The following is a 55185-nucleotide window of genomic DNA, read 5'->3' as shown; positions in this document are numbered from 1 at the left end:
TGCCGTTCCGCCCCCGGTTCGGGCCCAGTGGGGGGCCGGGTTGGTGTTGCCCGGGCGGTGCGGGTGGCGAGCCACTCGGCCGCCCATCCCGGGGCCGGGTCACCCTCCGGGACCCCGTCGCCCGCCCACAGCAGCAACAGCCCGAGCGCGTGCTTGCAGGGGAACTTCCGGCTGGGGCAGGTGCAGCGGTAGGCGGGCTCGCTCAGGTCGACGCACGCCAGGTAGGGCTCGGCCCCGCTGCCGCGGCACGCGCCGTAGAGCAGCACGCCGGCCACGCCGCGCACCTGCCATTTCCCCGGCGACGCCACGCCCTGCGCGGCCTTCCCGGAGGCGGCGTCGGGGGCGAGGGCGAGCACCTGATCACGGCTCCACCGTTCGATCACCTGCCGCAGACTAGCCACTCCGACCGACATTTCGCGGCCCCCTAGACTCGGCCGGGTGGAGCTCAAGACCTACCCCGACGGGCCGTCCGTCCGCGTCGCCGACGAGGCCGCCGCCCTGGCCGCCGGCCTGCCCGGACAGCTCGTCCTCGACGGCACCCGCTTCCTGCGCAGGGACGTCACCGGCGCCCCGGTCGCGTTCGTGGAGCGCCCGCCCGTGGCCGCCGCCCTGGACCTTCTCCCCCACCCGGAGGGCGGGTGGTTCCGGGAGACCTGGCGTACGGAGGTGACGTTCGAGCCGCCCGGCTACGCCGGTCCCCGCGCCACCGCGACCGGCATCTACTTCCTCCTCGACCCGGGCGAGGAGTCCGTGCCCCACGTGGTGAAGTCGGACGAGGTCTGGTTGTGGCACCGCGGCGGTCCGCTGGAGCTGACGATCGGCGAGCGCACGATCGTCCTGGGGCCGCGGGTCGAGGACGGCGAGGTCCCGCAGGCCGTCGTCCCCGGCGGCGTCGTGCAGTCGGCCCGTCCCGCGGCCGGCGAGCCGGTGCTGGTGAGCTGTGTCGTCTCCCCGGGCTTCGACTTCGCCGACTTCACGGCCTGACGCCGAGGCCCGGACGCGCCGATTCAGCCGATCCAGGCCGTCAGGCCCGCCCTCGTGCCGCGCCGGCACAGGCGGGCCAGCGACTCGCGTTCGAGCTGGCGCACCCAGTGCGGGGTCACGCCCATCCGGTCGGCGATCTGGCGGGGGGTGTGCTCGTCCTGGCCGTCCAGGCCGAAGCGCATCCGTACGATCATCGCCTGGCGCGGCGCCAGCCCGGCCACCAGCGCCGTCAGCGCGTCTTTCAGCGCCTCCCGCTCGGCGCTCTCCACGGGGGCCGGGCCGCCGGGGTCCTCGACGAGGTCGCCAGGCGCCAGGTCGAGGCTGACGTAGCCCTGGGAGATCCGCCGCAGCAGAACGAGCTTGGCGGCCTTCTCGCCTAGGTGGGCGGCCAGCTCGTCCTCGGTGGGGGTGCGGCCGAGGCGCTGCGCGACGGCGCTCTCGGCCCGCGCCAGTTTGCCGAGCTCGTCCTGGACGCCGATCGGCAGCCGCATGGTGTGCGCGTACTCCAGTCCTTGCTGGATGTACTTGCGGATCCACCAGGTGGCGCAGGTGGCGAAGCGGTGTCCGCGGGTGTGGTCGAAGCGTTCGACGGCCTCGATGAGGCCCAGGTTGCCGTCCTGGACGACGTCGGCCCAGGACATGCCGCGGTAGGCGTACCGCTTGGCGACGGAGACCACGAGGCGCAGGTTCGCCCGGATCAGATGCTCCCGTGCCGTTTGGCCGTCGGCGGCCAGCTCCTCCAGGCCGGGCCGCGCGTCGCCGGCGGCGAGCAGGCGGGCGGCGGATCTGCCGGCCGCGACGCGCCCGGCCAGCGCGACCTCCTCCTCGGCGGTCAGCAGCGGCGTGCCGCCGATGCGGGCCAGGTAGTCGCCGAGCTGGTCGGCCTGCGGCCCGGTGTCGTGTGCCGTACGGGAGCCGTCGGACCCCACGATGCTCATTTCAGCCTCCTGATCGCTCCGGCTCCCATGACATCGCCGGGGCGGGTGGCGGGCCCAGCGGCGAAAGTCCTTTTCGTGAGGGACCTCCGGGCACGTACGCGGCCGGGCCGTAGGCTGGCGGGCATGTCGCCGCTCGTGCTCTTCGACCTGGACCGGACCCTTCTCGACCTGAACACGGCGGTGGCCAGGTGGGCCGCCGAGCTGGCGGAGGAGCGGGGGCTCGGGCCGGAGGCGGCCGGGCTGATCACGGCGCTGGACGCCGAGGCGGGTGCGGACCGGGCGCGGTTCTTCGCGGGGGTGCGGCGGCGGTTCGGGCTGCCCGAGCCGGCGGCCGAGCTGTGGGAGGCGTTCCGGCGGCGGCTGCCGTACTTGGTGGACTGCTATCCGGGGGTCCGCGAGGCGCTGGCGGAGCTGCGCGCCGGCGGCTGGCGGGTGGGGATCGCCACGAACGGCTCGGGCGAGCGCCAGCTCGCCAAGATGCGGCGGACCGGGCTGGACACGGTGGTCGACGGTTACGCGATCTCCGGCGCGGAGGGCGTGCACAAGCCGGCGGCGGAGCTGTTCGCGATCGCGGCCCGGCGCTGCGGGGCGGACCTGGCGGCCGGCGGCTGGATGGTGGGCGACGACCCGGCCACGGACGTCGCGGGCGCGAGGGCGGCCGGCCTGCGCAGCGTGTGGATCGACCACGGCGTCCGGCCGGTGGACGCGAACGTGGCCGACCATGTGGTCGGCCACGTGCTGGCGGGCGTCTCGGTCCTGCGGGAAGCCGGCTCCGGGGCGGGCGGCCCGGCTACCTGAGCCACGCGTTCTCGCGGACGATCCGCAGGTTGCCGAGGCCGAGGGTGGCGCCGGCGTTGGCGAGGGCCAGGCCGATCAGGACGATCGCGTAGATGATGTGCTCGTCCATGAACGGGTTGGTGGTGAGGGGCAGCTCGGCGGCCCACATGAGCACCAGCATCACGGTCCCGGCGACGGCGGCGATCCGCGTGCCGACCCCGAGGACGAGCGCGGTGCCGACGCCGAGCAGGCCGAGCATGAACAGCCAGTCCACCCAGACCTGTCCGGCCAGCGCGGTGAAGAGGCCGCCGAGCGCGTTCTCGCCGGTGCCCTTGAGGAAGCCGGTGGTGGGGCTGCCGCCGTTGATCCAGGCCTTGGCCGCCGGGGTGGCGAAGCCCCAGCCGAAGGTCTTGTCCAGGAAGGCCCACAGGAAGACCCAGCCGATCGAGATCCGGGCGGCGGCCCAGACGTAGTCCACGGGGCGGCGTGCTCTTCCAGTGGCGACGTGGGCCCCGGTGGCGTGCTTGCTGACGGTGGCGGTCATGACGGCGTCCTTTCGTGGAGATCGCGTCGTGTTCCCGTACCTCAAGGACATCGCTTCACCCGGTTCTGGCGCAGAGCCGTACGACCCGCACGGCAGGGGCCTTTGGTCCTCACTCCGGGCGGGCCGCTACAGCAGGGGCGGCATGGCGACGAGGTCGTCCACGTCGCAGCGCACGTCCGCGACCACGTCGATGACGCCCTCGACGGCGCGCAGCCGTTCCACGAGCGCGATCACCTGCGAGCGCCGTTCGGCCACGCCCGCGACGCGCACCACGCCCCGGTCGATCTCGACCGTGTACGTCCCCCGCTCGGGCAGCACGGCCCGCACGTCGGCCGCCAGCTCATCCCCCGGCCGGGTGAAGACGCGCAGCACGTCCCGCTGGTGCAGGGTGCCGACGATCCTGCCGGTGTCCGGGTCGACGACGGGAAGCTGCTTGATGTGCCTGTCGTGCATCAGCCGGGCCGCCACCCGCACCGGGTCGCGGGGCGCGACGGTGATCGCCGGGGAGGTCATGAGGCGGGCGGCCGTGACCGCCGCCGCCTTCTCGTGCTCCGCCCGCTGCCGGCGCGACTCGTAGATCGAGATGCTGTGGCGCACCTGGTCGGTCTCCTTCATGAGGAGATCGTCCGCGGTGACCACGCCCACGGGACGCCGCTCGGCGTCGATGACGGTGACGGCGCCGACCGCGAACCGCCTCATGGCGGCCACGATGTCGGCGAACGACGCGTCCTGCCTGACGGCGATGGCCACCCGTCCCATGAGGTCCTTGACTTCGATGGTCATGGTCTTCCCACCTCGCTTTCCCCTCCTACGCTCCGCTACCCGTGGGCGTGCCCGTCACCGGCGAACGTCCCGTGCCGGTGGTGGCTTAGGTCCTCTGCGCGGGGACGTCCGCTCGCGGCGCGCGTACGACGGCGACCGTGCAGCGGGCGTGGTGCAGGACGCCCCGGCTGACCGAGCCGAGCACCGCCGCGCCGAACGGCCCGCGCCCGTGGGAGCCGACCACCACCAGGTCGGCCTCGGCGGAGGCCGCGGTGAGCGCGTCCACCGGGTGGGCGAACCTGACGATCTCCTCGACCTCCAGGTGCGGATAGCGGTCGCGGAAGGCCCGCAGCCGCTTCTGGACGACCCGGTGCCGGGCGGCGCACACCTCGTCGAGGTCGCGGGCGATCTCCGGCGCGAAGGCGTGCACCACCTGGAGGGCGCTGCCGCGCAGGTCCGCCTGCTGGAAGGCGTAGGCGAGCGCGGGCTCGGACGTGGGCGAGTCGTCCACGCCGGCCACGATCCTGCCCTGCCGGGGCCGCCGTTCGCCGCGTACGACGACGACGGGGCAGTGCGCCTGCCCGGCCACCTGCGCGCTGACGGAGCCGAGCAGGGTCCCGGCGAAGCCGCCGAGCCCGCGGCTGCCGAGCACGATCTCGTCGGCCCGTTCGGCCTGCTCGCGCAGCACGGCCACGGGCAAGCCCTCGATGTCCCGCGTCGTCACCTCGACCGAGGGCTGCCGCTCGCGCGCCAGGGCGACGGCCTCGCGCAGCACCCGCTGCCCCTCGCGGACCAGCGTGTCGCCGCCCCCGGATCCGCCCCCGGAACCGCCCCCGATGCCGCCCCCCGAGCCGCCTCCGGAGCCGCCGAACCTGTCCACCTGGTACGGCGAGCGGTCCACCGCGTGCACGATCCGCAGCGGCAGGTGCGCGCGGAAGGCGTCCGCGGCCGCCCAGTCCACCGCCGCCCGCGCGGTCATCGATCCGTCCACACCCACCACGATCATGATGGCCTCCTCTCCCTCCTTCCATCGCAGCGTGCGGGCGAGCGCCGGGCGCAGGGCCGGAGGTCCATCAGGCGAGGGCCGAAGGACCCTCCGCTCGCCCACCCGAACGTCCGCGCCGTCACCGCCCTTCGGCACTGGCCGCCGTCAAGGGGCAGAACGGACACTGAGGACATGAGAGGTTTCTCCAACGCCCGGCCGCTCTGGTGGGCGGCCGTGCCGGTCGCGTACCTGCTGCTCGTCCGTCCCTGGCTGCTGCGCTGGGGCGCGACCCGCGAGGAGGCCCGCGCGGCGCTGCCGGGCGACGAGCTGGTGCCGCACCCGCACGTCGTCGCGACCCGCGCCGTCACGATCGAGGCCCCGCCGGAGGCGGTGTGGCCGTGGCTGGCGCAGGTGAGCGGGCCGGACGAGCGCTTCGCGCCGGAGCCGGCGAAGTTCGGGGTCGGCGACCTGTTGCCGGCCGGCCGCGGCGACGTCGGTTACCGGGTCGCGCAGGCGGAGCCGGAGCGGCTGCTGGTGCTGTCGATCCGCGCCTTCCACGTCACGCTGGCCTGGACGATCGCGCTGCGCGACCTCGGCGAGGGGCGCACGCGGCTGGTGTCGCGGCAGCGGATCCGCTGCCGGCCGGGCGTGCCGGGCCTCATCTATCTGCTGCTGTCGCAGTCGGCCGACTTCCTCGCCGTACGCGGCCGGCTGGCCGCCGTGAAGGCGCTGGCCGAACGCGAGTTCCGGCGGAGTTTCCTCGAGCCGCAGGTGGGCAGCCGGGTGCCATGAGAGCAAAAGAATGGAACGTACGCCTGGAGCTGACCGAGGACGGCGACGACACCTCGGCGCGGGCGGAACTGGTGACCGACGACGGCGTCGAGGTGACGGGTCAGGGGCGGGCGCGACGCAACCCGTCGGACCCGTCGGTGCCGATGATCGGCGACGAGCTGGCGGCCTCGCGGGCCCTCGCCGACCTCGCGGAACAGCTGGCGCTGACCACGCGGCGGGACATCGCCAGCTCGGTCGAGACGTCCGCACCGAACCGTTCGTGGTGATTTTGTCATGAAATGATCCCGGTGACGTGCCCACACCTCGCGAAGGAGATCCACGTGGTGCGCAAAGCCGTGATCCCGGTGGCCGGTCTGGGCACGAGGCTGCTGCCTCTGACCAAGGCGCTGCCGAAGGAGATGCTGCCGATCGGCGACAAGCCCGTCATCGAGCACACCATCAGGGAGCTGGTGGAGTCGGGCATCGACGACATCACCATCGTCACCTCCTCACGCAAGGAGCTGGTCCAGCGGCACTTCGCGCCCGACGCCGACCTGGAGGCGCAACTGGCCGCGGCCGGCAAGGACGAGCTGGCGGCGGCGATGGCCGAGCTGTCCTCGCTGGCCCACATCACCTACCTGTACCAGAACGGCCCCTACGGCAACGGCACGCCGGTGCTCAACGCCGCCCGCGTCATCGGCGACGAGCCGTTCATGGTGCTGTGGGCCGACGACGTGTTCGTGGCCGAGGTGCCGCGCGCCCGGCAGCTCAAGTCCGCCTACGAGGCGGCGGGGGCCCCGGTGCTGGCCCTGATGCCGATGGCGGTCGAGGACGCCTCCCGCTACGGCGTCCCCGTGGTCGAGGAGGATCTCGGCGGCGGCCGGCTGCGCATCTCGGGGCTGGTGGAGAAGCCGCGCCCGGAGGAGGCCCCGTCCCGTTACGCCGCCATCGGCGGCTACGTCGTCACCCCCGGCGTGGTGGCGGAGCTGGAGGCCGCCACCCGCCGCTGGCACGAGCACCCCGAGGGCGAGATCTACCTCACCGACGCCCTGCACCGCCACGCCGCCGCCGGCAACCCGGTCTACGGGCAGGTCATCGACGGCACCTGGTGGGACACCGGTTCTCCGCTCAATTACCTGAAGGCGCAGTTCGCCGCCGCGCTCGCCGATCCCGCCTACGGGCCGGAGCTACGTAAATTGGCTCAGGAGGGCTAGCGTCTACCGCAACACTTACGGAGGAGGCCCGGTGAGCCGACAGATCATGTCCGTCGTGGGCGGCAAGGAGGCCGCGAGCACGGCCACGTACGACTCGACCAACCCCGCCCGGCCGGCCGAGGTCGTGGCGCGGGTCGGCCTGGCGGACGCGGCCACGTTCGCCGCCGCCTGCCGCACCGCGGCGGAGGCGCAGCGCGAGTGGGCGAAGGTGCCGGCGCCGGTGCGCGGCCGGGTGATCGCCTCGATCGGGCGGCTGGTGGAGGCCAACGCCGAGGCGCTGGCCCGGCTGGTGACCGAGGAGATCGGCAAGCCGTACGCGGAGGCGCTGGGCGAGGTCCGCGAGATCGTCGACACCTGTGACTTCTTCCTGGGCGAGGGCCGCCGGCTGTACGGCCAGACGGTGCCGTCGGAGATGCCGGACAAGAACCTGTTCACCTTCCGCAACCCGGTCGGCGTGGCGGCGGTCATCACGGCCGGCAACTTCCCGGTGGCCGTCCCCTCGTGGTACCTCGTCCCGGCCCTGCTGTGCGGCAACGCGGTGGTGTGGAAGCCCGCCGAGTACGCCGCCGCCTCCGCCCACGCCATGTTCCAGCTCTTCACCGCGGCCGGCCTGCCCGACGGCGTGCTCAACGTGCTCTTCGCCGACGGCGCGGAGACGTTCGCGGGCCTGGAGCGGGCGCTCGGGGAGGGCACCGTGCACAAGGTGGGCTTCACCGGCTCCAGCGAGGTCGGGCGGCGCGTCGGCGAGCTGACCGGCCGGCATCTGCAGTCGGCCTGCCTGGAGCTGGGCGGCAAGAACCCCATGGTGATCATGCCGGACGCCGACCTCGACCTCGCCGCCGAGGGCGCGCTGTTCTCCGGTTTCGGCACCGCGGGCCAGCGCTGCACCAGCCTCGGCACGGCGATCGTGCACGAGAGCGTCCACGACGCGTTCGTCGAGCGGCTGGTGCGGGCGCTGGCGGCCGCCACCGTCGGCGACCCCGCCGGTGACGTGCTGGCCGGGCCGCTGCTCGACCGCAAGTTCGCCGACCGCTACGAGGAATACCTCACCTGGATCCAGCCGCACCACACGGTGGTGTCGGGGCCGGTGGGGCGGATCACGAAGGACAACCCGCGCGGCGGCTTCGACGGCGGCGCGGGCCTCTACTACCACCCGGTGGTCGTGGACGGCGTACGCCCCGGCGACCGGCTGTTCATGGAGGAGACGTTCGGCCCGATCGTGGGCGTCACGACCTTCGGCACCCTGGACGAGGCCGTCGAGCTGGCCAACCTGCCCGGCTACGGCCTGTCCAGCTCGATCTACACGAGCGATGCGCGCAACGCCTTCCGCTTCCGCGAGGGCGTGTCGGCCGGCATGGTCAGCGTCAACAACTCCACCTCCGGGGCCGAGGCGCACCTGCCGTTCGGCGGCAACGGCAAGTCGGGCAACGGCAGCCGCCAGTCGGGCATGTGGGTGCTCGACCAGTTCACCCGCTGGCAGGCGATGAACTGGGACCACTCGGGCCGGCTGCAGAAGGCGCAGATGGACGTCGCGGAGATCGTTCCCGACCTGGACTTCCGGCTCGCCGAGACCCGCCTGCCCTGAGCGCGCGAAAGGGGGCTCCCGCCGGGCGGGAGCCCCCTTTTTCACGTCTGGCCTCGGATCAGACCTGGCCGGCCTTCTCCAGCGCCGCGCAGCAGGTGTTCACCAGCAGGCGGGTGACCACGTACGGGTCGACGTTGGCGTTGGGGCGGCGGTCCTCGATGTAGCCCTTCCTGTCCACCTCGACCTGCCACGGGATGCGCACCGAGGCGCCGCGGTCGGAGACGCCGTAGGTGTACTTGTTCCACGGGGCGGTCTCGTGGTGGCCGGTGAGGCGGAGCTCGATGTCGGCGCCGTACTGGCGCACGTGCTCCATCGGCTTGTCGCCCTCGCCGAGCGCCTCGCAGGCGGTGATGATGGCGTCGTAGCCCTCACGCATGGCCTTGGTGGAGAAGTTGGTGTGGGCGCCGGCGCCGTTCCAGTCGCCGCGGGCGGGCTTGGCGTCGAGGGTGGCCTCCACGCCGAACTCCTCGGCGGTCCGGTAGAGCAGGTAGCGGGCGACCCACAGGTGGTCGGCGACCTCGACCGGGCCCGCCGGGCCGACCTGGAACTCCCACTGGCCGGGCATGACCTCGGCGTTGATGCCGGAGATCTTCAGGCCGGCGGCCAGGCAGCGGTCGAGGTGGAGCTCGACGATCTCGCGGCCGAACACGGCCTCGGCGCCCACGCCGCAGTAGTAGTGGCCCTGCGGGGCGGGGAAGCCGCCCTCGGGGAAGCCGAGCGGGCGGCTGCCCTTGAAGAAGGTGTACTCCTGCTCGATGCCGAACCAGGACTCCTGGTCGGCGAACTGCTCGGCGATCGGGCGCAGCAGGGCGCGGGTGTTGCTGGCGTGCGGCTCGCCGTTGATCTCCTCGACCTCGCACAGCACGAGCTTGTGGTCGCCGCCGCGGATCGGGTCGGGACAGGTGAAGACCGGGCGGAGCACGCGGTCGGACGCGTGGCCCTGGGCCTGGTTGGTGCTGGAGCCGTCGAAACCCCACACCGGCGGCTCGACCCCGTCAGCCACGATCTTGGTCTTCGAGCGCAGCAGGGCGGTCGGCTCGGTGCCGTCGATCCAGATGTACTCAGCCTTGTAGCTCACGGTGGTCCCTTTCACGTCTCTTCCAGCCACGCCGAGTCTTGCGGACGGCCGTTTCCCGCTTTTTGCCCGAATGTGAACGCCGTGTTAAGGCGCAGGCAGTCTGACCGGAACCGCGCGGGAGGCATAACCAGCGGAAGGTGGGACAGACGTTACCCATGAGCGTCTCGCCGCTGGTCTGGGGTCTCACGATCGCCGGGATCGTCGCGCTGCTGCTGTTCGACTTCTTCTTCCACGTGCGCAAGGCGCACATCCCCACGCTGCGCGAGGCGTCGCTCTGGTCGGCTCTGTACGTCGGCATCGCCCTCGTCTTCGGCGCCGGCGTGTGGATCTTCGGCGGCTCCGACCCCGGCGCCGAGTACTTCGCCGGCTACGTGACGGAGAAGGCTTTGTCGGTCGACAACCTCTTCGTCTTCCTCGTCATCATGTCGAGCTTCAAGGTGCCGCGCGCCGACCAGCAGAAGGCGCTGCTGTTCGGCATCGTGTTCTCGCTCGTCGCGCGATCGCTGTTCATCCTGCTGGGCGCGGCCCTGATCAACACCTTCGCCTGGGTGTTCTACGTGTTCGGCCTGATCCTGCTGCTCACCGCGGGCAACCTGCTGAAGCCCGAGAGCGAGGAGAGCCACTCCCCGGACAACCTCATGGTGCGCCTGGCCCGCCGGGTCTTCCCCGCGACGGACGTCTACGACGGCGACCGGCTGTTCACCGTCAAGGGCGGCCGGCGGGTCATGACACCGATGCTGCTGGTGATGATCGCCATCGGCGGCACCGACATCCTGTTCGCGCTCGACTCGATCCCCGCGATCTTCGGCCTCACCCAGAACGTCTACATCGTCTTCACCGCCACCGCGTTCTCGCTGCTGGGGCTGCGCCAGCTCTACTTCCTCATCGACGACCTGCTCGACCGGCTGATCTACCTGGCCTACGGCCTGGCCGTCATCCTGGGCTTCATCGGGGTCAAGCTGATCCTGCACGCGCTGCACGAGAACAACGTGCCGTTCATCAACGACGGCGAGCCCGTGCCGGTCGTCGAGATCAGCACCGGGCTCTCCCTGACGGTGATCATCGCCGTCCTGCTGATCACCGTGATCGCCTCGCTGGCCAGCGCGAAGGGCCGCGCGCAGAGCACCGTCTCGGCCGCGCGCCGCTACGCCCAGGAGTACCTGGAGGTCGAGCACGACCCGAAGCGGCGGGCGGAGCTGTTCGCGAAGGTGTGCGCCAAGGAGCGGGACCTGCGGGAGCTGCCGGAGAAGTACCGCAGGCGCATCCGCGAGGAGGACAAGCTGCTGGCGCTGCTGCGCCGGGTGCACGAGGAGCACGACCGGCACCAGGACCGCGAGGAACGCGAGGAGCACGGCCGGAGCCGCTGAAGGCTCCGGCCGCGCTCCTCGGGGCCTCGGTCAGGTGCGGCCCTCGCGCCCGTGGCCGTTCCCGTTGCCGTCGTAGCCGAGCAGCCGCAGCGCGGTGTCCGGGTCCATGGCGGCGGCGAGGAGCTGGGCCCGCGCGTGCGCCTCGTCGCGCTCGCGCTCGGCCTTCGCCTGGGCCGCGCGTACGCCCTTGACCGCGACCAGCGCGAGCCCGCCGCCCACGATGACCGCGACGATCACCACGAACAGCACCAGCAACAGCCCCGGCGAGGCGATCCCCTGGGCGCCCGCGGCGTTGAACAGGTTGCCGCCCGCGCCCGTCACCGCCAGCGCGGCGATGACGGACAGCACGACCAGGCCGAGCAGGCTGGCGATGACCAGCCACACCCTGCCCGCCGCCCGCCGTCCCCGCGAGGGCCCCGGCACGGTGGCCGCCGGCCCGACCACCACCTGCGCCGCCGGCGCGGGCGTCGCGGGCGTCGCCGGCCGCTGCTCGGCCGCCCACGGCACGAACTCCGGCCGCTCGGCCCCCTCCTGCCCGAACCCCTGCGCACCTGCTGAGGGCGGGAGGGTCAGTCCCGGGGACGGCCCGACGACCGCCGGCGCGCCGGAGGGCGGGGGCACGATCTGGACGGCTGTCGTGATCGTGCCCCCCGCGTGGACCGCCGCCGGGACGGCCTCGCGGGCCTGCCCCGGCAGCTCGCGCTCGACCCGGCTGTGCTCCCTGTGCGCCCGCGCCGCCTCCGCGTGGTACTCCTCCAGCTCCTCGTAGAGCGTGTCGGAGGCGTAGACGGTGCCGTCGATGAGCGGCCCGGGCTCGCGCCGGATGATCGCCACGACGTCGTCGCCGTTCAGCGTCTTGTGCGTCTCCAGCGCGTGCGCCACGCAGAGCACCTCCCTGCGGTGCTCGTGCAGCAGTCGCTCGGTCTGCTCCAGCAGCCGCACCAGGTTGAACTCGATCCGCTCCCCCAGCACGTCGGGGGTGAGGTCGGGCTCGCGCCTGGCCGGCTCCCTGTCGGTGATGCCGATGCCGCCGCCCCCGCCGGCCGGGCGCTTGCGCACGGCCTTGCCGCCCAGGATCTCCAGCTCCTGGAGGGCGGGCAGCGAGGTGACGCCCGACCCCATGCCCCAGTACGACTCCATCATGGCCGTCAGGTAGGTCGCCGAGAACAGGTCGCCGGAGACGCCGGAGGAGTTGTCCTCGCCGAAGAACATGCGCTCGCCGGCCAGCGACGCCAGCGACACCATGATGTCGGCCTCGTGCTCGGACTTCCACCGGGTGAACTGGTCCTCGGGCTTGATGGAGGCGACCATGCCGAGGTAGTCGGCGCCCTTCTCGATGGTGGCGATGTCGATCTCCAGGTGGAACCTGGTCGCGTACGCCACCACGGCGTGGCAGGCCTCGTGCACGGCGACGGCGTGCCGCTCGCGCTCGATGTACTCGACGTCCTCGGGCGGCCCGAGCTGCTTGAGCCGTTTGGCGCGCAGCACGTCGGACCAGGTGATGATCTCCCTGCCGTCGCGGATGGCGGTGATCAGGGACTCGTTGACCAGGTCCTTGATCGTGGCGCCCGTCGCGTACGGGGTGATGGTGGCGAGCTTGTCGATCTGCTCCGGGGTGAGCTCGTGCCAGACCTTGTCGAAGTAGCCCTGGTAGGTGCGCACCCGCCCGGCCTTGGACGGGTAGCCGACCTTGTAGATGCGGTCGATGCGGCCGGGCCGCAGCAGCGCCTCGTCGAGCGCGTCCGGCCGGTTGGTGGCCATCATGACGAGGATGCGGTATTTGGGCGGCGGCTTGGGCCGCATGCCGAGCAGCCGGCGGACGAACCGGTTGAAGAAGCCGCGCGGTTTCTTGAGCCCGGACAGCTCGGTGAGCAGCGCCTGGAGGGTGCCGGGGTCGCCGCCGCCGCCCATCATGCCGCCGCCCATCATGAAGCGCTCGCGCCCGCCGGGCTTGTCGCGGTCCTCGCGCCGGGAGCGGAAGGTGAGCATCTGCCGGGTCGGCTCCGACAGGTAGCCGAAGCCGTGGCAGCCGTGCGCGTCCGTCATCGCGGAGAAGCCGCCGCCGGGCACGTTGGGCCCCTGCTGGGCGAGCCGGCCGCGTTTGCCGAGCGAGTCGGCCTCGTCGAAGAAGACGATGACGCCGCCGTAGCGGAGCGCCAGCTTGCGCAGCTTCCTGAAGAGCGTCTTGACCTTGAGGATGCCGATGCCCATGAACATGTTCGTGAACGCGCCCGGGTCCACGAACACGTACGGCTTGCCGGTCTCGCCGGCCACGGCCTCGGCCATGAGGGTCTTGCCGGTGCCGGGCGGGCCCCACAGCAGCAGCCCGCTCGGGACGTACCCGCCGCGCCGCTCGATCTCGTCGGGCCGTTCCAGGAAGACGATGTTCTCGCGGACCCGCTCGACCACGTGGTCCTGCCCCCACACGTCGTTGAAGCGGGTCTTGATGTCGTCGGGGAAGTACGTCTCGACGCCGCCACGCGACAGGAACCAGAACAGGCCGACGAACTGGATGATGACGAAGAAGAACAGGAAGACGATCTGGAGGAAGAACGGCAGCGCCTGCCAGATCAGCGCGGGCGCCTGCATGAGCGCGGCGAACGGGCTGACGTCCAGCACCGCCCCCAGCACCAGGGCGACCAGCGCGACCAGGAAGATGATCTTGAGCGCGCGGGAGAGCCGGTAACGCGTCCAGTCGTCGAAACGCCGGTGCGTCCACCGCTCGAAGCCGCCGAAGACCTTCTGGCTCCAGAACCGGTGGTAGCCGGACCAGTGCTCGCTGACGAAGAAGTGCAGCTGACGCACGAGCTCGACGCCCAGCAGCCAGAAGATCCAGGGGTAGGCGTTCGCGATGGACTCGGCCGCCTCGGGGAAGGTGGTGACGCCCTCGTAGTCGGCCATCACCTTCCACGTCAGGACGAGATAGGCGAGCACCAGGGCGATGAGGAACTTGCTCCGGTCCCAGAACTGCATCTTCTTCCTGGTCACGGATTCGGGATCGGAGGGCCCGCTGCCGGGTGCGCGCAGCCCTTCATGGTGTTCGGTCGTGGTCAATGGTGCTCCCTCATCAGATACCTCCGAGGAGACCCCCGCCTTCAGGCGGGGAAGGAATCGGACTCCTGCGGAGCAGGGCAGGAGCAGGCGATACGCCGTCAGGCGGACCGCTGTCGTCTTTCGGAATCGGCCGGTGCGCGTGTGATCTCGCACCTAGGATCGAAAGGTGGCGCAGCTTGTGAAGCGGGCCTACAAGTACCGCTTCTATCCGACCCCCGAGCAGGCCGAGGAGCTTGTCCGGACGTTCGGTTGCGTGCGCCTGGTCTACAACAAGGCGTTGGAGGAGCGGACTCGCGCCTACAAGCTGGAAGGCCGGGGGGTTTCCTATGCGGAGTCGTCGGCCGCGCTGACCGCGTGGAAGAAGACACCCGAGCTGGCGTTCTTGTGCGAGGTGTCGTCGGTGCCGTTGCAGCAGGCGCTGCGGCATCTGCAGGCGGCGTTCGCGAACTTCTTCGCCCGCCGGGCCAAGTATCCGACGTTCAAGAGCAGGAAGAGGTCGCGGGCGTCGGCCGAGTACACCCGTTCGGCGTTCCGCTGGCGTGAGGGCCGGCTCACCTTGGCCAAGATGGGCGCGCCGCTGGACATCGTGTGGTCGCGTCCGCTGCCCGAGGGAGCCGAGCCGTCCACGGTCACCGTGTCCAGGGACGCGGCCGGGCGATGGTTCGTGTCTCTCCTGGTGGAGGAGAAGATCGCGCCTTTGCCGCCCGTCGAGCAGTCGACAGGCGTGGACGCGGGCCTCACCGCACTGCTCACGCTGTCGTGCGGCGAGCAGATCGCCAACCCGCGTCACGAGCGTCGTGAGCGGCGCAGGCTGGCCAAGGCGCAGCGCGCGCTGGCCCGCAAACAGAAGGGATCGAACAACCGGGCCAAGGCCCGGCTGAAGGTGGCACGGGTGCACGCCCGGATCGCCGACCGCAGGCGCGACTATCTGCACAAGGTCACCACACGGCTCGTTCGCGACAATCAAGTGATCGCCGTGGAGGACCTGGCCGTCCGCAACCTGCTCAAGAACCATGCCCTGGCCCGCGCCATCTCCGATGCCGGCTGGCGGGAGCTGCGGCGCATGCTGGAGTACAAGACGGACTGGTACGGCCGCACCCTGGTCGTGGCAGACCGCTGGTTCCCCTCCTCCAAGCTGTGCTCGGCCTGCGGGGCCCTGCAAGAACAGCTGCCGTTGAACGTCCGTGAGTGGATCTGCGCCTGCGACGCGGTCCATGACCGGGACGTGAACGCGGCCCGGAACATGCTGCTCGCCGCCGGGCTGGCGGAGAGCTGAAACGCCTGTGGAGCTGGTGTAAGACCTCAACGGGAGACCTCCTCTCGGGCGGGCGACCGGCGGTGAAGCAGGAAGACCGACCGGCGACGGTCGGACTCCCCCTCGTTCACGAGGGGGAAGGATGTCAACCAGGCAGCCGGAGCAGCTTGAAGGAACTCGCGATCCTGTCGAAGTCGTCGGCGCGCCGCCGGTAGCAGGTCGTCTGGCAGGCGATGAGCATGACGGAGACCGTGTCGCCCTTCTCGCCGAGGATGGCGGTGTGGTCGAAGGTCTGGACGTCGCCGCCGATCTGGTAGTTGAACCGCACCCGTACGCCCTTGGCGCCGTCGTCGAGGCTCAGGACCTGGTCGTCGAGGAGCTCGAAGTTCCTGAAGACCGGCGGCTGCCCGGTGGCGGCGGCCTGCTGCGCGTAGAGCTCGCGCACCTGCTCGGTGACCGGCAGCACGAAGTCGCGCAGCCGGTTGAGCGAGATGCCGTCCCGCTGCTCCTCGGTGAGCTGGTGCACGGTGGCGTAGACGAAGGGCTCCTTGGAGCCCAGCAGATGGTCGACCGAGGGGTCGGCGGACTGGTCGAAGGCCGTCGACCAGACCCGCTGGGCCCGCAGCGCCGCCGCCGCCGAGCCCGGGTGGTCGCCCGACAGATACTGCTCGATGGGGTTGGCGTCGAGTTGCTTGAACGAGGACGGCACTTTGAAGTATGTCGTCCCGTCGCGGTCACGGACGTAGGTGAACTCCGGCTGCCCGCAGGCGGACAGCAAGGTCACCGTCACCATGAGCGCGATCAAAGCCCGTGTCTTGGTCACCAGGGCTTACCTCCGGTTTACGGACCGACGGAGTTGTTGTGCCCGCTTTTCCGAGGGAATGAGCCCGCGGTGGAATGAGAAATCTTGACCAAATCTTGCCCGGCCCTTGGCTCGATTTGTTACAGATCCGCCGGAGAGGCGGAGCCTCCGCTGGCGTCGGGGTCACTACAACGTTCATGCAACCCCCATTGGTTCAACTCAGGAAGTAGCGAAAGATATGAGGATCCCTATCGACCCGGAGCTCGTGATGACGGAACCCGCAATGCAGATCGTCGACTCCTTCGGCATGATGGCCGAGCGCCGGTTCGCCGACGTGTGGGCGAGGACCGTCCTCCCGGTCAGGGAGCGCCGGATGCTCCTCCTCGGCCTGCTCGTGGGCCAGGGTCTGGACGATCAGATGGAGATTCAGCTGGACGCCGCGCTCCGCACCGGCGAGCTCACCGAGACGGAGCTGCGCGAGGTGGTCGTGTTCCTGTCCCACTACGCCGGCTGGGCGCGCGGCGCGCGGCTCAACGACCAGGTGGAGAGCCTGATCGAGCGGGCCGGCCGGCCCCGCTCCGGTGCCGCGGAGTAGGCGTTAGGGTTGCGGGCATGCCCACCGCTTTGATCACCGGCGCCACCGCGGGCCTCGGCGCCGCCTTCGCCCGCCGCCTGGCCGCCGAGTCCTGCTCTCTCGTCCTGGTCGCGCGCGACGAGGCCCGCCTCGCCGAGATCGCCGGCCAGCTCAAGCTGAGGTACGGCGTGAGCGTCGAGGTGCTGCCCGCCGACCTGACGACGGAGGAGGGCCTGGCGGCGGTCGAGTCGCGCGTCCGCGAGGGCGTCGACGTGCTGGTCAACAACGCCGGTTTCGGCAACCGCGGCCACTTCCCCGAGGTGCCGGTGGCCGACGAGGTGCGCATGCTGCGGCTGCACTGCGAGGCGGTGCTGCGGCTCACCCTGGCCGCGCTGCCCGGCATGCGCGAGCGCGACAGGGGCGCGATCGTCAACGTCGCGTCGGTGGCGGCGTTCTTCACGCGGGGCACCTACAGCGCGTCCAAGGCGTGGGTGGTCAACTTCAGCGAGTCGGCCGCGAACGAGGTCGGCAACCCGCGCATCAAGATCATGGCGCTCTGCCCGGGGTTCGTGCGCACCGAGTTCCACGCGCGGGCCGGCATGGACACCTCGGGCATCCCGGGCTTCCTGTGGCTCAAGGCCGACGACGTGGTGCGCGAGGGGCTGCGCGACCTGGCGCTGGGCAAGCGGGTGTCCGTGCCCGACCCGCGCTACAAGGCGATCGTGGCGGTCGGCCGGCTGGTGCCGCGCGGCCTGCAGCGCTACGTCTCCTCCCGCATCGGCCGCTGACCGGTCCTTCCCCGGCATGAGAACGGGCCCCCGCCGCGGGAGGGGGTCGCGGTGGGGGCCCAACGGCCGTTAGCAGAGCTCACGGCCGGGATTCAGGAGACGGGAAACCCGCTCAGCGGTTGGCCTCGTGGCCGATGGACAGGCCGGAGGTCGTGTCGAAGAAGTGCAGGTTGTGCGTGTCGACGACCAGGTCGAGGCTCTGGCCGGAGCGCGCGTGGCTGCGGGCGTTGACACGGGCGGTCCACAGGGACTTGTCGCCCGCCAGCGGCAGCGTCGCCTCCTCGTCGTCACCGGTGTCGGCGGCGGCGACGGTGTCCTTGTGCTCGACCGGCGGGGCGTCGATGAGGAACAGCACGTTGATCTCGGAGCCCAGCTCCTCGGTGACCTCCACGCGGACCGGCAGGGTGGCCCAGCCGTTGGCGTGGTTGCCGGCGGAGTTCGCGTCTTCGAAGTCGGACGGGCGGATGCCGAGGATGATCTTCTTGCCGACGTACTGGTCGAGGCCCGGCTTGTCGGTGAAGGTGGAGTCGGGGATGGGCAGCTTGTAGCCGGCGAAGGCCACGGCGGCGCCGCCCTCGTCGCGGACCAGCTCGGCGGTGACGAAGTTCATCGCCGGGGAGCCCATGAAGCCCGCCACGAACAGGTTGACCGGCTTGTCGAACAGGTTCTGCGGGGTGTCGACCTGCTGCAGGATGCCGTCGCGCAGCACGCAGACGCGGTCGCCGAGGGTCATGGCCTCGACCTGGTCGTGGGTGACGTACACGGTGGTGACGCCGAGGCGCTCGTGCATCTGGTTGAGCGAGGCGCGCATCGAGACGCGCAGCTTGGCGTCGAGGTTGGACAGCGGCTCGTCCATGAGGAAGGCCTGCGGCTCACGCACGATCGCGCGGCCCATGGCGACACGCTGGCGCTGACCACCGGAGAGGGCGGCCGGCTTGCGCTTGAGGTACTGCTCCAGGCCGAGCATCTTGGCGGCCTCGTTGACGCGCTTCTGGATCTCCGGCTTCGGCATCTTGCGGAGCTTGAGGCCGAAGGCGAGGTTCTCCTCGACCGTCATGTGCGGGTAGAGCGCGTAGTTCTGGAAGACCATCGCGATGTCGCGGTCCTTGGGCGGCAGGTGGTTGACCACCTTCTCGCCGATGGAGATCTCGCCCCCGCTGATGTCCTCAAGGCCGGCGATCATCCGGAGCGCGGTCGACTTACCGCAACCGGACGGGCCGACCAGCACCATGAACTCGCCGTCCTTGATCTCAAGGTTGAGTCCGTTCACGGCCTTCACGCCACCGGCGTAGATCTTGTCGACGTTGCTCAGAACGATGGATGCCATGACAGTCCTTCGTGCTCCAGGGCGCGTTGAAGCCCGGATTGGTAGCGTGTCCCCACGTACGTGGATACGTTTTCAAACATCTCACCGGAAAGGGTGATCTGTGTCAAGGGTTCCTTTGTGACCAGGCGTTGTGGGCGCGCGGAGCTTCCCTCTGCGCGGAAACCATGATGGAATCGTTTCCATGGAGAAGCGGGCGACGATCAAGGATGTGGCCGAGGCGGCCGGCGTGGGCGTCGCGACCGTCTCCAGGGTGCTGTCCGGCGGCTCGGCCAGCCCCCGCACCCGGGAGCGCGTGCTCGCCGTCGCCGCGCAGCTCGACTACCGGCCGAGCGCGCTCGGCCGCAACCTGCGCCAGCGCCGCACCGGCGGCATGGGCCTGCTCGTCCCCGACCTCACCGACACCTTCTACGGCCAGCTCGCCGAAGGCGTGCTCGCCTGCGCCCGCTCGACCGGCGAGCCGGTGGTGGTCGGCTCCACCGGCGACGACCCCGAGCAGGAGTCGGAGCTGATCGGGATGCTGCTGGAGCAGAGCGTCGACCGGCTGATCGCGGTCCCCACGGGCGACGCCGAGACCTGGGCACCGGCCGTACGGGCGGGGATGTCGGTGGTCTTCGCCGACCGCCTGCCCGCGCGGCCCGCCGAGGAGGAGCAGCAGGACGCCGTGGACGACCTCATGCGCCTCGACGGCCTGTCCCCCGCCGCGCGCACGCGCCCGCCGGAGGCGCCGTCGGTGCTGGCCGACGACCGCGCCGGCATCCGCACCGCCGTGCGCTACCTGCGCGGCCTCGGGCACCGGCGCATCGCCTTCCTCGGCGGCCCCGGGCACGACCGGCGGGTGGCGGCCTTCCGCGAGGCGGTGGGCGCGCCGGTGGACGAGGAGCTGGTGGTCTTCGCCACCGGCAGCCGCGACTCCGCCTACGCGGCGGCCTCCGGGCTGTTCCAGAGCCGTCCCGACCTGACGGCAGTGGTGGCCGGGGGCAACGTGCTCGGCGAGGCGGCGGTGCTGGCGGCCAGGGAGCTCGATCTGCGGGTGCCCCGGGACGTCTCGCTCGTCATGTACGACGACGTGCCGTGGGCCGAGCTCTGCTCCCCGCCGCTCACGGTGATCGCGCAGCCGGGGCGCGACATGGGCTACCGGGCCGCCGAGCTGGTGCTGCGGCCGGGCGGTCGCCGGCCGCGCACGGTGGTGCTGCCGACCGAGCTGATCATCCGGGGAAGCTGCGGCCCGCGCCGCTGACCGGCTCCGGCCCCGCGTCCGTCCCCGCTCCGGCTCCGGCTCCGGTGTAGCGGCGTGGCAGGATCATCGTCGGGTTGTCGTCCAGGATGACCTCCGGCGGCCCGAACCGCGCCGCCACCTCCCTGATCTCCGGATCGTCGAGCAGCAGCAGCCGTCCGCGCTCGATGAACAGCTCGCCGTCGACCACCATCGTCGGCCGGTCCACCTGGATGTCGCAGTGCGCGAAGCCGGGCCCGGTCGTGACCGGCACGCCCTCGGTCAGCCCGTCGAGGCCGCAGTAGAAGGCTCCTGCGTGCTTCTCCCGCTCGAACTGGGTGCCGCCCGCCACGCGTACCTTCGGGTTGAGCCCGAGGAGGCCGTGGCGCATGTAGAAGCCGCCGGGCGCGTAGCGGCGGAGCTGCTCGGCCGCCATGCCGCCCTCGATCTTGCGGACCAGGTTGCCCTCCAGCGTGACGCGCAGCGGCTCCTCGGGCACGCCGGTGACCGTGGAGTCCTCGATGACGATCACGCCCTCGGTGTCCGTGGGCCAGAAGTTGGCGCCGCCGTACGGGAAGGGCCGCCAGTCCCCCGGCCGCATCGCCCCCGGATCGGGGTCGAAGGTGAACCCCGAGTAGGTCACGTCGGAGCCCCGCTCGCTGGTCACCCGGATCGAGCTGGCCGGTGAGAGCCGCTCCAGCGTCCGCCGCAGCAGGGCGTAGAAGACCTCGGCGGGCAGCCGGCCGCCGGTGAGCAGCGCCCCGGCGGTGGCCGTCATGTGCAGCGACAGCCAGCGCGAGGGGCGGGCCTTGATCTGGTCGAAGAACAACGGGGCCGTGTGCACCTCGCCCCACCACGTCCCGGCGATGATGACGTCGGCTTCACGAAAGGCGGCGGTCTCGATGTCGAGCGGCGCCTCCCTGTCCCATCCGCCGGGGCTGAAAGGCGGCACCGACAGGATCCGCACGTCCGCGTCCCGGAACGCGGCCGCCGCCGCGAACGCCTGCACCACGACCGGGTCGACGGCGTGCTCCATCATGAGCAGCACCCGCTCCCCGGCCCGCAGCCGCAGGTAGTCCAGCGCGTTGCGGATGCCGGGCATCAGCTCGACGATGGAGTAGGGCGCGGCGGCGGGTTCGGCGGCGTAGCCGACGTGGGCTCCTGCGTACGGGTTGCTCGTCATGGATCACCGATACCCCGCAGTGGAAATCGCGTACCGTAACCGGACGATTGCCTTCAGTTCAGGAGCTTGTCGATGGCCGAGGTGACGGCCGGGTCCTCCGGGGTGGTGCGGGGGCGGAAGCGGGCGACCGGGGCGCCCTCGCCGTCGACCAGGAACTTCTCGAAGTTCCACTGCACGTCGCCGGCCTCGCCCTCGGCGTCGGCGAGCCGGGTGAGCTCCGCGTAGAGAGGGTGCCGGTCGGGGCCGTTGACCTCGGTCTTGGCGAGGAGCGGGAAGTCCACGCCGTACGTCGTGGCGCAGAAGGTCTGGATCTCCTCCGCCGACCCCGGCTCCTGCCCGGCGAACTGGTTGCACGGCACGCCGATGACGGTGAGGCCGCGCGGGCCGTACTGCTCCTGGAGCTTGACCAGGCCGCTGTACTGGGGCGTCAGGCCGCAGCGCGAGGCGACGTTGACGATGAGGGCGGGGCGGCCCGCCGTGAGCTCGCGGAGCGTGGTGGGGGCGTCGGCGAGGGTGCGGAGCGGGATGTCACTGAGGCTCATGATCCGACGATACAGAACCCCGCTCGGGGGTCGGTCCGCCCAAAATGTGACGCAGACCTCATTTAGCTGACAAAACCCCTGGACAGCAAGATACGACTCCCTTTACTAACGATCTACCTTTTCATGGTCAATTCGCAACGAAAGGTGCTTATCGGGCAGGGTGGCGCGGTCCATGTCACCTTCGAAAGGGAATCCATGCCCATGCTCCGCCGTACCGGCGTCCTCGTCCTGACCGCCACCCTGGTGGCGGCGGGCGGCGCCTCGGCCGCACAGGCGCAGAGCTCCCAGACGAGCAGCAGCAGGAACAAGTCGATCGCCAAGCCCATGGTGGCGGCGCGCGGCTGGAACAACGTCCAGTTCAGGTGCCTGGAGCGGCTCTGGGCCCGCGAGAGCGGCTGGAACCACCGTGCCGCGAACGGCTCCGGGGCCTACGGCATCCCGCAGGCGCTCCCCGGCGTCAAGATGTCCTCCTCGGGCCGCGACTGGCGCACGAACCCCCGGACCCAGATCAAATGGGGTCTCGGATATATCAAGCAGCGGTACGGCACACCGTGCGGCGCGTGGGGACACTTCCTGTCCCACAACTGGTACTGACCCAAACCCCAGGATTGTCCGCACTTTGCGGCAAGTCCTCGTCAGCACCGCGACCGGCCCGGCAATACCGGCCCAGCGAGGCCGCCTTTTATCCGCAACGATCACACAAAGGCCTGTCCTTCGCGTGTCCCGATGTATGACCCGTGGTGACACCGCGTAATAGGAATCGTGCTAAAGGACACGTCGCGGTGCCCTCCGGGCCGCCCAGCAGGATCGGGCGGAACCAGAATCCCGGAGAGCCGGCGGACCCCTTCGCGTGCGCGCCACGTACGCGAAGCGGCAGGGCGCCCCCTTCGGCGGGGCGCCCGTCCGCACGCGACCCGGAAGCAAGGATCGCTTTGGACAGCAAACGCGCGCGCGGCGGCACGCTCATCGGCCTGACCGCGTTCACCGCGCCGGTGATCGTGTTCAGCACGATCACCACACCCACGGCCTGGGCGGGGACGGCGGAGACGCCGTTCCCGATCAGAATCAGGACGTGGACGACATCAGCGCAACCTGAGATCCCGGCCGTCGTGCCGGCCAACAGAAACAAGCGGATAGCCCTCGGCCACGTCGTCCAGCGATCGTGGAACCTCAGGGAGTTCCGCTGCCTGGACCAGCTCTGGACCAGGGAGAGCAACTGGAACCATCACGCATACAACCGCTCGTCCGGCGCGTACGGCATCCCGCAGGCGCTGCCCGCGGGCAAGATGAGCGGCGCCGGCCGCGACTGGCGGTCCAACCCGGAGACACAGATCCGCTGGGGCCTCGCCTACATCAAGGGACGCTACGGCAGGCCGTGCGGCGCATGGGGACACTGGAGGTCGCACAACTGGTATTGACGACTGGATCGACGACGCCCGGGAGGGCGCCCGGTCAACGGGTGCCCTCCCGGCTCACCTGCTTGCCGGCCTGCCCGCCTGTCTGCCCGCCTGTCTGCCCGCCGCCCGGGGCCCTGGCCGTGGCCGCCTGGATGAGCATCTCCAGCCCGAACTCGAACTCCCCCTCGTGATCACACGTGCCGAGCAGCGACGCCATCGCTCCGACCTCGGGGAACAACGCGGGATCCACGCCCGCCGACGGGACCGCCGGGGCGCTCGCGGGCGCGAACGCCGGCGTCACCCCGACCTCGCGCAGCAGCGACCCCACGATGTAGGCGATGAACACCCGCAGCATGCTGACCGCCTCCGCGCCGTCGAACCCGGCGCTGCGCAGCGTGGCCAGCGCCCGTTCGACCGGCAGCAGCCCGGCGGCGGAGTGGAGCTGCCTGCTGACCACCAGCATCGTCGAGCGCGGGTAGTGGCCGGCGATCTGCCGGAAGGCCCGCGCCTGCACGCGCACCCGGTCGGCCCAGTGGGCGTCGGGGTCGTCGGTGAACTCGATCTCGCTCAGCACCGCCTCGGCCACGCCGCTCAGCAGGGCGTCCTTGCTGGGCACGTGGTTGTAGAGGGACATCACGCCGACGCCCAGCTCGGCGGCGATGCGGCGCATCGAGACCGCGTCGGCGCCCTCACGCTCGATGAGGTCGATGGCGGCCGCGACGATCCTGGCTCGGGAGAGCGGCTCCGTGGGCATGGCTCATTCTGTACCAGAAGGGCATGAGGAGGAGGACGTCACCCCGTTGGTCCCGCTGTGGAAGCGGCGGTGCAGCTCCCTGACCTGCTCGGCCAGTTCGGGCACCGGGCCCTCCACCGGCACGCCGGGCACGATCTCGGCGATCGGCAGCGTACGGACGGGCGGCGCGGGCACGCCCAGCTCGCCCAGCCAGGCGGCGAGCTGCGCCGACGAGGCGACGTACACGATGCGGCCGAGCCCCACCCAGCCGTGGGCGGCCGCGCACATCGGGCAGTGCTCCCCCGAGGTGTAGACGGTGGCCGCGGCCCGCGCGGCGGGCGTGAGGTGGGCGGCCGACCAGCGGGCCGCCGCGAACTCCGGATGCCGCGTGCGGTCGCCGGAAGCCACCCGGTTGTGGTCCTCGAACAGCACCTCGCCGTCGGCCGAGACGAGCACGGAGCCGAACGGCTCGTCGCCCGCCTCCAGGGCCGCGGCGGCCAGCTCCACGCAGCGGCGCAGATGACCGAGGTCGATTTCGGAGATCATCTGCTCAGTCTACGTCGCCCATTGTGCATGATCCTTCACGTTTTCCCACGTCACATACGTGATACGCACCTCCGGGTCACAAAAAACGGGTTGATCGCCGGTATTAGCCTTGAGGGGATGCCTCCCGATACTGACGTACCTCGCCGTCCCCTGCTCTCCTCACTCTCCTCCAACTCCCTGTGGCGGATGAAGTCCTACCTCCGCCCCTACGTCGTCAGACTGATCTTCATCTGGCTGTCGGCGATCATCGGCATAGGCGCGAGCATCGCCCTCCCCCTGATCAGCAAACAGGTCATCGACGGCCCCGTCTACCACAAGGACGCGGACGCGCTGCTCCCCCTCGGGCTGCTCGCGCTCGGCGTCGGCGTGGTCGAGGCGGGGCTGATCTGGCTGCGGCGGTGGGCCCAGGTGAAACCGGTGCTCGGCCTGGAGACCGCCATCCGCGACGACCTCTACGAGCACCTGCAGCGGCTGCCCATGCGCTTCCACGGCGACTGGCAGTCGGGCCAGCTCCTGTCGCGGGCGACCACGGACCTGTCGACCATCCGCCGTTTCCTCGGCTTCGGCCTGCTGTTCCTGGTCATGAACATCCTGCAGCTCATCACCGTCACCGTGCTGCTGCTCAACATGTACTGGCCGCTCGGGCTGCTGGTGCTCGCCTCGGCCGTGCCGATCGTGTGGACGTCGCTGCGCTTCGAGAAGCGCTACATCCGCATCTCCCGCCAGGTCCAGGACGAGCAGGGCGACCTCGCCACGCTCGTGGAGGAGTCCGCGCTCGGCATCCGCACCATCAAGGCGTTCGGCCGCCGCCACCACGTCTACGACCGCTTCGACGACGCGGCGCTCAAGGTGTACGACACCTCGCTCGCCAAGGTGCGCATGTCGGCCCGCTTCTTCTCCTTCCTGGAGGTGATCCCCAACGTCACGCTCGCCCTGGTGCTGCTGCTCGGCGCGCTCGCGGTCGGCGGAGGTGGGCTGACGCTGGGCGCGCTGGTCGCCTTCACCACGCTGATGCTGCAGCTCGTGTGGCCGATCGCGAGCCTCGGCTACATCCTGGCGATGGCCCAGGAGGCGATGACCTCGGCCGACCGCCTCATGGAGGTCATGGACACCGTCCCGTCCATCGAGAGCGGCACCGAGACCATCGAGCGGCCCCGCGGCCACCTGCGTTTCGAAGGCGTCGGGTTCAGCTTCCCCGGCGCCGAGCGGCCGGTGCTGCGCGACGTCCGACTGGAGGTGCGGCCCGGCGAGACCGTGGCGATCGTGGGCCCGACCGGCGCGGGCAAGACGACGCTGACGGCGCTGGTGCCCCGCCTGCTCGACCCGACCGAGGGCCGCGTCACCATCGACGGGCACGACGTGCGCGACCTGGAGCTCACCACTCTGCGCACGGTGGTGGCCACGGCGTTCGAGGAGCCGACGCTGTTCTCGATGAGCGTGCGCGAGAACCTCATGCTCGGCCGGCCCGACGCCACCGAGGAGGAGCTGGCCGAGGCCATCCGCACCGCGCAGGCCGGGTTCGTCCACGACCTGCCGTGGGGTCTCGACACCCGCATCGGCGAGCAGGGCCTGTCCCTGTCCGGCGGCCAGCGCCAGCGCCTGGCCCTGGCCCGCGCCGTGCTCAGCAGGCCGCGCATCCTGGTGCTCGACGACACCCTGTCCGCGCTCGACGTGGAGACCGAGGCCCTGGTGGAGGAGGCGCTGCGGCACGTGCTGCGCGACGCGACCGGCATCGTGGTCGCCCACCGCGCCTCCACCGTGCTGCTGGCCGACAAGGTGGCGCTGCTGCGCGACGGCACGATCACCCACGTCGGGCAGCACCACGAGCTGCTGGCCGAGGTGCCCGAATACCGCGAGCTGCTGGCCCAGGACGCCGACCTCGACGACGCCTCGGAAGGAGCGCTGCGATGAGCACCACCACGAGCACCACCACCGACTCCTCGCGGACGTCCTGGCGCGGGGTCGCCTCCGAGGACCAGGACGAGCTGCCGGAGAAGGTCTCCGTCCTGCTGCGCGACCGGTCGCGGCGGCTGCTCGGCGCGCTGCTGCGGCCCTACCGCAAGCAGATCGCGCTGCTCGTGGCCACCATCGTGCTCTCCAGCGCGGCCGGGCTGTCCATCCCGTTCCTGGTCTCGATCGGCATCGACGAGGGCATCCCGCCGCTCGCCCGCGGCGACGGCCCGGCGGTCCTGCTGACCGTGGTCGGGGTGATCCTGTTCTCCACCGTCGTGCAGGCGGTGACCAGGCAGACGTTTCTCAACATGTCCGGCCGGATCGGCCAGAACACCCTGCTGGAGCTGCGCCGCCGAGTCTTCGACCACTTCCAGCGCCTGTCGCTGAGCTTCCACGAGAAGTACACCTCGGGGCGGGTCATCTCGCGGCTCACCTCGGACATCGAGAGCATCGCCGAGCTGCTGCAGTCGGGCTTCGACGCACTCGTACGAGCCCTGCTGACCATGGTCGGCACCGCCGTGCTGCTGCTGGTGCTGGACGCGCACCTGGGCCTGATGGCGCTCGTCCCGCTGCCGTTGCTGCTGCTGTTCACCCGCTGGTTCCGCCGGCAGTCGGCCATCGTCTACCGGCGCACCCGTGAGACGGTCGCCCTGGTGATCGTTCACTTCGTGGAGTCGATGACCGGCATCCGCGCGGTGCAGGCCTTCCGCAGGGAGCCGCGCAACCAGGAGATCTTCGAGCAGCTCAACGACGACTACCGGGACGCCAACGCCGGCGGCATGAAGCTCGGCGCGACGTTCATGACCGGCATCAGGCTGGTCGGCAACCTCACGGTCGGCGGGGTGCTGCTCTACGGCGGCTACCTGGCGCTGCACGACGAGGTCAAGGTCGGCGTGCTCGCCGCGTTCCTGCTCTACCTGCGCCAGTTCTACGAGCCGATGCAGGAGGTCAGCCAGTTCTACAACACGCTGCAGTCGGCGAGCGCCGCCCTGGAGAAGCTGTCGGGTGTGCTGGAGGAGGAGCCGTCGGTGCCCGAGCCGCGCGATCCGCAGCCGCTGCCGCAGGGCCGGGCGCGCGGCCGGATCCGCTTCGAGCACGTCAGGTTCGCCTACGTGGAGGAGATGCCGATCCTGCCCGGCCTCGACCTGACGGTCCCTGCCGGGCAGACGGTGGCGCTGGTCGGCTCGACGGGCGCGGGCAAGACGACGCTCGCCAAGCTGATCTCGCGCTTCTACGACCCGACCGAGGGCCGGGTGCTGCTCGACGGCGTGGACCTGCGCACGCTGGACGAGCCGACGCTGCGCGGGGCCGTGGTCATGGTGACGCAGGAGAACTTCCTGTTCAGCGGCACGGTGGCGGACAACATCAGGTTCGGCCGGCCGGGGGCCTCCGACCGGGAGGTGCGCGAGGCCGCCAAGGCGATCGGCGCGCACGAGTTCGTCACGAGCCTGCCCGACGGCTACGACACCGAGGTCGGCAAGCGCGGCGGCCGGATGTCCGCGGGGCAGCGGCAGCTCGTCGCGTTCGCGCGGGCTTTCCTGGCCGACCCCGCGGTGCTCATCCTCGACGAGGCGACCTCCAGCCTCGACGTGCCCAGCGAGCGGCTGGTGCAGCGCGCGCTGCGGACCATCCTGGCCGACCGTACGGCGCTGATCATCGCGCACCGGCTGTCGACCGTCGAGATCGCCGACCGGGTGCTGGTCATGGACCGCGGCGAGATCGTCGAGGACGGGCCGCCCGACCGGCTCATCGCCTCCGCGGGCCGGTTCGCCGGCCTGCACCAGGCGTGGCTCGACAGTCTGAGCAGCTGACCCGTCAGTGGTGCACGGGCCGCACGATCGCGGCATACAGTTCGTAGCCGACGAACAACGCGATCGGCACCCCGAGCGCCACCAGCAGCCGGCCGGGCAGGGTGACCCGCTCCACGGCGGCCACCCGGTCCGGCGGCCTGATCCCCGGCACCCGTACGGGTGCGGGGTCCGGTTCCTGGGCCGCCACCAGCTCGGGGTGGCGGCTCAGGTAGCCGGCCGGGAACGACGTCACCCGATAGGCGCCGCAGCCGGGGCAGGACGGCCCCGACCAGGGCGGCTGCACCGCCACGCCGGAGCTCAGCCAGATCTGCGTCTCGTTGCCTCGCGTGTCGGTGACGGTGCGGAGCAGGTAGTCCTCCTCCCACACGTGCAGGCAGTGCAGGCATTCGAAAAGCCATGACACCCGGGTCTCGAACCCTTCGGGCACGAAGATCACCCCCGACCGCGGATCGCCGTTCGCCCTCAGTGTCCGCCTGGTCACATTGGACCGGCAAGGCGGTCTTGTGACACCTGACGTCAGGAAAAGCTCACCAACCGTCAGGTTTGCCCCTAATAGAGCGGCCGCGGAACGGGGCTCATCAACGGCGTCTCGTCGGGTGCCGCCGCGGTGTCCGGCGGGACCAGCTCAGGATGCCGTAGCAGATAGCCCTCGGGGAACGTGGTCGCGTGCTCGCAGCCGCACCTCGGGCACCTGGCCCCCGGGGAGGGCGGCGGGACCGCGATCCTGTTGCGCAGCCAGAGCGTCGCCTCGTTGCCGTGGTCGTCCTCGACGTGCCGGACGAGGTATTCCTCCTCCCACACGTGCCAGCAGCTGCGGCACTCGAAGGGCACGATTCTGCGTTCTTCCTCCAACGAAATCACCCCCTCATCTAGAGTCTCCGCCCTCGGCGCCGGATCACGCAAACCGGCCCTTCACGCAGGTCAGAGGGTGCGCGACCAGACGAAGACGACCGCCCCCAGGACCACGCAGAGCGTGCCGAGCCAGGCGACCAGCACGTCCGCGCCGTGGTCGAGTGGCCGGCCGCCGTGCAGCGCCGCCTGCACCCGGCGGTAGCGGGCGCGCGTCCTGATGAGCAGCACGCCGCCGCAGAACGAGGCCGTCGCGAACACCGCCACCGCGGCGACCGGCAGTCCGTTGCGCAGCGCGATCCCGGCCGCGCCGAGCCCGCCGGTGGCCAGCAGCACCGCCGTACGCACCCAGGCGAGCCGGGTCCGCTCACTCTGCAGGCCGCTGTCCCAGACCTCCTCCTCCGGCGCGCTCCCCATGGTCGCGTACCCCCCGTCAGGCCGCGAGGAGGACGAGGACGAGCGCGATGACCGCCACCAGCGCCACGCCGTAGCCGAACACGGCGGCGAGCGCGGGCGGCGGCAGCGGCGCCTGGGCGCGCAGGGCCCGCTGGATGTTGCGCCAGCGGGGATAGGCCAGGCCGGCGGCCAGCGCCGAGAGGGCGACGAGCACGACGGCCAGCGTGGTGCGGATCCACGGGACGAACACGTCGGCGGGCAACGCCGCCATCGCCACCCCGCCCGCGCTGAGCGCCAGCGCCGTGCTCAGCCAGGTGAGGAAGGTGCGTTCGTTGGCCAAGGTGAAACGCGGGTCGGGTTCCATGGGAAAAACGGTAATTCGTCCACTTTTCCCCTAGAGAAGGCGGGATTGCCCGCCCGCTCAGTTGGTGCAGGCCTGCCGGACCGTCTCCAGGTACGTGACCGTCTCCTTGCCCACCTGCTGGGCCGCGTCGACGGCGTCATTGACGTTCTGGACCGAGATGCCGCTCAGCTTGGCGGCCAGGTTGTCGGAGGCCTCCTTGAGCGTGGTGTTGGCGGCCTGGTCGGCCACGTCGCCGAGCTTGGCCGCGGCGTCGTCGAGCGCCTTGTCCATGGCCTGGGGATCGTCGGTGAGCTTGGTGATCTGCGCGCCCAGGTCGGTGACGATCTTGGGCGCCTCCAGGCACGCCTGGGCCTTGTCGATGGTCTGGTTGACCTCGCCGCATCCCGCGACGGCGAGGGCGACGGCGGAGAGGCCGGCGAGGGACAACAATCGGCTCTTGTGGAGTCGCATGCCCCGACCCTACCCAAGCACCCGCCGGCGCGCGGTTGCTGAAATCCGCGACAATCCCCACCAGCGATGATATCGGATTCAATATCAACTGATTGCCGATATCGCTATTAGACATCATGTGATCCGGTCTGGTGTGCTGCTGCCTTCTGACGGACGACAGTTAGGACAGGTCACATGCGACACGCCTCCGCCCGCCGCCTCGCCGCCGCTCTCGCGGCCACGCTCCTCACCGGGAGCGCTCTGGGGACGGCGACGGCCGCGACCGCGGACGCCGCCGTCGCGCCGCTGCGGGGCGGGCAGGCTCAGGTGACGAAGGAACTGCGGGCGCTGGAGAAGTCCTACAACGGACGGATCGGGGCGTACGCGATCGACACCGCCACCGGCCGGACGGTCGGCTACCGCTCGGGCGAGCGGTTCCCGCTGCTGTCCACGTTCAAGGCGCCCGTCTGCGCGGCGGCGCTGCACAAGGCCCGCACGTCCGAGCCCGGCCTGATGGACAAGGTCGTCAAGTGGACGAAGGCCGAGCTCAAGCCCAACTCGCCGACGACGGAGAAGCATGTCGCCGACGGCCTGACCGTCGCCCAGCTCTGCGAGGCGACCATCACCCTCAGCGACAACACCGCGGGCAACATGGTGCTCAAGCAGGTCGGCGGCCCGGCCGGGCTCACCCGCTACTTCCGGTCGCTGAAGGACCCGGTCTCGCGCCTCGACCGCTGGGAGACCGAGCTGAACGACTGGACCGCGAAGGACAAGCGGGACACCACCACGCCCGCCGCCATCTCCCGCGACCTGCGCCTGCTCACCTGGGGCGACGCGCTGAACGCCAAGGACCGGCAACGGCTCAACGGCTGGCTGCGGGCCAACCAGACCGGCGACGCGCGCATCCGCGCCGGCCTGCCCAAGAGCTGGACCATCGGCGACAAGACCGGCACGAACGCCGAGATCGGCGGCGCCAACGACATCGCCGTCATCTGGCCGGACAAGGCGGCCGCCCCGATCATCATGGCCGTCTACACCACCCGGTCGACGCCCGCGGTGGACGACAAGGTGCTGGCGAAGACCGCGACCGTGCTCGCCCGCGGGCTCGGCAGGCTCTGATGGCGGGCCGGGGGACGAAGATCGTACGCCTGGCCGCCGCGGGGGCCGCGGCGGGCGTGCTCCTGGCCGGGATCGCCGTCCCGGCCGTGGGCGGGGCCGGGTTCGGGCTGGTGGCGGCGGCCGACGAGGTGGACCTCAGGCCGGTCGACCTGGTCGAGCCGCCGCCCGCCGAGGTCACGATCGTGCGGGACGCGAAGGGCCGCGAGATCGCGCGTTTCTACGAGGAGTACCGCGAAGTGGTCGGCTTCGACGCCATCGCCGAGGTCATGAAGACGGCCATCGTGGCGATCGAGGACTACCGCTTCTACGAGCACGGCGCGATCGACGTGGAGGGCACGCTGCGCGCGCTCGCCACGAACCTGCGGGCGGGCAAGGTCGCGCAGGGCGGTTCGAGCATCACCCAGCAGTACGTCAAGCAGGTGCTGCTCAACTCCGCCGGCACCGACGCGGAGCGCGAGGCCGCCCTGGAGGCCAGCTACACGCGCAAGCTGAACGAGCTGCGTTACGCGATGGGCGTGGAGAAGAAATACACCAAGGACCAGATTCTTGAGAAATATCTGAACATCGCGTACTTCGGCGCCGGGGCGTACGGGGTCGAGGCGGCGGCCAGGCGCTTCTTCGGCGTCCACGCAGCCCGCCTGACCCTGCCGCAGGCCGCCACGCTGGCCGGCGCCGTGCAGGACCCGAACGCGACCGACCCCAATCTGGGCCGCGAGCAGCAGGCCCGCCTGCTGAAGCGGCGCAACGTGGTGCTCGACCGGATGGCGGAGCTGGGAAAGATCACCCAGGCGGCCGCCGACCGGGCGAAGCGCACCAAGCTCGGTTACAAGGGCACGAAGCTTCCCGGCGGCTGCGAAGCCAGCAAATATCCCTATTTTTGCCTGTACGTCCGCCAGGAGATCCTCAACAACCCCGACTTCGGCCGGACCGCCAAGGCCCGCCTCGCCACGCTCAACCGCGGCGGCCTCACCATCAGGACGACCCTCGACCCGGTCAAGCAGGCGGCCGCCGAACGGGCGATCCGCGCGTACGTCCACGCCTCCGACCATGCGGTCGCCGCCGAGGCCCTGGTCCGGCCGGGCACCGGCGCGATCGAGGCGATGGCGGCCAGCCGCACGTACGGCAACCGCGCGGCGCGCCACGAGATCTCGTACAACGTGGTCGCCGACGCGGCGCACGGCGGCGGGGCCGGGTTCCAGGCGGGCTCGACGTTCAAGACGTTCACCCTGATCAGCGCGCTGAAGCAGGGCATGAAGGTGGACGACGGGTTCACCGTGGGCGCGGGTTACCGCGCGCCCGCGTACGCGACGTTCAAGAACTGCGCGGGCGAGAACGTCGGCGACCCGTCCCACACGGTCACCAACGACGAGGGCTCCCCCGGCTGGAAGACCCTCAGGACGGGCACGTGGGGGTCGGTGAACACGTTCTTCATGGAGCTGGAGCGCCGGGCCGGCCTCTGCGAGACGGTGACCACGGCCAAGTCGCTCGGCATCCGCCGCGCGGACGGCCGCCCGCTCCAGGAGTACGAGACGTTCACGCTCGGCATCAACGAGATGGACCCGGTCACCGTGGCCACCGCGTACGCGGCGATCGCGGCCCGCGGCACGTACTGCGCGCCGATGGCCATCACCGCCATCACCGACCGGAACGGCAAGACCGCCCGTTACCGGCCGAAGTGCCGCCAGGCCCTCGAACCGGCCGTCGCGGACGCCACGGCGGACGTGCTGTCCGGCGTGTTCACCAAGGGCACGATGCGCGGCGTCGGCGGCATCGGCCGGGACGCGGCCGGCAAGACCGGCACCACCGACGACTACGCGACCGCCTGGTTCGCCGGTTTCACCCCCGATCTGGCGGCGGCGGTGAGCATCGGCGACCCGCGGGGCTCGCAGCGGCACAAGCTGCTAGGGGTGACGATCGGCGGCCGCTACTACGGGATCGTCGCCGGGGCGAGCCTTCCCGGGCCGATCTGGAAGGCGACGATGATCGCGGCGCTGAAGAACGTCCCTCCGGCGTCCTTCACCCCGATCGACCGGGACCGCTTCGAAGGCTGCGCCGCCCACTGCCGCCCGGCCGTGGACGCCGATCCCGAGCGGGAGAGCCAGGAGGAGACGCCTCCGGAGGATCGGCCGCAGGGGCGGTGAGCAGGAAGAACGCCCCTAAGATCGCCTTTGTCACCGCGTACTAGGATGATTGATATGGCTACTTGCGAGCATCTTTTCCAGGCCGACGACCCTGCGGCGCGCACTCCTGAAGGTTGCGAGGAGTGCCTGGCGACGGGCGGCCGGTGGGTCCATCTGCGGCGCTGCCTGGAGTGCGGCCACATCGGCTGTTGCGACTCCTCGCCGGGCAAGCACGCCACCGCCCACTTCCACGGCACCGCACATCCGGTGGTCCAGTCGTTCGAGCCTGGCGAGAACTGGCGCTGGTGCTTCGTGGACAAACTGCTGGCCTGAGGCCGGCCGGCCTCAGCGCTCCAGGATGGCCTCCTCGAAGTCGAGCTGGGCCATCACCTCACGCAGCACCTCGTCGTCGAGGCGCCGCTCGTCGCGCAGGCGTACGAACACCTGGCGTTCGGCCTGCAGCATGTCGCGGCGCAGCCGCCGGTAGAGCGTGCTCGGCGTCTCCGCGCCGCCCTGCCCGGTGCCGCCGCCGAGCCGCTCCCACGCGGTGAGCGAGCGCCGCCAGGACTTCTCCCTGAGCTGGTCGACGACCTGCTTCTGGATCTCGTCGGGCTCGTTCCCGAGCTCGGCCACCAGCCGGTCGAGCTCGGCGATGCCCGCCTCCAGCGCCGCCTGCTGGGCCGCCGCCTCGGACAGCCGGTCCTCGTAGCGCTCCTGGTCGCTGGACACGCCGAGCCGCTTGATCAGCGCCGGGAACGTGGTGCCCTGGATGAGCAGGGTGCCGATGACGGTGGTGAACGTCAGGAACAGCAGCATCGCCCGGTCGCGCGGCGGCACCTCGGGCGGGATGGCGAAGGCCGCCGCCAGCGACACCACGCCGCGCATGCCCGCCCAGCCCAGCAGGACGCGCTGCTGCCGGCCTGGCCCGGCCGGGCCGCCCCGCACCTTGATCAGGAACGAAGCGGCGAACACCCACACGAACCTGGTCAGGATGGTCGCGCCGAGCACCGCGGCGGCGTAGCCGGCCACCTCCCAGGCGCTGTAGCCGGAGATGCCGCGGATCACGGTGACGAGTTGCAGCCCGATCAGCGCGAACACGATCGTCTCAAGGAAGAAGGCGGTGACCTGCCACACCGCGTCGGACACCAGCCGCGTGCCGAACCCGCGCAGGTGCATGCGGGAGCCGAGGTAGAGGCCGACGATGACCACCGCGATCACGCCGGAGGCGTGCACCGACTCGGCCGCGAGGTAGGCGGCGAACGGGATGAGCAGCGTCAGCGTGTTCTCGACCAGCGAGTCGCGGGTCAGCGTGAACAGCCAGGCGAACACCAGGGCCAGCGCCAGCCCGATCGCCACGCCGCCGACCGCCGCCAGCAGGAACTCGCCGACGCTGTGCAGCAGATCGACCGTGCCGCCCACGAACGCGCCGATCGCCACCCGGTAGGCCGTCAGCGCGGTCGCGTCGTTGAACAGGCTCTCGCCGATGAGGACGGTCAGCGTGCGGCGCGGCAGCCCGAGCCGCCGCCCGACCGCCACGGCGGCGACCGCGTCGGGCGGCGCGATGATGGCGCCCAGCGCGAACGCCAGCGCCAGCGGCAGGTCCGGCAGCAGCAGGTGCACGACGAAGCCGACCACCGCGGCCGTGAACAGCACCAGCCCGATCGACAGCAGCCCCACGGCCCGCCTGGCGTCACGCAGGCGCAGGTAGGAGCTGTCGAGGGCGGCGGAGTAGAGCAGCGGGGGCAGGAAGACGTAGAGGACCAGCTCCGGGTCGAGCGGCACGGCGGGCACCAGCGGCGACACCAGCAGCCCGGCGGCCACCAGCAGCAGCGGCGCCGGCCAGCCCTTGCGCCTGGCGACCGCGGCGACGGCGATCGCGCCGCCCGCCACCAGCAGCAGTTGCAGGCCCATGATGGGACTCATCGGTGCGCCTCCCCCCGTCGGCTGATCGGACTCGCCGACGAGAGCGTACCTGGCCGCGCGGACCCGAAAGTCCGCTCACCAGTCCCTGCGGTCGCTCCGCTCGTGGTAGTCGGGCTGGTCGGGGCGCAGGCGCTCGCCCGTGGAGAACATGGGGTCCCCGACGTACGGGCGGGTCATGCCGGGGTCGGCCTGCTGCGGGTACTGCTCCTGGCGGCCGAGCGCGAGCAGCGGGTCCACCGGGTTGGGCTGCTGGTAGGAGCCGTAGTCGTCCCGGTAGTCGGCGCCGTAGCCGGAGGCGGCCTGCTGGGGGGCGGCCTGCTGGGGGGCGGTGCGGCGGCGGCCGGCGCCGGGGATGCCGTGCATGGGCGTGCCGAGCCCGGCCCCGCCGGAGCCGCCGCCCTGGCTCTGCTGCTGGGCCGGCGGCTGCTGCTGTTGCTGGGACGGCTGGGCGTAGGAGTCCCGGCGACCGTAGGAGTCGGACCCGTAGGAATCCGGCCCGTACGGGTCCGACTGGTAGGGCTGTGCCGGCTGCCCGCTCCCGGCGTACGTGCCGGCGGCCTGGGAGGGGAAGCCGAGGGGGTCGGTGCTGAGCGGCGCCGGACGGCGCTGGTCGGCGCCGGGCATCTGGTAGAGGGGCTCGTTCTCGGCGTACTGGGGCTCGGCGTACTGGGGCTCGGCGTACTGGGGGCCGGTGAAGCGGTCGGGCTGCTGCTGCGGCTGGTAGGGCGACCGGTCGGCGGTGTACTGCGGCCCGCTGAACGGGTCGCCGGTGTACTGGGGACCGCTGGCGGGGTCGCCGGTGTAGTGAGGGCCGCTGGCAGGGTCGCCGGAGTAGTGGGGACCGCTCGCCGGGTCGCCGGTGTACTGCGGGCCGCTGTAGGGGTCGCCGGTGTAGCGGGGCTGGGGGCCGGTGCTCTCGACGTACTGAGGGCCGGTGAAGGGCGTCCGCTCGCCGTAGGCGGGGGTCTGCTCCCTCGATCCGGTCGTCTCGCCGAACCCGGCCACGAGTTTGTCCTGGGGCGCCGGGCCCCGGGCCACGAGGACGTCGTTCGGGGACAGCGCGACCGGCCGTTCGTCGAGCGGCGACTGCGGCTGGTGGAGAGGCTGCGCCGGGCGTTGGTACTGGCCGGTGCCCGGCATGACCTCGGTGCCAGGGTCGTGCGCGGGCACGGCGGGCTGCTCGCCCGTGGCCTCGGCGAAGCCCTCGTCGAGGGTGTCGAGCAGCCGGCCGACGTCCTCCATCGGCATGCGGAAGCTCGCTGTGCACATCTCCCCACGCCACAGGCTGAGCACCAAGGTGCCCTCGTGCCACGTGACCCGGAGGCAGCGCTCCTGACCTCGTGCATCGAAGAAGACTTCGCCGAACGACGGCAACGGGACAACTTCCGACATGGCAGACATACTGTATTAACCAGCCTTTATGCGTCCACTCAACCCCGGAAAACCCTACTGAACCGGCTCTCCCATACACACTCCAGGCCCCCCTCGTCAACCACCATGAGCGCGTGTCCGACTTGTTGGGGTCCCGATCGCCCAGTGTGCCACGCCCGCCGCCGCACGCGTTCGGGAATGCCGGGATGCGTCTGGCCGATCACGCCGCGTTCGGCACGGCGACCCGGCAAATGCGGGTAGCGTTTACTGCCGTGCCGGACTCCCATCTCCCGTCAGTCGACGAACTGCTCAGCATCGCCGTCAACGCCGTCGGAGGGAGCGAGCGGCAGGGCCAGGTCACCATGGTCCGCGCCGTGCAGCAGGCCATCGACGCCGACGAGCATCTGGCCGTGCAGGCCGGCACGGGCACCGGCAAGTCGCTGGCCTACCTCGTCCCGTCGATCCGCCACGCCATGGACAGCGACAAGCCCGTGGTCGTCTCCACGGCCACGATCGCGCTGCAGCGCCAGCTCGTCGACCGCGACCTCCCCCGCCTGGCCGAGGCCCTGGGCAAGGAGCTGCCGCACGAGCCGACGTTCGCCATACTCAAGGGCCGGCGCAACTACCTGTGCCGCTACAAGGCGACCGCCGGCTGGCCCGAGGACGACGAGCAGGACCAGCTCTTCGACCCGCGCGAGGTGAGCGCCACCGGCCGCATGGTGCAGCGCATCCAGGAGTGGGCCGAGGAGACCGAGACCGGCGACCGCGACGAGCTGGTGCCGGGCGTGAGCGAGCAGGCCTGGCGGCAGTTCTCGGTCAGCGCGCAGGAGTGCCTGGGCGCCAACCGGTGCCCCAGCGGCGCCGAGTGCTTCGCCGAGCTGGCCCGGCAGCGGGCCGGCGAGGTCGACGTCGTGGTCACCAACCACGCGCTGCTCGCCATCGACGCCATGGGCGAGCTGCCGGTGCTGCCCGAGCACAAGGTCGTGGTCGTCGACGAGGCGCACGAGCTGGTCGACCGGGTCACGTCCGTCGTCACCGGCGAGCTGTCGGAGCTGACCGTGTCGCTGGCCGTACGGCGGGTCGGCCGGCTCATCGAGCAGTCGGTCGCCGACCAGCTCCAGGAGGCCGGCGAGGACCTCAAGGCGCTGCTCGCCGCCGCCCCGCCGGGGCGCGTCGACGAGCTGCCCCAGGTGCTGGGGCTGACCCTCCAGCTCATCCGCGACACCGCCTGGCGCTGCGTCACGGCCCTCGGGCCGCGCAACGCCGACAAGGACGACCCCGACAAGGCGGGCCAGCGCAAGGCCGCGTTCACCGCCCTCGACGAGGTGCACGACACGGCGGTGCGCATGCTGGACGCCTACGGGCACGCCTCCGAGGCCGACCGCGCCGAGGTCGTCTGGCTCGACGGTGGCACCGACCGCCGGCCGCCCGCGCTGCGCGTCGCGCCGCTGACCGTCAGCGGCATGCTGCGCGACAAGCTGTTCGGCGAGCGTACGGTGGTCCTCACCTCCGCCACGCTCGCGCTGGGCGGCACGTTCGACGCGCTGGCCGCGCAGTGGGGGCTCAGCGGGCCCGGCGAGTGGCAGGGCATCGACGTCGGCTCCCCCTTCGACCACCCCAGGTCCGGCATCCTCTACGTCGCCAAACACCTCCCCCAGCCCGGACGCGACGGCCTGCCGCAGCAATACCTCGACGAGATCGCCGAGCTGATCGAGGCGGCCGGAGGGCGCACGCTGGGGCTGTTCTCCTCGATGCGGGCGGCCAAGGCCGCCACCGAGGCGCTGCGCGACCGGCTCGACGTGCCACTGCTGTGCCAGGGCGACGACTCGACGATGCTGCTGGTCAAGCAGTTCGCCGAGGACGAGCCCACGTGCCTGTTCGGCACGCTCTCGCTGTGGCAGGGCGTCGACGTGCCGGGGCCGTCGCTGCGGCTGGTCATCATCGACCGGGTGCCGTTCCCGCGCCCCGACGATCCGCTGACCTCCGCCCGCCAGCGGCACGTGGCCGCGCGGGGCGGCAACGGCTTCATGGCGGTGGCCGCCAACCACGCCGCGCTGCTGCTGGCCCAGGGCGCGGGGCGGCTGCTGCGCTCGCAGCACGACAAGGGCGTCATCGCGGTCCTCGACCCGCGCCTGATGACGGCCCGCTACAGCGGCTTCCTGCTGAACTCGCTGCCCCCGTTCTGGCGCACCACCGACCCGGCGATCCCCCGCGCCGCACTGAAGCGCCTGGCCGCCGAGGCGGCCGAAACCGCCGACGCCTGAACACCAGGAAGGGCCGCCCGCCGGAGCCCGGCGGACGGCCCTCGAAGGCAGATGCTCAGCCCAGAGCTTGAGCCAAAGGCTCACGTCCTAGGGGGTTGGTGGCCCCCAGGAACGTGAGGCCGGATGCCGATGGCCGCCCAGGGCTTGAGAGGGTGTCTCCAATCCCCGACCCGTGATCGTCAAGGAAACTCGAAAGGCCGGCCGCTTTCTGCGCCTGACCTTGAAGATCGTGCTCCCCCGGCGGCCTGACCAACCTGTGGAGCCGGGCCCGCCGGGCAATGCGTGATCGCGGTCGAACCTGGTTCACGAACGCCCTTGCAAGCTTTCCAAAGCTGAGCCAGGGTCGTCGGCGTAGAAGCGGATCGTGGTGACGTGCTCGCGACGGCCGAGGGGCCTGGTGACGGCGATCGGCCCGGTCAGGTTGACAATCAGGTTGGTCTGCGCGTCCACTCCCAGTGTGAGGTGGCCGTCCGCCACTTCGATCACACCACGCGCGTTGTAGTTACGGCTTACCTTGACCGAGGCGATGAGCTCGCGCGGGACGCGCAGGTCGAAGTACGCGCCGTAGCGGATGCGCAACTCCTCCGCGGTCACGACATGCGGCCGGGTGGCGGACGCCGCCCCGAGGGCCAGCACGAACAAGAGTTGGTAGACATCGGCCACCATGACGACGGCGCGCAGGCCGGCCGCAGCGTTCGAGGCGGCCAGCATCCACTCAAGGGCGACGGCCTGCACGATCACGGCGAACAGCAGCATCAGCAACAGCGGCCGCTGATTCTTCGCATACGCCAGAGCGATACCACCCGGCGGCACCCCGTCCTGACGCCGCCTGACCCACAGAGCGAAGCTGGCCAGGTTCCTGTGTTCCGCTCTCATGAGCATGCGTACCTGCAGCGGCACCAGAGCATCGGCGACCGTCCTCAGCGCGTCCCAGGGCGCCGCACCGACCTCACGAGCGGCCCTGAACAGCCGGTACGCGTGCATGTATCCCATGGCGGACAGCGGCGCGACCACCGCCGCGGCCACCAGTCCCGCCGGCGTGGGCGTCAATCGTCCCGCAACCATCAATAAGGCGACGAGCAGGTCCAGGGCCGCCACTGCCAGCAGGCCGTTACGAGGGAGGCTGAGCCGCATTCTCATGTCCTTCCATCATCGGAGGAGGGCCATGAAGATCATTCCATATGGATCATCGCCCGCCATGCAGGGCATCCTCGGAGCTCCATCGACTCCACGGCCAGACGGATCGTGCACCATGCCCGATGCAAGCGAATCCACCGTTGTGAGTTCGACGCGTTGGTCGCCAAGCCGCTCAGAATCCTTCGAGTGCTCCTCCCAGGTCACTTCCAAAGGTTCGAAGACACCCTCTGAGCTTGATTCTTCATCCACCAGACCGTTGCGCTCGTCTGGACTCACGAACCGATTCAACCCCGGGTGGTCCGGTCGACGTGTAGTCGCCCGAAACAACACCCAAGCGGCCGGTACGATGCGAACACCGAACCGGGCAGCTGGCCGTACCAGCAGCACCAGCGGGCAGGACTTCTCCGTCAGAGGACGTGGCCGTACCGCGCCCACCAGCGGTTTCCACGTACCTCACGTTGATGGAGAACCCGTCACGACCTCTGCCGTCCCTCGCGCCTTCCACTGCGAGCACACCCGCGCCAAGAGCAGGGTGTACGCCCTCGTCGAGCGCTCCGGCCAGCCCGCGACCCTGCATGCCGTACTGACCTGCACCGATCCCGCCCCCGCTCAGCACGCCGCCTACCTTCTCTCCTCGGTGCTGGAGAACGGCCTGGGCCCCGCCGCCCGCGCTGAGTCGGAGCGGATCGCAGCGGCCCTGCCCGACGCGCCCGCCGCCTCCTTCCGCCGTACGCTGGCCGATGTCGTGAACGGGACCTGGGCCGACGCCCCCGAGTTGGCCGCCACGTGGGAGTCCCTGCGGCGGGGCCGCGGCGACTCGGCCGGCCTGCACGTCCACGACCCCGCTCGCCTTCTCGCGGCGGCCACCGCGACGGGCTGGAGGCCGTTCGACGCCGAGGACCTCGACGAGGACGACAGCCAGGACGTCGTCGGAGCCGTCATGCACTTCGTCAACGGCCCGGAGTTCCTGCCCGGCGCCGATCAGCTGATGGACGCTGTGCAGGCGCGGCTGCTGCGCATCGACAGGGGCGATGAGGTGAGTGACTGGAGCACCGCGCCCGTGACGGCGAGGTTCGACACGGGAACGAGGTCCGGCCCCGACGGCCGGGCCGACTAACTGCTACCTCACAGGCACGTCGGCGCGGCCGAGCACGAGATCGACTCGGCTGCGCCGGGATGTTCACACGCCTAACTTGTTCTTTATTGTCCGGATTGTTGTAGTGCTGCGAGGGTGCGGCCGCGTTTGACGGTCTTGCCGACGTCGTAGCGGGGCGCGAGCCGGCGGTTGGGGATGCCGGGAGGACCAGAGCCAGACTGGCGGAGCGTCACAGTTGCCGGGCAGGTGCTCGGCCTTCAGACCGATCCGGGTGCCCTCGATGAGCGGCAGCGCACCCTCGTGGTCGAGCCAGGCGGCGCGGTGGGTGAGCCGGGCGGATCCGGTCCCAGGCGCGGGTTTCGGCCTTGCCGTAGGGGGTGGTGTCGGTGAGCGTGCTCACCACGGGTTCGGGCCAGGTGGCCGGGTCGGCCAGGGCGAACTCGCCGCTGGGCTTGGGCGGGCGCCCACCGTAGGGGTGGGCTCGCAGGAACTCCTCGCGTGAGGGTGCCGGGCAGCGCATCACCCAATCGGAGCGGATGCGGCCCGGCAGTTCGACGGGCAGGTCGCGCAGGACGTTGGCCAGGCGTGTGATGTCGTAGCCGGCATCGGTCACGATCAGCACGTCCGGGTCCCCGGTGCGCCATTGACCGGCGGTGATCAGTCGCTCGATGACGCCGCGGAGCTGGTTGGCGGTGACGGCGGTGGCGTCGTCGGCCGGTCCCAGCCGCACCACGTCCAGCAGGGATGTCCACGAGTGCGGCCCACCTCCAGCGCCGCCACGAAGGAGTAGGGCCAGCCCGGGATGAACTGCGAGGCGCTCTTGGCCCGGCCGTACACGTGGCAGAACAGCCGCTCGGCCGAGCAAGGCGCGTCTGAGCGCAGCCACGGCGACACATCCACCGCCGGCGCGATCCACCCGTCCGGCCAGCACGGCAACGGCAGCCTGGCCAGCACCTCACGGAGCTGTGCCACGTCGATCCGGCCGTGGTTGAGCGCACATGATCACTCAAGGCCGTCTCACTGTCCGCGAAACGATCAAACCCTGCTCAGCACAACAATCCGGAGGATAAAGAACAAGCTGAGCCCGCAGGCCGACGGCCGCCCAGGACGCGAGCCGGACGCCGGCGGCCATTCAGGACGTGACCCGCAGGCCGGTGGCCGCCCAGGGCGTGAGGTGGAGCGCGGGGGTCAGCCCCAGGGGGTGAGTTCGGGGCGTTTGGGTGACAGGCCGTCGCCTGAGGAGACGCCCCGCAGCCGGCGGCCCATCCAGGGCACCAGGTGCTCGCGGATCCACTGCGCGTCCTCGCGCCGCCGCGCGCGCGGGTCGACGAATCGCTCCGGCCAGTCCTTGCGCCAGTCGTCGAACGGCACGCCCAGCACGTCCAGGACCCGGGCGGCCACCAGCCGGTGCCCGTCCTCGTTCATGTGCAGCCGGTCGGGGCTCCACGCCCGCCAGTCGCGCAGCCCCTGCATGGACCACTGGTCGACCAGCCGGCACCCGTAGAGGTCGGCGATCGAGCGCAGGTGCAGGTAGAAGATGGCGAAGCGGCCCCGCAGGCGGCGCATCAGCGGCGTGTCGCGCGGATCGACGCCGGTGAACAGCAGCACGTCGGCCCCGCCCGCCCGCAGCTCGCGCACCGCGCGGGCGAGTTTCTTCGCCATCACGTCGGGGTCGCTGCCCGGCCTGAGCAGGTCGTTGCCGCCGGCGCAGAAGCTGACCAGGTCGGGCGCCATCTCGACGGCCACGGGCACCTGCTCGGCGATGATCTGGTCGAGCAGCTTGCCGCGGACCGCGAGGTTGGCGTAGCGGAAGGAGGGGTCGTCGGCGGCCAGCCGCTCGGCGACCCGGTCGGCCCAGCCACGGTAGTGGCCGTGGGGGCCCGGGTCGTTCAGTCCTTCGGTGAAGCTGTCGCCGAGCGCGACGAAGGACTTGTAGTGCCTCATGAGGTGGTGTTCAACTCCGCGATAGCGTGCAGCGCAAGGACGTACGACTGTAGTCCGAAGCCGGCGATGGTGCCCGTCGCCACCCCGGCGACGACGGAGTTGTGCCGGAACTCTTCCCTGGCCGCGGGATTGGTGAGGTGGACCTCGACGAGCGGGGCCGTACGCTGGGCGATGGCGTCGCGCACCGCGTAGGAGTAGTGGGTGAACGCGGCCGGGTTGAGCACGACCGGGATGCGGCCGTCGGCGGCCTCGTGCAGCCAGCGGATCAGCTCGGCCTCGTCGTCGGTCTGGCGGACCTCGACGTCCTCGCCCAGCTTCTTGCCGGTGTCGCGGCAGAGCGCGGCGACGTCCTCGAAGGTGTCGGCGCCGTAGACGTCGGGCTCGCGGGTGCCGAGCCGGCCCAGGTTGGGCCCGTTGAGCACGAGGATCATGCCGAGATCTCCTTGTAGGCCGCTTCGAGCAGCTCTTCCGAGGGGCCTTCGAGCCGGCCGGGCTCGGCCAGGCCGTCGAGGACCACGAACCGCTGCTTGGCGCCGCGGTTCTTCTTGTCGAGCCGCATGTGGTCGCGCAGTCGCGGCCAGGCGTCGGCCCGGTAGGAGACGGGCAGCCCGACCGAGGTGAGGACGGCCCGTGTGCGCGCCACGAGGTCGGCCCGCCCGGCGAGCCTGGACAGCTCGGCGGCGTAGACCATGCCGATGGCGACGGCCTCGCCGTGGCGGATCCGGTAGTGCTCGTCGCGTTCGATGGCGTGGGCCAGCGTGTGGCCGTAGTTGAGGATCTCGCGCAGGCCCGCCTCGCGCAGGTCGGCGCCCACGACGTCGGCCTTGACCCGGATCTTGCGCTCGATGAGCTCGCGGGTGTGCGGGCCGCCGGGCCGGGTCGCGCCCTCGGGGTCGGCCTCGATCAGGCGCAGGATCTCGGGGTCGGCGATGAAGCCGCCCTTGATGACCTCGGCGAGGCCGGCGCGGTAGTCGTCGCGCGGCATGCCGTCGAGCGTCGACAGCTCGCACAGCACGCCCGCGGGCGGCAGGAACGTGCCGACGAGGTTCTTCCCCTCGGGCGTGTCGATGCCGTTCTTGCCGCCGACCGCGGCGTCGACCATGGCCAGCAGCGTCGTGGGCACGAGCACGACCTGCACGCCGCGCAGCCACGTGCCGGCCACGAACCCGGCGAGGTCGGTGGTGGCGCCGCCGCCCACGCCGACGACGGCGTCGGAACGGGTCACGCCGTGCCGGCCGAGCTCCGACCAGAGCCGGGCGGCCACCTCGACGGTCTTGGCCTGCTCGCCGTCGGGCACCGGCAGGGCGACGACCTCGTGCCCGGCCGCCGCGATCGCCTCGCACACCGGGCGGGAGATCTCCGGCAGGGTCTCCGGATGGATGACGGCGACGGTGCTGACGCCGGGCCTGAACAGGGTGGGCAGCTCGGCCAGCACGCCGGTGCCGACGACCACGTCGTAGGGGCTGTCGCCGCGTACGGTGATCCTGGTCGCGGCGCTCATGCCGGCAGCCCCTTCAGGATCTCATCGGCGAGCTCCGCCGGCTCGCGCTGGTCGGTCGTCACGGTCACCGCCGCGAGCCGCTCGTAGATCGGCCGCCGCTCCTCCATGAGCTTCTTGAGCTGGCTGCGCGGGCTGAGCACCAGCAGCGGCCGGGCCGAGGCGAGGCCGACCCGCTGGACCGCGTCGGCCAGCCCCACCTGGAGGTAGACCACGTGGTGGCCGGCGAGCAACGCCTGCGTCTCGGGATGCAGAACGGCGCCGCCGCCCAGGGACAGGACGCCGTCGTGCTCGGCCAGGGCCCGGCGTACGGCCTCGTGCTCCAGCTCGCGGAAGCGGGCCTCGCCGTCCTCGACGAAGATGTCGGAGACGGGCTTGCCCGCCACCGCCTCGACGTCGGTGTCGGTGTCGCGGAAGCCGACGCCGAGCCGGTCGGCGAGCAGGCGCCCGAGTGTGGTCTTGCCGGAGCCGGGAGGCCCGATCAGCACTGCCTTGGCCGTCATTTGATCACCATGGATGAGAGGTAGCCGGACAGGTTGCGCGCGACCTCCTCGACGGAGTCGCCGCCGAACTTCTCCAGGGCCGCGTCGGCCAGGACCAACGCGACCATGGCCTCGGCCACGACGCCGGCCGCCGGGACGGCGCAGACGTCGGAGCGCTCGTGGTGGGCCTTGGCCGCCTCGCCGGTCTTGACGTCGATGGTGGCGAGGGCCCGCGGTACCGTGGAGATCGGCTTCATGGCGGCGCTGACGCGCAGGATCTCGCCGTTGGTCATGCCGCCCTCGACGCCGCCCGCGCGGTTGGTGAGGCGGCGGACGCCGTCGTCGGTGGTGTAGGCGATCTCGTCGTGGGCGCGGGAGCCGGGCCGCCTGGCGGTCTCGAAGCCGTCGCCGACCGCCACGCCCTTGATCGCCTGGATGCCCATGAGCGCGCCGGCCAGCCGGGAGTCGAGCCTGCGGTCCCAGTGGGTGTAGCTGCCGAGGCCGGGCGGCAGGTTGTAGGCGAGGACCTCGACGACGCCGCCGAGCGTGTCGCCGTCCTTATGGGCTTTGTCGATGACCGCGACCATGGCGGCGCTGCCCTCGGGGTCGTGGCAGCGGACCGGGTCGGCGTCGATGCGGGCCAGGTCGCCGGGGCCGGGCAGGGTGTCCGACGGGCTCTCGGCGCCGCCGATCGAGGTCACGTGGCTGACGATGTCGACGCCGAGCGCCTGCTTGAGGAAGCGGCGGGCGACCTCGCCGAGCGCGACCCTGGCCGCCGTCTCGCGGGCGCTGGCGCGGTCGAGCACGGGACGGGCGTCGTCAAAGCCGTATTTCTGCATGCCGGACAGGTCGGCGTGGCCGGGGCGCGGGCGCGACCGGGGCGCGTTGCGCGCCAGGCCCTCCAGCTCGGCCGGGTCGACCGGGTCGGCCGCCATGACCTTCTCCCACTTGGGCCACTCGGTGTTGCCCACGCGGACGGCGACCGGGCTGCCCATCGTGCGGCCGTGGCGGACGCCGCCCACGATCGTGACCTTGTCCTCCTCGAACTTCATCCGCGCGCCGCGGCCGTAGCCGAGCCTGCGGCGGCGCAGCGCCTCGTCGATGGCGGCCGTGGTCACCTCGACCCCGGCCGGCAGGCCCTCCATGACGGCGACGAGTTCGGGCCCGTGGGACTCTCCGGCGGTCAACCAGCGCAACATGCGTACAAGTCTTCCACGTGCCGCCGAGTGGGCTGACCCACGTTCACCCGTCGAGACACAGCACGATGAACGCGCCCATCAGCATGAACGGGCCGAAAGGGAACTGCGTGTGCCGGGTGCCGCTCCGCGTGGCGAGCAGCGCGAGTGCGTAGAGCGCGCCGAGCGCCTGCCCGGCGAAGGCCGCGGCGACCCACGCGGGCCAGCCGGCCGCGGCGGCGTTGAGCCCGATGAGCCCGGCCAGTTTGACGTCGCCGAGCCCCATGGCCTCGGGGCGGGCGAACCAGAGCAGCCCGTAGAGCGCCGTCAGCGCCGCAGCTCCGGCCAGCGCCCGCGGCAGCTCCCCCGTGGGCCAGAGCGCCAGGGCGGTGATCGGGTACGCGGGGAGCGTGAGCGCGTCGGGCAGGATCGTGGTACGCCAGTCGATCACGGCCAGCGCGACCCCGATCACCGCGAACGGCACGTACGGCAGGCCCATGCGCCACGCGGTCAGCGCCGCGACGGCGGCGGTCACCAGCTCGACCCCCGCTCCCGGGGCGCCGGCCGGAGGGGCGTAGGTGTCGGCCAGCGCCCTGATGCGATGCCCGCAGACCAGGCCGGCCAGCGCCATGAGTGCGACCACGAGCCGACCCTAGTGCGCGACCCGCCACCCGGCGCCCCGTTCACCGACACCGGTCTCGCTGGGCAGATCAGCGGAGCGCGGGGGCGGGTCAGCGGCGGGAGAACCAGCGGCGTTTCGGGGTGGGCTCGACGCGGGCGACGGTGGCGCGGTCGAGCTGGGCGGCGGTGCCGGACTCGACGGCCGCCAGTGCCTCCAGCACCGCGCCCTCGATCACGAACGGCACCGGCCCCGCCACGTCGATCACGACCGCCGCCGCGCCCTCCTGGGCCGCGGCCCGGCACACCTGGAGTGTGGTGCTCTGGATCGGGCGGGCGTCCGGCCGCCACCTGGTCAGCGCGTCGGTGCCGGTGAAGGCGGGGACCGCGTGCCTGCCGTCCTGCCCGACGAGCTTGGGCAGGGCCATCTCGCTCTCCTTCTCCTGCCGCAGCCCGTGCTCGCCCACCTCGGACCGGGTCAGCAGCGCCACCACGGGCACCAGCAGCCGCGCCCCGGCGAGGGCGTTGAGCACGGCGGCGACGTCGCCCGTGCCGTCGCGGTGGGCGGCGAGGGCGGCGGCCACGGCGGGCGGGGCGCCGCCGTCGTCGGCGGGGTCGAGGGGTTGCGGGATGCTCGGCACAGCCCCCGAGACTACCTGCGCCTGCGCCCGGCCCCGATCCTGCCCCACAGCCCCCGCAGCGCCCCCAGCGCCCGCGACGCCCGCAGCCCCCGCAGCGCCCCCAGCGCCCGCGACGCCCGCGGCCCTCGCAGCGCTCCCAGCGCTCGTGCCCATCCGGCGGCGTCCCATCGGCCGAGGGCCGCGGCCAGGCTCGGCATGCCGAGCAGCAGCCCGGCGGCGAACCGCCTCCGCTCCCGCCGACTGGGAATGGCGTGCAGCTCGGCCAGCCACTCCTCCAGGTAGCGGGCTCGGGCGTGCGGCGGGAGCAGCACCGCGCCCGCCCTGACGAGCCGGTACGGCCCGTTCCCCGGCAGGTTGGCGGTGGCCAGCCGCCGCAGCTCCTCCCCCACCCGTTCCAGGCCCGCTCTTCCGGCGGCGGGCACGTACAGCTCCAGGGTCTCCCGCGCCTTGCGGGCCCGCTTGGCCTCGGGGAGGAAGCGGGCGGTGCGCAGGTTGTGCAGCCGGTCGGCGAGCTTGAGCGCCAGGACGCGCTCGTCGGTGAGGTCGCGCCGGTCCGGCGGCAGACCGCAGGGGTTGTCGAGCGCGGAGAAGCCGCGCAGCAGCGCCATGACGTCCTCGCCGAACTCGGCCAGCTCCGCCTCGGGGCACGCCGTGCCGTCGAGCACGTCGTGCAGCAGGGCCGCGCACAGGATCTCGTGGTCGCGTACGCCCTGCTCGGCGAGGATCACGGCGACGGCGAGCGGATGCGTGACGTAGGGGTCGCCGCTGTGGCGCCGCTGCCCGTCGTGCCGGCGGGCGGCCACCTCGTACGCGCGGCGCACCAGCCGCAGCCGCTCGCCGTCCAGCGACTCGCCGGCGGCTCGCAGCAGGGGCCTGAGCGGGTCGCCGCGGTTCATGAGGTGCCTCCCGGGTGGAGCAGCCAGGCCGGGACCGGCTGGCGGCGGGATCGGTAGGCACGGGCGACGGCGTCCCGGCCGCGTTCAGCCCCGTCGGGGGTGATGCGGTAGTAGCGGCGGCGGGGGCGGCCCGCCTCCTCGTGGGCGCTGGGCTCCTCCCAGCGGCTCTCCACCCAGCCGAGCCGCTCCAGCCTGGCCAGGATCGGGTAGACGGTGCCGCCGGGCAGCCCGGCGAGGTCGCAGAGCTCCAGCCCGTACCGCTCACGGGCGGGGTCGGCGAGCAGGGCGCGCAGGACGGCCTGGGTCGGCAGGGTCATCCGGGGTGCGTTGCTCTTCATAGCTCGTACTCTACATAGGTAGAAGAGCGTGGGGCAGAGCGGCGGAGCCACTCTGCCCTTCCCTATTCGCCCAGGTCGGCGATCGCGGCGACCGGGCCGCCGCCCGACGGGCCCTGGTGTACGGCCGCCACCGACACGAACACCGCGGGATCGCCGGTCACCGACGCCGCCACCCCGCCCACGGCCGCCTTGATCTGCCGGTGCCAGTGCACGTCGGAGTCGTCCAGCATGATGTTGCGCCGGCCGCGTACCCGCCCGGACGGGTCGGCCTCGCACTTCATGAAGACGTTGACCAGCCGCCCGCCGAGGTCCGACGGGTGCGGGCGCTCGGGCAGCGGCAGGCCGGAGTCGCGGATGGCGGCCCAGATGCCGTCGGCGTCGAGGGCGTCCTTCATGACGCTGTGGCCGATGCGGTAGCGCCCGCCGATGCCGCGTACGTTGCCGACCAGCACGATCTGCGCCCGGTCCAGCTCGACGCCGGACGAGCACGAGGCCACGGACGAGTAGAGCGACAGGTCCTTGTGGATCTGCTCGGCGCGCGGCATGTCGATCTCGCCGAGCGCCACCGCGATGCCGAGCGCCGTGGTCGAGTTGGACAGGTCCATGGAGGGGCCGGTCTCCTCGATGGCGGTGTCCTTGCCGCGGCTGCGCGCGTCGGTGATGGTGGCCAGGGTGAGCAGGGGCGTCTTGGTCTGTACGTAGTGGACGTCGCGCGGGTCGTCGATGCCGGCGATCTTCATGGCCTCGCGGACCCCGGCGGCGACCTTCTCCACCATGGCGGGGCGGCCGATGTCCTCGGGCAGGATGACCTCGCTCATCGCGACGCCGACCGACAGGCGCGGCTCGTCGGTGACGGGGGCGCGCTCGGCCGGGGTGGTGGCGAAGACGGTCGCGTGCGGGCTCAGGATGCCGTCGGTGCCGCCCGACCACACCAGGGGGACGTTCTCCGGCGCCGGATGCCCGTGCCTGGCCAGCACCTCGCGGAAGGCGCGGTCGGCCAGGATGCGGGTGTAGTCGTTGACGCCGCCGTTGCCCTCGGTCTTGCCGACGACGGCGAGCACCCGTTCGGCCTCGATCACGCCCTCGGCGATGAGACGTGACAGCCCTGAGGCGTCGGTCACGCTCTCGATCGGCACCTTGCGGACCTCGATCGGTTCCGGCATGCGACCACCCTTTCTCTGCACCCCTGGCGACGCTAGCCGAGCCCGCCACCGGCCTTCATGGGCAATGTCTGCCCATGAAGGCCGTCCGCCATGTCAAGGCGCGCCGTACGCTGATCCGCGTGATTCACGAAGCACTCGTCAACGGGATCAGGCTCGTTTACCGGGAGGAAGGGCACGCGGGCGCTCCGCCGCTGCTGCTGGTCCACGGCCGGACGGCCGACCACAACGACTGGAACGGCATCACCCAGCACTTCGCCGCCCGCTACCACGTGCTCGCGCCCGACCTGCGGGGTCACGGGAGGAGCGACCGGCCGGGCGACTACCCGCTGCCCGCCATGGCCGAGGACCTGGCCGGCCTGCTCGACCACGCGGGCGCGGCGCGGGCCACGGTGATCGGGCACTCGCTGGGGGGCATGGTGGCGCACCTGCTCGCCGCGAACCATCCCGAGCGGGTCGCCCGGCTCGTGCTGGAGGACGTCCCGCCGCCGCTGCCGCTCCAGGGCCGGTCGCCCCTCACGGAGGACGACTCCACCGACTCCACCGGCTTCGACTGGCGGATGATGCACGACACCGAACGGCAGATCCTCGACCCCGACCCGGCCTGGCTCGACGGGCTGGCCAGGATCACGGCGCCCACGCTGGTGCCGTCGGGCGGGGCGGCCAGCCCGTTCGACGCCGCGGGTCTCGCGGCGCGCATCCCGGGGGCCGAGCTGGTGACGATCGAGGCAGGACACCTCATCCACAACAGCGACCGGGCGGGGTTCCTGCGCGCCGTGGACGGCTTCCTGCCGGTGTGAGACGTGGCTGACTGGACGCGGGTCGCGCAAATCGGCTAGAACGGGCGAAAGTGATCCGAATGTCATAAAGATCCGCCAAGGTGAAAAGGTGCGTACGAGGCTCGGCGAGCATGTCAGGGAGCGGCTGGGCACGTTCGCCCTGGCGTGGCCGTCCATCGCGCAGTGCGCGGTCGGCGCGGCGCTGGCCTGGATCGTCGCCGTCCGGCTGCTCGGCCACCCGCGCCCCTTCTTCGCCCCGATCTCCGTGCTCATCTGCGTGGGCGTGGGCCTCGGGCAGCGGCTGCGCCGGGTGGCGGAGCTGATCGTCGGGGTCAGCCTCGGGGTCGGGGTGGGCGACCTGCTGATGGCCTGGATCGGCTCGGGGCCCTGGCAGATCGCGCTCGTGGTGGCCCTCGCCATGGCCATCGCGGTGCTGCTGGACGGCGGGGCGCTGTTCGTGGCGCAGGCCGGCTCGTCGGCGGTGCTGGTGGCCACGCTCGTCCCCGTCGAAGGGGCGGGCGGCCTGGACCGCATGGCCGACGCGCTGACCGGCGGCTTCATCGGCATCGCGGCGGTGGCGCTGATGCCCGCGAGCCCGTTCACCATCGCGGGCAAGCACCTGTCCGACGTGCTGGACGCGCTGTCCACCGCGCTGGAGCGGGCCGCCGAGGCCATCGAGAGGCGGGACGTGGACCTCGCGGCCGAGGCCCTGGAGGCGGCGCGCGACACCCAGGCACTGGTGGAGGAGCTGGAGAAGGCGCTGGAGACCAGCAAGGAGATCACCACGATCTCGCCGCTGCACTGGCACCGGCGCGCCCGCCTGGCCCGCTACGAGGCCGCCGTGCTCCCGGTGGACCTGGCGATGCGCAACGTCCGGGTGCTGTGCCGGCGCACGCTGGCCTCACTCGGCGAGGCGAGCCCGCCCCCGGCCGCGCTGGCCGAGGCCATGCGCGAGGTGTCGGAGGCGGCCCTGCTGCTCCAGCTCGAACTCGGCGCGGGCCGGGAGCCGACGCTGGCCAGGCAGGCGCTGCTCGCCGTGGCGGGCCGCGAGCGGCCGGAGCACCTGGGGTTCTCCGCGCACGTGATCATCGCGCAGCTCAGGTCCGTCGTGGTGGACCTGCTGGAGGCCACCGGCATGGACCACGAGGCGGCCAGCGCCACCCTGACGCCGCTCGACGGGAGCGCGGCCTGACGCAGCGGCCTGACCGCTCAGGCCGACAGGCGCTTGAGCCTCGCCGCCGCCTCGTCGATGACCTCGTCCTTCTTGCAGAAGGCGAAACGGACGTAGTGCCTGCCGCGCTCGGGGCGTTCGTAGAAGACCTGGGTCGGGATGGCGACCACCCCGGCCAGCTCCGGCAGCCGCCGCGTCAGCTCCAGGCCGTCGGTGAAGCCGAGCGGCCTGATGTCGGTCTGCACGAAGTAGGTGCCGGCCGGCCTCAGCACCTCGAACCCGGCCGCCGCCAGCCCCTCCATCAGCCGGTCGCGCTTGTCCTGGAGCCCGGAACGCAGCGCGGACACCCACTCCAGCTCGTGCCGCAGCCCGTAGGCCACCGCGAGCTGCCACGGCGCGCCCGCCGTGAACGTGAGGAACTGCTTGACCGTCTGCACCGCCGTGACCAGCGGCGCGGGCGCGCACACCCAGCCGGTCTTCCACCCGGTGACCGAGAACGTCTTGCCGGCGGAGGAGATCATCACCGTCCGCTCGCGCATGCCGGGCAGCGTGGCCATCGGGACGTGCGCGACGCCGTCGAAGGTCAGGTGCTCGTACACCTCGTCGGTGATCGCGATCAGGTCGCGCTCGCGGCAGAACTCGGCGACGACCTCCAGCTCCTCCCGCGTGAAGACGGTGCCGGTCGGGTTGTGCGGCGAGTTGACCAGGACGGCGCGGGTGCGCGGCGTGACGGCGGCGCGCAGCTCGTCGGGGTCGAAGGTGAAGCGGCCCTCGACCGGCCGCAGGGTGACGGGCACCAGGCGGGCCTGGGCGAGGGCGATGGAGGCGGCGTAGGAGTCGTAGTAGGGCTCGAAGGCGATCACCTCGTCGCCGGGCTCGCACAGCGCCAGCACGCTCGCCGCGATCGCCTCGGTGGCGCCCACCGTGACCAGGACCTCGCCGGACGGGTCGTAGTCGAGCCGGTAGTGGTCGGCCCGGTGCTCCGAGACGGCGCGGCGCAGCTCGGGCACGCCGGGGCCCGGAGGGTACTGGTTGGCGCCGGAGCCGATGGCCTGGACCGCCCGGTCGAGCATGGCGGCCGGTCCGTCGGTGTCGGGGAACCCCTGGCCGAGGTTGATCGAGCCGGTCTGTACGGCGAGCGCGCTCATCTCCGCGAAGATTGTCGTGCCAAAAGCACGCATCCTGGACACTAGTGGTTCCGTCACGGTCCCAGACTATTAGTCTCGTCGGGTGATCCTTCGGGTCGTGCTCGCTCTCGTCCTGTCCGCGCCGCCGGTCATGACCCCCTCAGCGCCGCCCGCGCGGCCCTGTCCGGTCGCCGTCCCCGCCGGCACCACGTGCGGGTTCCTGGTCGTCCCCGAGCGCAGGGACGCCCCAGACCGGACGATCCGGGTCGGTTACGCCGTCCGCCACTCGACCGCGCGCGAGCGCAGACCGGACCCCGTGGTCTACATGAGCGGCGGCCCCGGCTCGGCGTCGCTGCAGCTCACCGGCTTTCTCGCCCAGATGTTCCCCGACCGGGACGTGGTGGCGCTCGAGCAGCGCGGCGGCCGCTACTCCGAGCCGGAGCTGAGCTGCCCCGAGACCGCCGAGGCGCTGCTCGGGCAGCTCCGCCGCCCGCCCGCGGACCTGGCCGCCGCCGCCGTCACCTGCCGCGACCGGCTCCGCGAGCAGGGCGTGGACCTGCGCGGCTACACCACCAAGGAGATGGCGGCCGACGTCGTCGCGCTGCGCCGCGAGCTCGGCTACCCGAGCTGGAACCTGTTCGGCGTCAGCTACTCCACCCGCGTCATGGTGGAAGCCGCCGCGGCCGACCCCGAGGGCACCCGGTCGCTGGTGCTGGACTCGTTCCTGCCGGAGGGGGTCGACTGGTACGACGACGCCGAGCGCAACCTGGCCGACACGATGGCGAAGCTCGGCGTGCAGGACGCCTTCGAGTCCATGACCGCCAGGCTCAACGCCTCCCCCGCTCACGTGCCGGCCACCGACCCGCTGCTCGGCCAGGAGTTCACCGCGCGGCTGAGCGGCGACGACGTGGCCGCCGTGCTGTTCGAGGGACTTGCCGGGGCGGACGTCGCGGCGGTGGCCCCGGCGCTGCTGCCCGCGCTCGCCGCGGGCCACGACGAGCTGCTGCGGCCACTCGCCGACGCCGCCGGTGAGGGGCTGGTCTCGCACGAGTTCGGGCTCTACCACGCGGTGCAGTGCCAGGACGAGCTGCCGTTCAACGCCACCGCCGGCCGCTCCCGGCTGTTCACCCACAACGCCGACAAGGCGGTCTGCGACGCCTGGGCCCTGCCGCGCTCGCAGCCCGCCGCGGCGGCCCCGCGCGCCCCCGCGTTCGTGCTCGGCGGCCAGTACGACCCCACCACCCCCGTCAGGACCAGCAGACCGGCCGCCGAGGCGCTGCCGGACGCCCGCTTCGCCGAGATCCCGCGCGCCTCCCACGCCGTCTTCCTGTCCAGCGCGTGCGCCCGCCGCATGATCGCCGACTTCGTCGCCGACCCGGCGGCCCGGACCGCCGCCTCCTGCCAGGACGCGGGCGGCGGCCGGCAGGAGGACCTGCGGGTGACCGCGGCGCCGTACGCGATCGCGCGGGCGCCGTGGCTGGCCGCGCCGTTCGCGGTGTTCGCGCTGACGGCTCTCGCGCAGCTCGTGGCGGCCGCGCTGAAGGGCCGGGCGCTCGCGGCGTACGGCGGGCTGTGCGGGGTGGCCTTCGCCGGGCTGACCGCCCAGGCGGTGCACGGCCTCGCGGCGCGCAACGCGACGGCGCTGGCCGTCGGGCTGCCCGCCGACGTCGTGCCGTACACGTGGATCGCGGTGGCCTCGGTCGCGCTCACGGCGGCCGGGGCGCTGCTGCGGTGGCGCCGGTGGACCGGCTGGGCGGCGACCGCCGTGGGCGCCGGATTCCTCGTATGGTGGCTGCTCTGGGTGACATGACGCGCATCAGAGAGCTCGACGCGCTCCGCGGGTTCGCGGTGTGCGGCATCATGCTGGTCAACACCTGGCAGCACACGCGCGTCCCCAACGCGCCGTACACCTCTGTTGACCTCGTGGTGGAGCAGCTCTTCCAGAGCCGGTTCTACCCGATCTTCTCGACGCTGTTCGGCATCAGCTTCCTGCTGTTCCTGCGCGGCCACAGCAGGTGGGCGCTGCTCAGCCGGCTGTTCTGGCTCTACTGCATCGGGCTGGCGCAGGGACTGTTCTACGCGGGCGAGGTGCTGACCGACTACGC

The 55185-nt window shown here is 71.7% G+C and carries 56 protein-coding genes and 2 pseudogenes (2 of these 58 only partly in view); 24 read left to right on the top strand and 34 right to left on the bottom strand.

Translation table 11 applies throughout. The annotated features are described in order from the left end of the window. Window positions 1-383 carry the 5' end (the start) of an SWIM zinc finger family protein gene (locus SMD20_RS01885; protein WP_329574183.1) on the bottom strand. Its footprint begins 916 nt before the window's first position, so the window shows 383 of its 1299 coding nt (coding positions 1-383); its start codon is at window positions 381-383; its stop codon lies off the left edge, out of view. A 55-nt stretch (window positions 384-438) separates the two neighbouring features. Here SMD20_RS01885 and SMD20_RS01880 point away from each other — a divergent pair, with 55 nt between their 5' ends. Further along, the gene (locus SMD20_RS01880; RefSeq protein WP_329574181.1) at window positions 439-984 is read left to right on the top strand and encodes a cupin domain-containing protein; all 546 of its coding nucleotides are present in this window, start codon (window positions 439-441) and stop codon (window positions 982-984) included. Between the two features lie 23 nt (window positions 985-1007). On the opposite strand, the gene SMD20_RS01875 is transcribed toward SMD20_RS01880, so the two are convergent. Then, entirely contained in the window at window positions 1008-1922 is a 915-nt protein-coding gene (locus tag SMD20_RS01875; protein ID WP_329574179.1) for a sigma-70 family RNA polymerase sigma factor, read from the bottom strand. Between the two features lie 123 nt (window positions 1923-2045). Between SMD20_RS01875 and SMD20_RS01870 the strand changes: the two genes are divergently transcribed. Next, window positions 2046-2720 carry an HAD family hydrolase gene (locus SMD20_RS01870; protein ID WP_329574177.1) on the top strand — a complete coding sequence of 225 codons (675 nt, stop codon included), beginning with the start codon at window positions 2046-2048 and terminating at the stop codon, window positions 2718-2720. On the opposite strand, the gene SMD20_RS01865 is transcribed toward SMD20_RS01870, so the two are convergent. From SMD20_RS01865 to SMD20_RS01855, 3 genes are all read right to left on the bottom strand, one after another. Further along, window positions 2713-3243: a hypothetical protein gene (locus SMD20_RS01865; protein ID WP_329574175.1), complete on the bottom strand. Its 531-nt coding sequence runs from the start codon at window positions 3241-3243 to the stop codon at window positions 2713-2715. The genes SMD20_RS01870 and SMD20_RS01865 overlap by 8 nt on opposite strands. A 126-nt stretch (window positions 3244-3369) precedes the next feature. Then, entirely contained in the window at window positions 3370-4026 is a 657-nt protein-coding gene (locus SMD20_RS01860; protein ID WP_329574173.1) for a CBS domain-containing protein, read from the bottom strand. Window positions 4027-4111: 85 nt separating this feature from the next. Further along, entirely contained in the window at window positions 4112-5011 is a 900-nt protein-coding gene (locus SMD20_RS01855; protein WP_329574171.1) for a universal stress protein, read from the bottom strand. Between the two features lie 171 nt (window positions 5012-5182). On the opposite strand from SMD20_RS01855, the gene SMD20_RS01850 reads away from it, so the two are divergent. Genes SMD20_RS01850 through SMD20_RS01835 form a run of 4 tightly spaced genes read left to right on the top strand, consistent with a single transcriptional unit; the run spans window position 5183 to window position 8560 of the window. Beyond that, complete coding sequence (locus SMD20_RS01850) at window positions 5183-5782, top strand: hypothetical protein (RefSeq protein WP_329574169.1); 600 nt, start codon at window positions 5183-5185, stop codon at window positions 5780-5782. After that, a complete protein-coding gene (locus tag SMD20_RS01845) occupies window positions 5779-6048 on the top strand; it encodes a DUF1876 domain-containing protein (protein WP_329574167.1) in 270 nt (89 codons plus the stop codon). Before SMD20_RS01850 ends, SMD20_RS01845 begins: the two co-directional genes overlap by 4 nt. Before the next feature lie 54 nt (window positions 6049-6102). Next, window positions 6103-6975 carry a UTP--glucose-1-phosphate uridylyltransferase gene (locus SMD20_RS01840; protein WP_329574165.1) on the top strand — a complete coding sequence of 291 codons (873 nt, stop codon included), beginning with the start codon at window positions 6103-6105 and terminating at the stop codon, window positions 6973-6975. 31 nt (window positions 6976-7006) lie between these two features. Next, window positions 7007-8560: an aldehyde dehydrogenase family protein gene (locus tag SMD20_RS01835; RefSeq protein ID WP_329574163.1), complete on the top strand. Its 1554-nt coding sequence runs from the start codon at window positions 7007-7009 to the stop codon at window positions 8558-8560. A gap of 58 nt (window positions 8561-8618) precedes the next feature. On the opposite strand, the gene glnII is transcribed toward SMD20_RS01835, so the two are convergent. Further along, window positions 8619-9638, bottom strand: a complete 1020-nt coding sequence (glnII, locus tag SMD20_RS01830) for a glutamine synthetase (RefSeq protein WP_329574161.1) — start codon at window positions 9636-9638, stop codon at window positions 8619-8621. Between the two features lie 137 nt (window positions 9639-9775). Here glnII and SMD20_RS01825 point away from each other — a divergent pair, with 137 nt between their 5' ends. After that, the gene (locus SMD20_RS01825; RefSeq protein WP_329574159.1) at window positions 9776-11005 is read left to right on the top strand and encodes a TerC family protein; all 1230 of its coding nucleotides are present in this window, start codon (window positions 9776-9778) and stop codon (window positions 11003-11005) included. Between the two features lie 30 nt (window positions 11006-11035). Here the strand turns inward: SMD20_RS01825 and SMD20_RS01820 are convergent, their stop codons facing one another. After that, on the bottom strand, window positions 11036-14059 hold the full coding sequence (locus SMD20_RS01820; protein WP_329574157.1) for an AAA family ATPase: 3024 nt from the start codon (window positions 14057-14059) through the stop codon (window positions 11036-11038). Window positions 14060-14225: 166 nt separating this feature from the next. Between SMD20_RS01820 and SMD20_RS01815 the strand changes: the two are divergent. After that, window positions 14226-15424: pseudogene (locus SMD20_RS01815) on the top strand (RNA-guided endonuclease InsQ/TnpB family protein); the annotation flags it as partial. Between the two features lie 35 nt (window positions 15425-15459). Here the strand turns inward: SMD20_RS01815 and SMD20_RS01810 are convergent. Then, window positions 15460-16137, bottom strand: coding sequence for an LptM family lipoprotein (locus SMD20_RS01810; RefSeq protein WP_329574155.1), 678 nt, complete (start codon window positions 16135-16137; stop codon window positions 15460-15462). A gap of 247 nt (window positions 16138-16384) precedes the next feature. Here SMD20_RS01810 and SMD20_RS01805 point away from each other — a divergent pair, with 247 nt between their 5' ends. After that, window positions 16385-16711 (top strand): carboxymuconolactone decarboxylase family protein, encoded by a 327-nt coding sequence (locus SMD20_RS01805; protein ID WP_329574154.1) that lies wholly within the window; start codon window positions 16385-16387, stop codon window positions 16709-16711. Between the two features lie 17 nt (window positions 16712-16728). After that, window positions 16729-17478 (top strand): SDR family NAD(P)-dependent oxidoreductase, encoded by a 750-nt coding sequence (locus SMD20_RS01800; protein ID WP_329574152.1) that lies wholly within the window; start codon window positions 16729-16731, stop codon window positions 17476-17478. A 112-nt stretch (window positions 17479-17590) separates the two neighbouring features. Here SMD20_RS01800 and SMD20_RS01795 read toward each other — a convergent pair whose 3' ends face one another. Next, window positions 17591-18805, bottom strand: a complete 1215-nt coding sequence (locus tag SMD20_RS01795; RefSeq protein WP_329574150.1) for an ABC transporter ATP-binding protein — start codon at window positions 18803-18805, stop codon at window positions 17591-17593. A 181-nt stretch (window positions 18806-18986) separates the two neighbouring features. On the opposite strand from SMD20_RS01795, the gene SMD20_RS01790 reads away from it, so the two are divergent. Beyond that, a complete protein-coding gene (locus SMD20_RS01790; protein WP_329574148.1) occupies window positions 18987-20042 on the top strand; it encodes a LacI family DNA-binding transcriptional regulator in 1056 nt (351 codons plus the stop codon). Here the strand turns inward: SMD20_RS01790 and SMD20_RS01785 are convergent. Together SMD20_RS01785 and SMD20_RS01780 are read right to left on the bottom strand one after the other, a co-directional pair. Then, window positions 20011-21201 carry a hypothetical protein gene (locus SMD20_RS01785; protein ID WP_329574146.1) on the bottom strand — a complete coding sequence of 397 codons (1191 nt, stop codon included), beginning with the start codon at window positions 21199-21201 and terminating at the stop codon, window positions 20011-20013. The genes SMD20_RS01790 and SMD20_RS01785 overlap by 32 nt on opposite strands. 53 nt (window positions 21202-21254) lie before the next feature. Beyond that, a complete protein-coding gene (locus tag SMD20_RS01780; protein ID WP_329574144.1) occupies window positions 21255-21743 on the bottom strand; it encodes a glutathione peroxidase in 489 nt (162 codons plus the stop codon). A gap of 201 nt (window positions 21744-21944) precedes the next feature. On the opposite strand from SMD20_RS01780, the gene SMD20_RS01775 reads away from it, so the two are divergent. Then, a complete protein-coding gene (locus tag SMD20_RS01775) occupies window positions 21945-22337 on the top strand; it encodes a transglycosylase SLT domain-containing protein (RefSeq protein WP_329574143.1) in 393 nt (130 codons plus the stop codon). Window positions 22338-22675: 338 nt separating this feature from the next. After that, window positions 22676-23161 (top strand): transglycosylase SLT domain-containing protein, encoded by a 486-nt coding sequence (locus tag SMD20_RS01770; protein WP_329574141.1) that lies wholly within the window; start codon window positions 22676-22678, stop codon window positions 23159-23161. Window positions 23162-23195: 34 nt separating this feature from the next. On the opposite strand, the gene SMD20_RS01765 is transcribed toward SMD20_RS01770, so the two are convergent. Next, entirely contained in the window at window positions 23196-23894 is a 699-nt protein-coding gene (locus tag SMD20_RS01765; RefSeq protein ID WP_329574139.1) for a TetR/AcrR family transcriptional regulator, read from the bottom strand. A 3-nt stretch (window positions 23895-23897) separates the two neighbouring features. After that, complete coding sequence (locus SMD20_RS01760) at window positions 23898-24419, bottom strand: nucleoside deaminase (protein WP_329574137.1); 522 nt, start codon at window positions 24417-24419, stop codon at window positions 23898-23900. A 117-nt stretch (window positions 24420-24536) separates the two neighbouring features. Between SMD20_RS01760 and SMD20_RS01755 the strand changes: the two genes are divergently transcribed. Beyond that, the gene (locus SMD20_RS01755; protein WP_329574135.1) at window positions 24537-26330 is read left to right on the top strand and encodes an ABC transporter ATP-binding protein; all 1794 of its coding nucleotides are present in this window, start codon (window positions 24537-24539) and stop codon (window positions 26328-26330) included. Next, window positions 26327-28183 (top strand): ABC transporter ATP-binding protein, encoded by a 1857-nt coding sequence (locus SMD20_RS01750; protein WP_329574133.1) that lies wholly within the window; start codon window positions 26327-26329, stop codon window positions 28181-28183. Before SMD20_RS01755 ends, SMD20_RS01750 begins: the two co-directional genes overlap by 4 nt. A 4-nt stretch (window positions 28184-28187) precedes the next feature. On the opposite strand, the gene SMD20_RS01745 is transcribed toward SMD20_RS01750, so the two are convergent. From SMD20_RS01745 to SMD20_RS01725, 5 genes are all read right to left on the bottom strand, one after another. Further along, window positions 28188-28610: a hypothetical protein gene (locus tag SMD20_RS01745; RefSeq protein WP_329574131.1), complete on the bottom strand. Its 423-nt coding sequence runs from the start codon at window positions 28608-28610 to the stop codon at window positions 28188-28190. A gap of 122 nt (window positions 28611-28732) precedes the next feature. Continuing rightward, on the bottom strand, window positions 28733-29014 hold the full coding sequence (locus tag SMD20_RS01740) for a hypothetical protein (RefSeq protein WP_329574129.1): 282 nt from the start codon (window positions 29012-29014) through the stop codon (window positions 28733-28735). A 90-nt stretch (window positions 29015-29104) separates the two neighbouring features. Then, window positions 29105-29449: a DUF202 domain-containing protein gene (locus SMD20_RS01735; protein ID WP_329574128.1), complete on the bottom strand. Its 345-nt coding sequence runs from the start codon at window positions 29447-29449 to the stop codon at window positions 29105-29107. Between the two features lie 16 nt (window positions 29450-29465). Then, window positions 29466-29792 carry a YidH family protein gene (locus SMD20_RS01730; protein WP_329574126.1) on the bottom strand — a complete coding sequence of 109 codons (327 nt, stop codon included), beginning with the start codon at window positions 29790-29792 and terminating at the stop codon, window positions 29466-29468. 57 nt (window positions 29793-29849) lie between these two features. Continuing rightward, on the bottom strand, window positions 29850-30242 hold the full coding sequence (locus SMD20_RS01725) for a hypothetical protein (protein ID WP_329574125.1): 393 nt from the start codon (window positions 30240-30242) through the stop codon (window positions 29850-29852). Window positions 30243-30416: 174 nt separating this feature from the next. On the opposite strand from SMD20_RS01725, the gene bla reads away from it, so the two are divergent. Genes bla through SMD20_RS01710 form a run of 3 tightly spaced genes read left to right on the top strand, consistent with a single transcriptional unit; the run spans window position 30417 to window position 33793 of the window. Further along, the gene (gene bla / locus SMD20_RS01720; protein WP_329574123.1) at window positions 30417-31340 is read left to right on the top strand and encodes a class A beta-lactamase; all 924 of its coding nucleotides are present in this window, start codon (window positions 30417-30419) and stop codon (window positions 31338-31340) included. Then, window positions 31340-33481 carry a transglycosylase domain-containing protein gene (locus SMD20_RS01715; protein WP_329574121.1) on the top strand — a complete coding sequence of 714 codons (2142 nt, stop codon included), beginning with the start codon at window positions 31340-31342 and terminating at the stop codon, window positions 33479-33481. Before bla ends, SMD20_RS01715 begins: the two co-directional genes overlap by 1 nt. Before the next feature lie 54 nt (window positions 33482-33535). After that, window positions 33536-33793, top strand: a complete 258-nt coding sequence (locus tag SMD20_RS01710) for a ubiquitin carboxyl-terminal hydrolase 14 (protein ID WP_329574120.1) — start codon at window positions 33536-33538, stop codon at window positions 33791-33793. A gap of 12 nt (window positions 33794-33805) precedes the next feature. On the opposite strand, the gene SMD20_RS01705 is transcribed toward SMD20_RS01710, so the two are convergent. Then, window positions 33806-35383 carry a Na+/H+ antiporter gene (locus SMD20_RS01705; RefSeq protein ID WP_329574119.1) on the bottom strand — a complete coding sequence of 526 codons (1578 nt, stop codon included), beginning with the start codon at window positions 35381-35383 and terminating at the stop codon, window positions 33806-33808. A gap of 75 nt (window positions 35384-35458) precedes the next feature. Further along, complete coding sequence (locus tag SMD20_RS01700) at window positions 35459-36775, bottom strand: hypothetical protein (protein WP_329574117.1); 1317 nt, start codon at window positions 36773-36775, stop codon at window positions 35459-35461. Window positions 36776-37005: 230 nt separating this feature from the next. Between SMD20_RS01700 and SMD20_RS01695 the strand changes: the two genes are divergently transcribed. Continuing rightward, on the top strand, window positions 37006-39018 hold the full coding sequence (locus SMD20_RS01695; protein WP_329592394.1) for an ATP-dependent DNA helicase: 2013 nt from the start codon (window positions 37006-37008) through the stop codon (window positions 39016-39018). 303 nt (window positions 39019-39321) lie between these two features. Here SMD20_RS01695 and SMD20_RS01690 read toward each other — a convergent pair whose 3' ends face one another. Both SMD20_RS01690 and SMD20_RS01685 read right to left on the bottom strand, forming a co-directional pair. Continuing rightward, a complete protein-coding gene (locus SMD20_RS01690) occupies window positions 39322-40152 on the bottom strand; it encodes a hypothetical protein (RefSeq protein WP_329574115.1) in 831 nt (276 codons plus the stop codon). Between the two features lie 15 nt (window positions 40153-40167). Beyond that, entirely contained in the window at window positions 40168-40431 is a 264-nt protein-coding gene (locus SMD20_RS01685; RefSeq protein ID WP_329574113.1) for a hypothetical protein, read from the bottom strand. Between the two features lie 256 nt (window positions 40432-40687). On the opposite strand from SMD20_RS01685, the gene SMD20_RS01680 reads away from it, so the two are divergent. Beyond that, window positions 40688-41272 carry a hypothetical protein gene (locus SMD20_RS01680; RefSeq protein WP_329574111.1) on the top strand — a complete coding sequence of 195 codons (585 nt, stop codon included), beginning with the start codon at window positions 40688-40690 and terminating at the stop codon, window positions 41270-41272. Between the two features lie 208 nt (window positions 41273-41480). Here SMD20_RS01680 and SMD20_RS01675 read toward each other — a convergent pair. The 11 genes and pseudogenes from SMD20_RS01675 to SMD20_RS01625 all read right to left on the bottom strand — a co-directional run bounded on the left by SMD20_RS01675 (window position 41481) and on the right by SMD20_RS01625 (window position 50006). Then, window positions 41481-42205 (bottom strand): annotated as a pseudogene (locus tag SMD20_RS01675) (transposase). A 234-nt stretch (window positions 42206-42439) separates the two neighbouring features. Further along, window positions 42440-43195, bottom strand: a complete 756-nt coding sequence (locus tag SMD20_RS01670) for an SGNH/GDSL hydrolase family protein (RefSeq protein ID WP_329574109.1) — start codon at window positions 43193-43195, stop codon at window positions 42440-42442. Next, a complete protein-coding gene (gene aroQ / locus SMD20_RS01665) occupies window positions 43192-43626 on the bottom strand; it encodes a type II 3-dehydroquinate dehydratase (RefSeq protein WP_329574107.1) in 435 nt (144 codons plus the stop codon). Before aroQ ends, SMD20_RS01670 begins: the two co-directional genes overlap by 4 nt. Further along, entirely contained in the window at window positions 43623-44696 is a 1074-nt protein-coding gene (aroB, locus tag SMD20_RS01660; protein WP_329574106.1) for a 3-dehydroquinate synthase, read from the bottom strand. The genes aroQ and aroB overlap by 4 nt, the downstream gene beginning before the upstream one ends. Beyond that, window positions 44693-45196, bottom strand: coding sequence for a shikimate kinase (locus SMD20_RS01655; RefSeq protein WP_329574104.1), 504 nt, complete (start codon window positions 45194-45196; stop codon window positions 44693-44695). Before SMD20_RS01655 ends, aroB begins: the two co-directional genes overlap by 4 nt. After that, window positions 45193-46374 carry a chorismate synthase gene (gene aroC, locus SMD20_RS01650; RefSeq protein WP_329574102.1) on the bottom strand — a complete coding sequence of 394 codons (1182 nt, stop codon included), beginning with the start codon at window positions 46372-46374 and terminating at the stop codon, window positions 45193-45195. Before aroC ends, SMD20_RS01655 begins: the two co-directional genes overlap by 4 nt. Window positions 46375-46417: 43 nt before the next feature. After that, a complete protein-coding gene (locus SMD20_RS01645; RefSeq protein WP_329574100.1) occupies window positions 46418-46993 on the bottom strand; it encodes an A24 family peptidase in 576 nt (191 codons plus the stop codon). 88 nt (window positions 46994-47081) lie between these two features. Next, the gene (locus SMD20_RS01640) at window positions 47082-47609 is read right to left on the bottom strand and encodes an SseB family protein (protein ID WP_329574098.1); all 528 of its coding nucleotides are present in this window, start codon (window positions 47607-47609) and stop codon (window positions 47082-47084) included. An 11-nt stretch (window positions 47610-47620) separates the two neighbouring features. After that, complete coding sequence (locus SMD20_RS01635) at window positions 47621-48505, bottom strand: HD domain-containing protein (protein WP_329574097.1); 885 nt, start codon at window positions 48503-48505, stop codon at window positions 47621-47623. After that, window positions 48502-48843, bottom strand: a complete 342-nt coding sequence (locus SMD20_RS01630; protein WP_245774847.1) for a PadR family transcriptional regulator — start codon at window positions 48841-48843, stop codon at window positions 48502-48504. Before SMD20_RS01630 ends, SMD20_RS01635 begins: the two co-directional genes overlap by 4 nt. Window positions 48844-48905: 62 nt before the next feature. Further along, a complete protein-coding gene (locus SMD20_RS01625; protein ID WP_329574096.1) occupies window positions 48906-50006 on the bottom strand; it encodes a ring-opening amidohydrolase in 1101 nt (366 codons plus the stop codon). Window positions 50007-50125: 119 nt separating this feature from the next. On the opposite strand from SMD20_RS01625, the gene SMD20_RS01620 reads away from it, so the two are divergent. Then, window positions 50126-50803 carry an alpha/beta fold hydrolase gene (locus tag SMD20_RS01620; protein ID WP_329574094.1) on the top strand — a complete coding sequence of 226 codons (678 nt, stop codon included), beginning with the start codon at window positions 50126-50128 and terminating at the stop codon, window positions 50801-50803. 88 nt (window positions 50804-50891) lie between these two features. After that, on the top strand, window positions 50892-51974 hold the full coding sequence (locus SMD20_RS01615; RefSeq protein WP_329574092.1) for an FUSC family protein: 1083 nt from the start codon (window positions 50892-50894) through the stop codon (window positions 51972-51974). A gap of 17 nt (window positions 51975-51991) precedes the next feature. Here SMD20_RS01615 and SMD20_RS01610 read toward each other — a convergent pair whose 3' ends face one another. Beyond that, complete coding sequence (locus SMD20_RS01610; RefSeq protein WP_329574091.1) at window positions 51992-53158, bottom strand: pyridoxal phosphate-dependent aminotransferase; 1167 nt, start codon at window positions 53156-53158, stop codon at window positions 51992-51994. A gap of 25 nt (window positions 53159-53183) precedes the next feature. Between SMD20_RS01610 and SMD20_RS01605 the strand changes: the two genes are divergently transcribed. Both SMD20_RS01605 and SMD20_RS01600 read left to right on the top strand, forming a co-directional pair. Next, window positions 53184-54890, top strand: a complete 1707-nt coding sequence (locus SMD20_RS01605) for an alpha/beta hydrolase (RefSeq protein WP_329574089.1) — start codon at window positions 53184-53186, stop codon at window positions 54888-54890. After that, on the top strand, window positions 54887-55185 hold the 5' portion of the coding sequence (locus SMD20_RS01600) for a DUF418 domain-containing protein (RefSeq protein WP_329574087.1). Its footprint extends 631 nt past the window's final position; 299 of the gene's 930 nt are visible here — the first part of the coding sequence; its start codon is at window positions 54887-54889; the stop codon falls past the right edge of the window. Before SMD20_RS01605 ends, SMD20_RS01600 begins: the two co-directional genes overlap by 4 nt.

This window comes from Nonomuraea sp. LP-02 (genome assembly GCF_036289125.1).
In the GTDB taxonomy this organism is placed as follows: domain Bacteria; phylum Actinomycetota; class Actinomycetes; order Streptosporangiales; family Streptosporangiaceae; genus Nonomuraea; species Nonomuraea bangladeshensis.
The sequence above is the reverse complement of the archived record's forward strand: the minus strand, read 5'-3'. Positions and strand labels throughout refer to the sequence as shown.

Excerpts from the sequence above, each read along its gene's own strand:
- SMD20_RS01875 (WP_329574179.1), bottom strand. The coding sequence starts at position 1,922 with ATGAGCATCGTGGGGTCCGACGGCTCCCGTACGGCACACGACACCGGG.
- SMD20_RS01870 (WP_329574177.1), top strand. The coding sequence starts at position 2,046 with ATGTCGCCGCTCGTGCTCTTCGACCTGGACCGGACCCTTCTCGACCTG.
- SMD20_RS01865 (WP_329574175.1), bottom strand. The coding sequence starts at position 3,243 with ATGACCGCCACCGTCAGCAAGCACGCCACCGGGGCCCACGTCGCCACT.
- SMD20_RS01860 (WP_329574173.1), bottom strand. The coding sequence starts at position 4,026 with ATGACCATCGAAGTCAAGGACCTCATGGGACGGGTGGCCATCGCCGTC.
- SMD20_RS01855 (WP_329574171.1), bottom strand. The coding sequence starts at position 5,011 with ATGATCGTGGTGGGTGTGGACGGATCGATGACCGCGCGGGCGGCGGTG.
- SMD20_RS01850 (WP_329574169.1), top strand. The coding sequence starts at position 5,183 with ATGAGAGGTTTCTCCAACGCCCGGCCGCTCTGGTGGGCGGCCGTGCCG.
- SMD20_RS01845 (WP_329574167.1), top strand. The coding sequence starts at position 5,779 with ATGAGAGCAAAAGAATGGAACGTACGCCTGGAGCTGACCGAGGACGGC.
- SMD20_RS01805 (WP_329574154.1), top strand. The coding sequence starts at position 16,385 with ATGACGGAACCCGCAATGCAGATCGTCGACTCCTTCGGCATGATGGCC.
- SMD20_RS01800 (WP_329574152.1), top strand. The coding sequence starts at position 16,729 with ATGCCCACCGCTTTGATCACCGGCGCCACCGCGGGCCTCGGCGCCGCC.
- SMD20_RS01795 (WP_329574150.1), bottom strand. The coding sequence starts at position 18,805 with ATGGCATCCATCGTTCTGAGCAACGTCGACAAGATCTACGCCGGTGGC.
- SMD20_RS01790 (WP_329574148.1), top strand. The coding sequence starts at position 18,987 with ATGGAGAAGCGGGCGACGATCAAGGATGTGGCCGAGGCGGCCGGCGTG.
- SMD20_RS01785 (WP_329574146.1), bottom strand. The coding sequence starts at position 21,201 with ATGACGAGCAACCCGTACGCAGGAGCCCACGTCGGCTACGCCGCCGAA.
- SMD20_RS01780 (WP_329574144.1), bottom strand. The coding sequence starts at position 21,743 with ATGAGCCTCAGTGACATCCCGCTCCGCACCCTCGCCGACGCCCCCACC.
- SMD20_RS01775 (WP_329574143.1), top strand. The coding sequence starts at position 21,945 with ATGCTCCGCCGTACCGGCGTCCTCGTCCTGACCGCCACCCTGGTGGCG.
- SMD20_RS01765 (WP_329574139.1), bottom strand. The coding sequence starts at position 23,894 with ATGCCCACGGAGCCGCTCTCCCGAGCCAGGATCGTCGCGGCCGCCATC.
- SMD20_RS01760 (WP_329574137.1), bottom strand. The coding sequence starts at position 24,419 with ATGATCTCCGAAATCGACCTCGGTCATCTGCGCCGCTGCGTGGAGCTG.
- SMD20_RS01755 (WP_329574135.1), top strand. The coding sequence starts at position 24,537 with ATGCCTCCCGATACTGACGTACCTCGCCGTCCCCTGCTCTCCTCACTC.
- SMD20_RS01750 (WP_329574133.1), top strand. The coding sequence starts at position 26,327 with ATGAGCACCACCACGAGCACCACCACCGACTCCTCGCGGACGTCCTGG.
- SMD20_RS01735 (WP_329574128.1), bottom strand. The coding sequence starts at position 29,449 with ATGGGGAGCGCGCCGGAGGAGGAGGTCTGGGACAGCGGCCTGCAGAGT.
- SMD20_RS01730 (WP_329574126.1), bottom strand. The coding sequence starts at position 29,792 with ATGGAACCCGACCCGCGTTTCACCTTGGCCAACGAACGCACCTTCCTC.
- SMD20_RS01725 (WP_329574125.1), bottom strand. The coding sequence starts at position 30,242 with ATGCGACTCCACAAGAGCCGATTGTTGTCCCTCGCCGGCCTCTCCGCC.
- bla (WP_329574123.1), top strand. The coding sequence starts at position 30,417 with ATGCGACACGCCTCCGCCCGCCGCCTCGCCGCCGCTCTCGCGGCCACG.
- SMD20_RS01715 (WP_329574121.1), top strand. The coding sequence starts at position 31,340 with ATGGCGGGCCGGGGGACGAAGATCGTACGCCTGGCCGCCGCGGGGGCC.
- SMD20_RS01710 (WP_329574120.1), top strand. The coding sequence starts at position 33,536 with ATGGCTACTTGCGAGCATCTTTTCCAGGCCGACGACCCTGCGGCGCGC.
- SMD20_RS01705 (WP_329574119.1), bottom strand. The coding sequence starts at position 35,383 with ATGAGTCCCATCATGGGCCTGCAACTGCTGCTGGTGGCGGGCGGCGCG.
- SMD20_RS01700 (WP_329574117.1), bottom strand. The coding sequence starts at position 36,775 with ATGTCGGAAGTTGTCCCGTTGCCGTCGTTCGGCGAAGTCTTCTTCGAT.
- SMD20_RS01695 (WP_329592394.1), top strand. The coding sequence starts at position 37,006 with ATGCGGGTAGCGTTTACTGCCGTGCCGGACTCCCATCTCCCGTCAGTC.
- SMD20_RS01690 (WP_329574115.1), bottom strand. The coding sequence starts at position 40,152 with ATGCGGCTCAGCCTCCCTCGTAACGGCCTGCTGGCAGTGGCGGCCCTG.
- SMD20_RS01670 (WP_329574109.1), bottom strand. The coding sequence starts at position 43,195 with ATGAGGCACTACAAGTCCTTCGTCGCGCTCGGCGACAGCTTCACCGAA.
- aroQ (WP_329574107.1), bottom strand. The coding sequence starts at position 43,626 with ATGATCCTCGTGCTCAACGGGCCCAACCTGGGCCGGCTCGGCACCCGC.
- aroB (WP_329574106.1), bottom strand. The coding sequence starts at position 44,696 with ATGAGCGCCGCGACCAGGATCACCGTACGCGGCGACAGCCCCTACGAC.
- SMD20_RS01655 (WP_329574104.1), bottom strand. The coding sequence starts at position 45,196 with ATGACGGCCAAGGCAGTGCTGATCGGGCCTCCCGGCTCCGGCAAGACC.
- aroC (WP_329574102.1), bottom strand. The coding sequence starts at position 46,374 with ATGTTGCGCTGGTTGACCGCCGGAGAGTCCCACGGGCCCGAACTCGTC.
- SMD20_RS01635 (WP_329574097.1), bottom strand. The coding sequence starts at position 48,505 with ATGAACCGCGGCGACCCGCTCAGGCCCCTGCTGCGAGCCGCCGGCGAG.
- SMD20_RS01630 (WP_245774847.1), bottom strand. The coding sequence starts at position 48,843 with ATGAAGAGCAACGCACCCCGGATGACCCTGCCGACCCAGGCCGTCCTG.
- SMD20_RS01625 (WP_329574096.1), bottom strand. The coding sequence starts at position 50,006 with ATGCCGGAACCGATCGAGGTCCGCAAGGTGCCGATCGAGAGCGTGACC.